The organism is Phascolarctobacterium succinatutens CAG:287, from assembly GCF_000434895.1.
Classification (GTDB): Bacteria; Bacillota; Negativicutes; order Acidaminococcales; family Acidaminococcaceae; genus Phascolarctobacterium_A; species Phascolarctobacterium_A succinatutens_A.
This window is the reverse complement of sequence record NZ_FR892788.1, coordinates 1-56,190: the sequence shown is the minus strand read 5'-3', so window position 1 is coordinate 56,190 and position 56,190 is coordinate 1. Positions and strand designations below refer to the sequence as shown.

Below are 56,190 nucleotides of genomic sequence, written 5' to 3'. Positions count from 1 at the left end.
GGGCCCTCCTAAAGACCTAAATTGCACCGCTAATCCCCAGCCCGCTATCCTGACTGCCAGCACTGCTTGTGCAGCAGTTCTGAAGGAGCATGGCGTAAGCTGCGATATCGCTGCTGGCCACAGCTTGGGCGAATACAGCGCACTGGTAAACACTGGCGCTCTGAAATTTGCTGACGCTGTACGCATCGTTAACAAACGCGGCCAGTTCATGCAAGAGGCTGTTCCCGTAGGCGAAGGCAGCATGGCTGCTATCCTCGGTTTGGACAGCGACAAAATCGTAGAAATCTGCCGCAGCGTAGAAGCTGAATCCGGCGAAGCAGTGCAAGCAGTAAACTTCAACTGCCCCGGTCAGGTTGTTATCGCAGGCGCAGTTAATCCTGTAAATAAAGCTATCGAAGCTCTGAAGGCTGCCGGTGCAAAACGCGCTGTGCTGCTGCCCGTAAGTGCTCCTTTCCACAGCACTTTGATGCAGCCCGCTGCAGCCCGCCTGGCTGAGGTTCTGGCTCCGATTGAAATCAAAGATATCACCGTTCCTGTTGTTGCTAACGTAACCGCTCAGGAAGTTACCAGTAGCGAGGAAATCAAAAAGCTGCTCGTTAAACAAGCTGCTATGCCTGTTCTCTGGGAAACCAGCGTACGCAACATGGTTGCAGGCGGCGTAGACATTTTCGTTGAGGTTGGCCCGGGCAAGGTTCTGACCGGCTTTACCAAGAAGATTGCTAAAGGCATGATGGCTCTCAACGTTGAAGACGCTGCCAGCCTGGAAAAAACCTTAGCTGAGCTGAATAAATAATTCACCAGGCTAAACTGTCAGCTTCGCAATTCCCCTAAACGTACATGCAGTATGTATTTGTGAAGACTAAATGACAGATGATGAATTGAAGGATAAGGAGAACTTACAATGAAGTTAGAAGGTAAAAAAGCTCTCGTAACCGGCGCTTCCCGCGGCATTGGCCGTGCAATCGCACTGGCTCTCGCTGCAGAAGGTGCTGACGTTGTTGTAAACTACGCAGGCAGTGAAGCTGCTGCTAAAGAGGTTGCTGCAGAAATCGAAGCTATGGGCCGCAAGGCTTTCGTAGTACAGGCAGACATTTCCTCCAACGAAGCTGCTACTGCTATGGTAGACGAAGTTGTAAAAGAATTCGGCCGCATTGATATCCTCGTAAACAACGCAGGTATTACCCGCGATGGTCTGCTGATGCGTATGAAAGAAGAGGATTGGGACGCAGTTCTGACTACCAACCTGAAGGGTGTGTTCAACTGCACCAAGGCCGCTGTCAAATACATGATGAAACAAAAGGCTGGCAAAATTGTCAGCATCAGCTCTGTTGTTGGCCTTATGGGCAATGCTGGCCAGGCTAACTACGCTGCTGCTAAGGCTGGCGTAATCGGCTTTACTAAATCCGTTGCCAAGGAAGTTGCTGCTCGCGGCATTAACGTGAACGCTGTTGCTCCCGGCTTTATTAAAACGGATATGACAAGTGTACTTTCCGACAAAGTTGTTGAAGGTATGCTGACTTCTATACCCTTACACAAATTGGGTGAAACTACTGATATTGCCAAGGCTGTTGTCTTCCTTGTGAGCGATGACGCCAATTATATTACCGGACAGACTTTACATGTTGACGGTGGTATGGTAATGTAATAGGGGGCCCATTTGGGAGACCTGCAACTTTACCTATTGGAAGGAGGTGAATCGTAATGAGCACTTTCGAAAAAGTAAGAGACATCACTGTTGAACAACTGAGCGTTGACGCTGACGAAGTAAAGATGGAATCCGCTTTCATCGATGATCTCGGTGCTGACTCCCTCGATATCGTTGAGCTGATCATGGCTTTCGAAGAGGAATTCGGTGTTGAAATCCCTGATGAAAAAGCTGAAAAAATCCGCACTGTAGCTGACGCTGTTAAACTGCTGGATGAAGAAAAATAATGCTTTACCTGCTTATGTTTAGGGAACCCCCTGTGGGTTCCCGGACACAAGCTACTCTACTCTAGTCCTGAAATGGGGGATATTTGTTGAAACTACCAGTGCTAAAAATCGGTAAGCTTGTTGCTGAAGTACCGATTGTACAAGGAGGCATGGCTATCAGGCTGTCTACAGCCCGTTTGGCAGCTGCTGTAGCTAAAGAAGGCGGTATAGGACTTATCGCAGCGTCCGGCATGAGCTTTGACGAACTGCGTACAGAAATACGTCTGGCAAGAAAACTTACAGGCGGCAAAGGCATTATCGGTATTAATGCAATGTTTGCAGCAAGAGAGTTTTTAGGTCTGATTACTACCGCTGCACAAGAGAAAATAGATTTAATTGTAGCCGGCGCCGGTTTTTCAAGAGATATTTTTGCCGTCGGACGTAAATATGGTGTCGAAGTAGTACCAATTGTTTCTTCTGTAAAACTGGCTAAGATTTCTGAGAAGCTGGGAGCTTCTGCTATCGTTGTCGAAGGCACCGAAGCAGGCGGTCACCTGGGAACTCAGCAATCTATCAAAGAGATACTTCCGGAGATTGTTAAATCCGTTAATATACCTGTTATTGCTGCCGGCGGCGCTGTCTGCGGCAGTGATGTTGCCGAGCTTTTGAAGCTGGGCGCAAGCGGTGTGCAGATGGGCAGCAGATTTGCTGCCAGTGAGGAATCCAACGGCGCACCTGCTTTAAAAGAATTCTATCTTAAAATGACTAAAGAAGATGTTGTGCAGATTGACAGCCCTGTAGGCTATAAGGGACGTGCTATCCGCAATCCCTTTGCACAGTTATCTTTAGATAATAAAGCCCCTAAACCTACTACCTGCGATTTGTGCTTAAAGCATTGCACCCACAGCTTCTGTATTATCAGAGCGTTGACACGTGCGCAGCAGGGTGACGTAGAAACCGGCTTGGTATTCACTGGTGCCAATATGTGGAAAATCAAGGAAATACTGCCTGTAAAAGAAATCTTTAGGCGCATAAAGGATGAAATTTCAAAAATTTGATTACGAGGTGAACTATTTTGAGTAAAAGAAGAGTTGTAGTAACTGGCGTTGGCCCTGTAACTCCTATCGGTATCGGCAAGGATACCTTCTGGAATAACCTGGTTGCCGGTAAATCCGGTATCGGCCCTATCACTCAGTTTGACACTACTGATTACACAGTAAAGATTGCCGGTGAGGTTAAGGATTTTGATTACACTGCTTTCATTGATAAAAAAGAAGGCAAGCGTATGGACCGTGTAACCCACTTTGCAGTTGCTGCTGCTAAGCTGGCAATCGAAGACGCTAAGCTGGATATGAGCAAGGAAAATCCCCTGCGCTGCGGCGTTTGCGTTGGCAGCGGCATCGGCGGCATCCACACCTTCCTGGAGCAATCCCTGAAGCTTGGTTCCAAGGGCCCGTCCAAAATCAGCCCGTTCTTCATTCCGATGGAAATCCCGAACATGTCTGCTGGCCAGATTGCTATTGCAACCGGCCTGAAAGGTCCTAACACTGCTATCGTAACTGCTTGTGCTACCGGCACCAACTGCATCGGCGACGCTCTGCGCACCATTCAATACGGTGATGCTGACGTAATGCTGGCAGGCGGCACCGAAGCAGCAGTTTCTCCGATTGCTATCGCAGGCTTTGCTAACATGAAGGCTCTGTCTACCAACAACGAAAACCCTGAAGCAGCTTCCTGCCCGTTCGATAAAAAGCGTGATGGCTTTGTAATGGGCGAAGGCGCTGGCGTTCTGGTTCTCGAAGAGCTGGAGCATGCTAAGGCTCGTGGCGCACACATCTACGCTGAGCTGGCTGGCTTTGCTATGAACTGCGACGCATACCATATCACCGCTCCGGATCCGACCGGCGAAACTCCGGCTGCCTGCATCGCTGCAGCAGTTGCTGACGCTGGCGTAAAACCGGAAGAGGTTGACTACATCAACGCTCATGGTACTTCCACCCATCGTAATGACCTGGGTGAAACCATTGCCTTCAAGAAGGTATTTGGCGAGCATGCTTACGAACTGTGCATCAGCTCCAACAAATCCATGATTGGCCATCTGCTGGGCGCTGCTGGCGGCGTAGAAGCTATTGCTACCGTTATGACTATCGAAAACGATATCATTCCGCCGACCATCAACTACAAGGATAAGGATCTGGACGATCCGGAAGGTCCGCTGGATCTGGATTATGTACCGAACGAAGCTCGTAAGAAAGTTGTTAATGTTGCCCTGAGCGATAACCTGGGCTTTGGCGGTCATAACGCTTCTATCGTATTCAAAAAATACGTTGATTAATAAGCAGGATTGATTAAAATGCAGGAAAAACGTACACAGCAGCTGCAGAGCTTCTGCCAGGGGCTGGGTATCCATATGCATGATTTAGAGCTTCTTGATATGGCTCTGACACATACATCTTATGCCCATGAAGCTAAGCAGTATCCTAAACCGCATCACAATGAGCGGATTGAGTTTTTGGGTGATTCCGTGCTCAGCGTTATCGTGAGCACCTACATGTATAAGAACTTTCCTGATTTGGCTGAAGGCCAGCTTACTAAGTTGCGTGCTTATCTAGTTTGCGAAGGCTCCCTGTATGAATATGCCAAAAAGATTCATCTGGGAGACTATCTGCAGCTGGGTAAGGGCGAGGAGCTGAGCGGAGGGCGTGAGCGTCCTTCCATCCTGGCTGATGCTTTTGAATCTGTTTTGGGTGCTATCTATCTGGACCAGGGCTTTGCAGTCGTACAGGCCTACCTGCTGGGTATGATGCAGCCAGAAATAGATTTCATCTGTCGCCATGGTATCTTTAATGATTACAAGACACGCTTGCAGGAGTATTTGCAGCGTGACGGCGATGTAGATATTCATTATGTTCTTTTAGGCAGCACCGGTCCGGAGCACAATAAGGTATTTACCTCTCAGGTAATGTTGGGTAATACTGTTATCGGCGAGGGCAGCGGTCGCACTAAAAAAGATTCGGAGCAGCATGCTGCTAAGCAGGCGCTGGCACAGCTGCATGTAAGGAATCAGGAATAACATCACAATATCGGCCTACGGTAGCAATACCGTAGGTCTTTTATTTTCCTCGAAGGCAGTATGCTTTAAGCTTTGCAGCGCACAAAAATCCCCTCTTCCTGTTCGGAAAGAGGGGATTGCAGTTTATTGCTTAGTGTTGTTTTTCGTAGGGCTGGTTCATCAGAGCTTCGTCATCAAAGTAGTTGATGCGCATTGCCTTGCGTACGTCATGCAGTGTTGCAGCAGCGGCTGCTTCAGCTTCTTTGCTGCCTGCACGCAGGATTTCGTAAACCTCAGGGATGCGTTGTTCCCAATAGTGACGGCGCTCACGGATGGGCTCCAGAACGTCCTGCAGCACGTTGTTGAGGAACTTCTTAACCTTTACGTCACCCAGGCCACCGCGTTTGTAGTGAGCCTTCAGCTCGTCCAGGTTAGCGTAGTCCGGCAGGAATTTAGCAAAGTGCTCTTCGGTGCTGAAAGCATCCAGATAGGTGAAAACAGTGTTGCCTTCAATCTTACCGGGATCCTCTACGCGTACATGGTCAGGATCGGTGTACATGGACATAACCTTCTTTTTGATATCCTCCGGTTCATCGGAAAGATAAATGCAGTTGCCCAGGGATTTGCTCATCTTGGCTTTGCCGTCAATGCCGGGCAGACGCAGGCAGGCATCGTTTTGCGGCAGCATGATGTCCGGGTCAACCAGTGTTTCGCCGTAAACGGAATTGAACTTGTGCACGATTTCCTTGCATTGCTCCAGCATCGGCAGCTGGTCTTCGCCTACAGGCACTACGGTCGCACGGAAGGCAGTAATGTCGGCAGCCTGGCTGATAGGATAGCAGAAGAAGCCGGTAGGAATGCTTGCTTCAAAGTTACGCATTTTGATTTCATTCTTAACGGTCGGGTTACGTTGCAGACGGGATACAGTGACCAGGTTCATATAGTAGAAGGTCAGCTCGGTCAGCTGCGGTACCATGGATTGAATGAAAAGGGTAGATTTAGCAGGATCAAGGCCGCAGGCCAGATAATCCAGCGCTACCTCGATGATGTTCTTACGCACCTTTTCCGGATGCTCAGCGTTGTCTGTAAGCGCCTGGGCATCAGCAATCATGATATATACCTTATCGTATGCACCAGAATTTTGCAGCTGTACACGCTGGCGCAGAGAGCCTACATAGTGGCCTACATGCAGACGTCCGGTAGGACGGTCGCCGGTCAGGATAATTTTACTCATATTAGTCTTACCTCTTTTTGTTCTTATATTTATATAATAATTATAAGTGCACTGACGTAAACTGTCAACGCATGCTTACTTTACGAACATAGCATAGTATCCGTTGAAGAAGATATACAGCACTACCAGCGGCAGAATGTAGGTAGCATAGAAGCGAATCCACTTGGGGAAGGGAATGCCCTTACCGGTATCTGCCTCTGCAATAAAGTTATCCCAGCCCCAACCGTAACGGCTGGTGCAGAAGCTGAGGTAAATCAGGCTGCCTAAGGGCAACAGGTTGTTGCTGACAAGGAAGTCTTCGAAGTCAAGAATGCAGGTGCCTTGGCCAAAGGGCTGAATGTGGCCCCACAGGTTGAAGCCCAGCACGCAGGGCAGGGAAAGCAGGATAATCGCAATAATGTTAAAGCGAATAGTTTTTTTGCGCTCCCAGCCGGTTAAATCGCAGATGCAGGAGGTAATGTTTTCGAATACTGCGATGACCGTAGACATTGCAGCGAAAAGCATGAAGAGGAAGAACAGAGTACCCCAGATACGACCGCCGCTCATAGCGTTGAAGACGTTGGGGAGGGTGATGAACAGCAGGTTCGGGCCGCTGTCGGGATTGATACCGAAGCTGAAGCAGGCCGGGAAGATAATCAGGCCGGAAACAATTGCTACAAAGGTATCCAGTGCCATAATCCACATTGCTTCACCCGTCAGGCGCTGCTCCTTGCCGATGTAGCTGCCGAAGATAGCCAGCGCGCCGATGCCAAGGCTCAGCGTAAAGAAGGCCTGTCCCATAGCGGCGAAAACTACTTCGCGGATACCATGCTCCAGAACTCTGTTGAAGTCTGGATAGAGATAATATTTGAGACCTGCGGCGCTGTTGGGCAGGGAAATGGAATTTACTGCCAAAATCAGCATGAGCACCAGCAGGCAGGCCATCATGTTTTTGGTGATGCGCTCAACGCCGGCCTTGACGCCCAGATAGCAAACGCCAAAGCAGGAGAGAACAATGATAATCATATTACCGGCCATTGTTACGGGGTCGCTCAGCAGGCTGCCGAAAACGTTGCCTACGCCCTTGGCATCCAGGCCGACGAAGCCGCCTACAGCCATTTTGTAGAAGTAATACAGCATCCAGCCGGAAACCGTGGTGTAGAACATCATCAGGAGAACATTGCCGGCAATGGCACCATATTTATACAGATGCCATTTTGTACCGGCAGGCTCCAGTACGTCGAAGGATTTTGCTGCACTGCGCACACTCGCACGGCCGACCGCAAATTCTGCTACCATAATGGGCAGGCCCAAAAGCAGCAAAAAGCAAAGATAAATTAAAACGAAGGATGCACCTCCGTATAAGCCCGTAATAAACGGGAAACGCCAGACATTGCCTAAGCCGATTGCACAGCCGGCAGATATTAAAATAAATCCAAGGCGTGAGGAAAAGCTTTCTCTTTCCATAAATAAATACCTACTCCCTAAAAAAATTTTGGATAATCTAATTATAAGCTAAAGGAGAATTATAAGCAATAAAAAAACTGCATCCCGCTGCCTGGGCAGCAGGATGCAGTGCAAAAAATCTTATTTCTTTTCAGCAGGAGCCTGTTCCGGTGCTTTGTACGGAGAGAAGCTGAAGTTTTGCAGCTTAGCATCTTTGCCGAAGACAAAGGACATAACTACGATTTTTTCTTTGGAGAAGCCTGCGATATATGTTACCTTATCAGCATGGTCATAGCGCTCAAAGCTGAAGAATTTGGTTTCTTTTAAGGAACCGAATTGTTGTTTAACCTGTTTTTGGATAGCAGCAAAGTTTTTCTGGTCCATGGTTTTGCCCAGTTCAGCGCTCAGGGAAGGAGCAAGAGCTGCATATTCAGTAGCAGCGTCTCCAGCCAGAGAGGTCATCATTTTTTCAGCAGCCTTTTGTTCCTTGTTCAGGTCGCCGCCGTCAGCAGCAAAGGCCAGACTGCTGCAAGCAAAGGCGAGCAGCATGGTTAATACTAATACTAATTTTTTCATCTTAATTACCTCCAGTAATACATAGCTAAAAAGCTTATTCTATATATAATCATAACTGTTTTTTCTTAATTAGTAAAGTCTTTTAAAAGCATTTTAAGAAAAATTCGATTTTAAATTTTGACAAGCATTATTATCCTTACATAAGAATACTGGTGTCACGCAGATGACACCAGTATTCGATAACAGCTATTTTATTGTTGCTTCACTATAATAAAAGCGCTGCGCCTAAAGGGACGCAGCGGCTTTAAAGAAGGAGCTGAAAAACAGCTCGATTTATTTTTCATTTTGGACTTCCGGTTTCTGCAGGCATTGAAACATCATTTCTGCCAGCGAGCGCTTCAAAAGCTGGTTGAATTCATCAGCCGTGTGGGCGCTTAACGGCTTGGCCTCTAACGCATAAGTTTTTTTATCTTCACCAAAAATCAGCGCATCAAGACTGCAACGCAGATGCTGGGCGATACGGATAGCAATAGCCAGGCTCACGCCGGTTTTACCGTTTTCCAGATTACTCATGTGTGTTTGCGAAATATTAATTGCCTTTGCCAGACTTTGTTGAGATACCTGCGATTTGGTACGCATCTGTTTGATATTGTTGCCGATAAGCTTATAGTCGGGGTTTACAGTTAAGCTTGCCATAAATTGCACCTCCAGATGTTATTCAACAATAGAACATTTTATAGTTCTCTACATGAACGGAAGCAGTTGTTTCGTTCTTTAAGTATATTATGACATGTTTATGCGAAAATGTCCCTACCCTAAATGGCAATTTCGGGTAGGGTAGGGGCAGAATTTTATAAAAAAAACGCTAATTTTATTTACAAAATGTATTTTATGCTTGATGTTTTCTTGTTAACTTATAGTAAAAAATGGTGTACTACGCATTTGCTATAGGAATAGCAGTAAGGTGAAGCTTTAATTTAAGTTGTATGCCGCAACAGCTAAAGTTGCAAATGACAGCGCAACGTGTTATATTAAGGCTAGATTATATGAAAACGAGGTGTATTATGCTTACTGCTGCTGATTTTGATAAGTTGGGATTTTGGGAGGATTCTACTCCGGAAGAAAATATTACGGTTTATGGTATGGATTTTGGCACGGATTATATTATGCTGACGGATGATTTTGGCAAAACACCGCTGGACGCCAAAAAGTTTATCGTTGTTGCTGCCTATGATGAGGCTGACTGCTTTTTGTGGGGCGTAGAGCTGAAAAACTTTGCTGCGCTCAAGGAGCTGTGTGCTCAATATGCACCCGGAAGTGCAGAACTTTTTCAGGCACTGAAGGAATATAAGCTGCTGAAAAAATAAAATTGCTAATGCTGAAGGCTTGCCTTCTGACGCAAAAACTGCTGCCCTGCGTCTGTAACGCGCGGCAGCAGTTTTTAGCGTGCAGCAATTTATTCCATAGCAAAAACAGTATCAACGCTGGCTTTTATCGTAATTTCCTGCGCAGCGATGCTTGTTTCGGGGGCAGCAGCTCTGTCGGCAGCAGCCATCAGCTTCATGTTGCCATAGGAGCGCTCCATGCCGCCGCTGTAGGTGCTGATGTTGGCGCTCAGCAGCTTGCCTAGTGTGCGGCCGCCGGCATTGGCGACAACGGCAGCCTGCTGGCGTGCGTTTTCAACAGCCTGAGCCAGCAGTTTGTTGCGGTAAAGCTCTCTGTTGCTTACGCTGAAGGAAATATTATTGATTGTATCAACGCCGGCAGCACTGATTTTATCAATTACAGGACCAAGCTTGCCGATATCCTTGAGCTTGATGCGCACACTGTTGCTGGCGGTATAACCGGTGATTTTACCTTTGATATCGGTATCGGGGTAAAGTGTATAGCTTGTTGTTGTGATATCATTACCCAAAATATTGCAGCCAAGCAGATTATGCTTAACGCTATCCATTTTGGCGGCAGATGCACTTGTTGCTTCGGCAGCGGTACGTCCCTTGCCGTTGACATCAAAGCTGATAACGGCAGTATCCGGTGCTACCTCGATAGTTGCGTTGGCGCTGACGCTGATGCTTGGTGTATCAGGCTGCGCAGCCATAGCATTGGCACTGCCGATAAGCAGCAGGCAGACGGTAAGCAGAGCACAAAGCATTTGTTTTATCTTAGTCATAATATAACCTCCTGACTGTTATTAAATCAGCTTAATTATAGCACATAAATACAAGTTAAACCTGAAAGACACAGAAAAAACACGAACAGACAGGAGCAGGACAGTGATAAATAAAATGAAGCAGTTGCTTAACTTACTTACTTTTAATACTTACTGCCGTCAAAGCATTTTCTTAATGGTACAAATGTGCTATAATAAAAAACGCAAGAAGAAGCAGGAGGTGCGCTTTATTTATGAAGAAAAAAGAGCGTGACAGGCTGCAGGTAGAATATATCTGTCCTGATTGCGGCAAACATTTGGCTTGGGCGCTGCCTACCGCTGTAATACAATGTCCGTGCGGACAGTGGGTGGATAATAACAATCGTTTAAAAGATAAGAGTGAGGTTTATCTGCCTTTAGACAGTGAGCAGACTGTACTTTTTTAATGGGGGTAAGAAACATGGCAACAATTTGGCAACAGGCTGAAGAATTAAAAGATGAAATGGTCGAACGCCGCAGAGATTTGCACAGACATCCGGAAACAGGCTGGACGGAATTCCGTACGGCAAGCATGATTATCGGTGAGCTGAAAAAGCTTGGCTATGATGTTAAATTTGGCGCTGACGTTATTGACGAAAAATCTATGATGGGTGTGCCGAGCGAGGCAGAGCTGGCTGATTATATGCAAAGAGCAATCAACGAAGGTGCGGATCCGGAGCTGGTAAAGAAGATGGCAGGCGGCAAGACCGGTATCGTGGCAACTCTTAAAACAGATAAACCGGGTAAAACAGTTGCCTTCCGCTTTGATATGGACTGCAACGATGTAGAAGAGGAGCGCTGCGACGAGCATCGACCGGCAAAGGAAGGCTTTGCTTCCGAACATAAAAAGGCTATGCACGCCTGCGGTCATGACGGTCACGTAACCATCGGCCTGTCGGCAGCAAAGCTGCTTGCTGCTAATAAAGCACGTTTGGCAGGCACCGTTAAATTGATTTTCCAACCTGCGGAGGAAGGCGTACGCGGGGCCTTCGCTATGATGAACGCTGGTGTAGTTGATGATGTGGATTATCTGTTCGGCGGTCACATCGGCTTTAAGGCTACTACTGACAACTGCCTGGTAACGATGACTGACGGCTTTTTGGCAACTACGAAGCTCGATGCAGAATTTACTGGTGTATCTGCCCATGCAGGCGCAGCACCGGAGCAGGGCAAAAACGCTTTGCTGGCAGCAGCACAGGCTGCAATTTCCCTGAATACTATTCCCCGTCACAGCAAGGGCTCCAGCCGTATTAATGTAGGTGTGCTCAACGCCGGCACCGGCCGCAACGTAGTGCCTGATATCGCTGCTATTAAGCTGGAAACACGCGGTGCTACTACCGAAATTGATGAATACATGGTTACGGAAGCTAAACGCATTCTTAATGCCTGCGCCGCTATGTATGATGTTAAGGTAAAAATCACTATGGCCGGTGCTGCACCTGCCTGCTTTGCAGACAAGGAGCTGGGCCACGAGGTAGCAGAGCTTATTGAAGAAAAATGTCATTATGACGAGGTTGTGGAATATGTAGATATGGGCGGCAGCGAGGATTGCGGTTACTTCATGGAGCGCGTGCAGCAGCATGGCGGCCGTGCCCTGTACATGATGTATGGTACCAAGATTGCGGCAGGTCATCACAACAGTCACTTCGATTTCAATGAGGATTGCCTGTGGAAGGCTGCTGCTACTATTACGGAAATCGCTGTACATTTCAGCAACAAGTAAATAATTAATCAAAACTGCCATGATTTTGCCATAATCTTATGCTATACTTATAAACATAAACAAAAGCAATATCTTGGAGGTATATATTATGAAATCACTTAAAAAAATCGCTTTAGTATTTTCCTGTATGGCGCTGTTGGGTGCCGGCAGTGCTTTCGCCGCTGATGCGGCTCAATCCTCTCCCCTGGACGAGGTGCAGGCAAATCCTGAGGTAATGCGCGCACCGGGAACCTATGTTACCCGCGGTGAAATCGTTGCTGTAGAGGATGGTATGTACGTTATTAAAGGTGAGGGCAGCAGAAACATGGTCGCTACTATTGTTGACCGTGGTACCTACATTGTGGAGGGTGATAGCGGTAAGCTGCGTCTGCCCTATGCTTTAAAGGAAGGCCAGAAGGTTACTGCCTATTATTCCGCAACTATGACTCGCAGCATGCCGCCGCAAAGCCATGCTCTGGCGATTGTTATCGAAGACAGCGAAGAGCCTGCAAGCTTTTTTGAGGTAGCACAGGCAAGCCTTGCTAAGGATGGAAGTTATGTAACCGTACTTAATACCAATAATGACGTTATTGCGACGATTGATGCAAATGCGTGCGCAGACTTCGCTAAGATTAAAAAAGGTGATAAGCTGCTGGTTTGGAGCAGCATGATGACCATGAGCTTGCCGGCGCAGACTCACGCTGAGAAGGTAGTAGTACTTCCGTAAGGACGCGCGATAAAGCACCATATAAATAAAAAAATATGATTTTGATTTGTAAAGAGGGTTAGTTAAAAATGAAGATTTTTATGGATACTGCTAATGTAGAGGAGATTGCTAAATTTGTCGATTGGGGCGTTGTGTATGGTGTTACAACCAACCCGAGCCTGATTGCCAAAAGCGGCCGTACACAGGCTGAGGTTATCCCGGAAATTGCCAAACTGGTTGCCGGTCCCGTCAGTGCTGAGGTTATCAGCACCGAATGTGACGGTATGGTGGAGGAAGCACGCAAGCTGGTAAAGATTGCGGATAACATCGTTATCAAAATCCCCTGCATTCCGGAAGGCATGAAGGCAGTAAAAATTCTGAGCGCAGAAGGCATTAAAACTAATGTAACGCTGGTATTCAGCATGGCTCAGGCTTTGCTGGCCGCACGCGCAGGTGCCAGCTATGTCAGCCCGTTTATCGGCCGTTTGGATGATATCGGTGAAGACGGCGTACAGCTGGTAGAAAATATTGTCAAAGCCTTTAAGCTGTATGGCATTACTACCGAGGTAATTGCTGCCAGCATCCGTAATTTGGAGCACGTAGAAAAGGTTATGCTGACCGGTTGTCAGATTGCAACTATTCCTACTAAGGTGCTGGAGCAGATGATTATTCATCCGCTGACAGATAAAGGTCTGGCGCAGTTTATGGCTGATTATCAAAACAGCCTGAAGTAAAAATTTTAGAATATTGTTACTGAGTCCGCAGCCTTAATTATAGGGAATGATTTTGGCTGCGGAAAGTTTTTTTGTGTGTTGGAGGGAGTGATTTGATGAATTTAAAAAAGGCCTTGCAGGCTTTTCTTGTTACTATATCCTGTGGCATGCTGAACGTGGCAGGCGCACAGCAGCGACCGGTGTTTATTCCTGAGGATTATGTTACAGAGCAGGCGCAGGCGGATTTTGTCGCCAACGGTCCGAAGCTGCTTTTTAGCGACAGTCCGGAAACTGTTTATCGTAACGGTATACTTTATCGTGATAAGGTTGAGGGGGATGTACGTTTATTCCTGCATCATGTCAATGGTGTTGCCGCTAAGAAAAAGCTGGCGGTAATGCTGAAGAATACGGATAATCTGCGCCCGGTGCATTACAAGGTAACACGCAGCGGCGCAGCCGGCTTTGCTTATGATTATATGCGTGACGGCAAAAACTCTCAAAAGGAATATTTTGATGACAGCAACCAAAAGCCGCAGGAGGGCAAGCTGGGCTTTGGCGGTAGCCGCGAGCTGCTCAGCGGACACGGAATTATTCTGCCGACGGATAAGCTGTACACGGCAACTGTTGACCTGCACTTTGACAAGCCTGTTGAGGTGAGTGTGCTGATGTGTGAAACGAAGAGTGATTTGGAGCTGTTTAACGAGGCTGCCGCAATTCAGCCGATGGACGAGCATCCGCTACGCGGTACATTTGAGGCTGCAGATTGGAACTATACGCTGAAAAAGCCTGTCAATGCGCCGGAAAAGCCGCTGATGCTGGAGCTGGCAACCTCGCAGGAGGGCTATGCTAAGGGCGTTGACGTAACCACCGGACTGCCTGCGGAAAACTATGGCAACTACGGTGTTATCTACAAGGTAAACTTTACTGTAGCCGGCAAAAAGCCGATAAGCTTTATTTTAAACCCCATCGGCGGTCCTTTTGCGGGCTACGGCGTACTGGAAAACAAAACTAAGGGAGAACGTCAGCTGGTGGCATTGCCGGAGCAGACAGTATGCTTAGGCTCAAAGATAGAGGAGGCAATTGAGCTTGCTCAGCTGAAGGCCGGCGACTACAGCTTTATCTGGTCACCTCCCGGTGCATCTAATCTGCCGGTGCAGCTGATTTGGGAGAAAACTGAATAAATAATGAGATAGGTTAACTAATGCTGTCGGACACAGTTTCGACAGTATTTTTTTATATCTTGAATCAAGCGTTAATGAGAAGCATTTTCTATTCTTTGTTATATTTTTCCTATTGAGTAATTTTAGAATTAAGAATGAATTAATTATCTGCTAGACAACAGCAAAAAAAGTATAAATTTATTTGTGATTATTTTGTAGATTGGTGCTAAAAATACTTGACAATTTTGACGGAGGGTGTATAATTCTAAATGAGAATTATTTTTGATAAAGGATGATGAAAATGGCTAAAAGAAACACTATTCAAAGACAACTTGTTATCGCGGCTGTACGTTTTTTAGCAGATCACCCTACTGCTGAAGAAGTATATGATCGCATTACTATGGAGTATCCTGATATCAGCAAAGGTACCGTTTACCGCAACCTTAATTCTCTGGTTGAAAGCGGTTTGCTGAGCAAGGTTTCCGTTCCGAGCGGTGCCGATCGTTTTGATCATATCCTCGCAAGACATTACCACATCAAATGCACTGAATGCGGTAAGTTCATGAACGTAGAAAACTTTGATTATATTCCGGATATGGATGAAAAGGTAGCTGCTGTAACCGGCTACAAAATGAATCACCATGATATTGTTTTCAGCGGTATCTGCCCCGAATGCCAAAAGGAAATGGCAGAGCACCCTGTAAGCGAAGAAGTTTTGGGTGATGACCAAAACTGATATTAAGGCTATATAAGCTTTAGCTTAGGAAGGCTGTTACGTCGTTTTCAAGAGGAGGAATTGAAAATGGATTTAAAAGGCAGCAAGACTGAAAAAAATCTGCAGACCGCTTTTGCCGGCGAATCTCAGGCTCACACTAAGTACCAATATTATGCAAGTGCAGCCAAAAAAGAAGGCTACAACCAGATTGGCGCTATTTTTACCGAAACTGCCGGTAATGAAAAAGAGCATGCCAAATTATGGTTCAAGGCACTGCATGGCGGCGCTGTTCCCAAGACTATTGAAAATCTGAAGGATGCAGCTGCAGGCGAAAACTATGAGTGGACCGAAATGTATGCCGAATTTGCCAAGGTTGCCAAAGAGGAAGGCTTTGATAAAATTGCATTCCTGTTTGAAGAAGTAGGCAAGATTGAAAAAGAGCATGAGGAAAGATATCGTGCGCTTTTGGCAAACATCGAGAATGACCGTGTTTTCCAGCGTGAAGAGAAAAAGGTTTGGATCTGCACTAACTGCGGTAAGATTGTTATCGCTGAAAAGGCTCCGGAAAAATGTCCGGTATGCGACCATCCTCAGGGCTATTTCGAGCTGAAGGTAACCAACTATTAATTTGCTGAAGCAGAATTAATTATAGAAGCTTTAATGGGGATTTCTGCGACAGAACGCAAAACAAAATAGCAGTATAAGAGGCAAACAGCAAGGCGTAAGTCTGCTGTCTGCCTCTTTTTTGCGTAAAGCAAAAAAGCTGCCGCATTTGCGGCAGCCGGGCTGCGCTCTTTTCAGTAGAAAAGCAGCTGAGTTTTGTAGACGGCGCTGACGCCGGCGTTCAGGGCGAAAAGACAGCCAAGCGAAAGCGCTATGAGCAGAGCGGCTTCCTTGCTGTTTAACGGCTGCTGCTGGTGCATGGCGCGGCGGATTGCCTTGCCGCATAAAACGACCAGCATGCCCAAAAGAAATAAAGAGAAAAATATATTCAGCATTATAATGGCTCCTTTTGTTATAAGCTGTTTACAAGCAGATAAATATTTATAGGTTTAGTATACCACATTTTTCGTGAAATATGGTATACTATTATAGATATATTCAGCAAAATATAGCAGATTTAGATTCTGCCTAAGTTCCGAAAAGAGAAGGGTGATAAGTATGGAAACAAGAGTAGCTGTTATCTCTCTTATTGTAACGCAGCCTGAGGCTGTAGAAGAGCTTAACGCAATTTTACACACCTACAGCAGTTATATTATCGGCCGCATGGGCCTGCCATATCGCCAGAAGGATGTTAATATTATCTGCGTTGCCGTTGATGCGCCGCAGGATATTATCAGCGCTATGAGCGGTAAGCTGGGACTGCTTGCCGGTGTGAATGCCAAAACTGCTTATTCCAACGTAGCTGCCAAGGAATAGACTGCTGAATATCAACTATCTGACGGGAAAGATACTACTGACCTGTAAGGAGGAGACAAAATGTATAATGCAAAATCAATGAAGGCCGAAGAATTTATCTGTCATGAGGAAATCCTCGACACACTTGCTTATGCTGAGGCCAACAAAAACAACAAGGAGCTGCTGGAGCAGATTATCGCCAAAGCCAAGCTGCGCAAGGGCTTGAGCCATCGTGAGGCTAGCGTGCTGCTCGCCTGTGAGGATGAAAAGCTGGTGCAGGAGATGTTTGCTCTGGCTGAGCAGATTAAAAAGGACTTTTACGGCAACCGTATAGTGCTGTTTGCTCCGCTGTATTTATCCAATTATTGTATCAATCACTGTGTATACTGTCCTTACCATGCAACCAACAAGCATATCGGACGCAAAAAGCTGACGCAGGACGAAGTACGTGCCGAGGTTATCGCACTGCAGGATATGGGCCATAAGCGCTTGGCGCTGGAGGCCGGCGAGGATCCGGTAAACAATCCGATTGAGTACATTCTGGACTGCATCAAGACTATCTATTCTATTAAGCATAAAAACGGCGCTATCCGCCGCGTAAACGTAAACATTGCGGCTACTACTGTAGAAAATTACCGCAAACTGAAGGAAGCAGGCATTGGTACTTATATCCTCTTCCAGGAAACATACCATAAGGAAAGCTATGAGAACCTGCACCCGCGTGGACCGAAGCACAATTACGCTTACCATACGGAGGCGATGGACAGAGCCATGGAGGGCGGCATTGATGATGTAGGCTTGGGTGTACTGTTCGGTTTGGAGCGTTACCGCTACGAACTGGCCGGCCTTTTGATGCATGCCGAGCATCTGGAGGCAGTACACGGCGTAGGTCCGCATACCATCAGCGTACCGCGTATCAAACGCGCCGATGATATCGACCCGGGCGTTTTTGACAACGGTATTGATGATGCAACCTTCTGCAAGATTATTGCGATTATCCGCATTGCTGTTCCTTATACAGGCATGATTATTTCTACGCGCGAAAATCAGGCTGTGCGTGAAAAGGCACTGCATCTTGGTATTTCTCAGATCAGTGGCGGCTCGCGTACTTCCGTAGGCGGTTACACCGAGGATGTACGCCCGACCGATACCGAGCAGTTTGACGTTTCTGACCAACGTTCTTTGGATGAAGTAATCGAATGGCTGATGGAATTAGGCTTTCTGCCTTCGTTCTGTACTGCCTGCTACCGTGCCGGACGCACCGGCGACAGATTTATGGAGCTGTGCAAGTCTAAGCAGATTCAAAACTGCTGCCATCCTAATGCGCTGCTGACGCTGAAGGAATATCTGGAGGATTATGCTTCCCCGGCAACGAAGGCTTTGGGCGAAAAACTGGTGCAGGCCGAGTTGCCGAACATTCCGCAGGAAAAGGTGCGTGAGGTTTGCGTAGAGCGTCTGCAAAAAATTGCTCAGGGTGAAAGAGATTTCCGTTTCTAAAATAAAAAAAGACAAGCCTGCGGGTGCAGGCTCCGGTCGTAAACAGTAAAATAACCGCTGCAGAGCTTCTGCAGCGGTTTTGTGCTTTAGTAGCCTTATTCGTTCATCAGGTGCAGGTATTCAAAGAGCTTGAAGGCAAGGCTCATAATAATAGCAACAACAGTTGCCAGCACCATGCCCTGTACGGAAAATGCACCGAAGGAGAGCTTCGCACCGGAAAGGCCGATAATCATAATAACAGAGGTCATTACGAGGTTGGAGGATTTGCTGTAATCTACCTGACGTTCAACCAGTACGCGGATGCCGCTGGCAGCGATTACGCCGAACAGCAGGATGCAGATGCCGCCCATAACAGGAACGGGGATACTGTGAATCAGCTCGCTGAGCTTACCGCAGAAGGAAAGGATGATTGCCATGACAGCAGCGCCGCCGATAACCCAGGTGCTGTAAACCTTGGTGATTGCCATAACGCCGATGTTTTCACCGTAGGTAGTGTTCGGAGTTGCGCCGGCAAAGCCGCTGATAACATTAGAAAGGCCGTCAGCAAACAGGGAACGAGAGAGGCCTGGATCCTTAATCAGGTCGCGGTCTACAATGTTGCCCGTTACTACGAGATGGCCGATATGCTCAGCCAGTACAACGAGTGCTGCCGGAGCAATAATCATAATAGCGTTGATATCGAAAACCGGAGCGTAGAAATGCGGTACCTGGAACCATGGAGCGTCGATTACCGGCTGGAAGTTGACGATACCCATGATAGCTGCAAAAACATAACCGCATACAACGCCGAAGAGAATCGGGATGATGCTCATGAAGCCGCGGAAGGCAACAGAGCCGATAACGCCGACCGCCAATGTGAACATAGAAATAGCCACGTTGACCATGTCAATTTTATCGCCGGTCAAACCTGCCATGTTAGCTGCAACAGGTGCCAGCTCCAGGCCGATAACAGCGATGATTGCGCCCATTGCTGCCGGCGGGAAGATAACATCAATCCATTTGGTGCCTACGCAGTGAATAATCAGCGAGAAGAGCATGAACAGCAGACCGAAAACGATAAAGCCGGACTGTGCATGGTTATAGGCAGAGGTGGATATAATCAGCAGTACAGGAGAGATAAAGGCAAAGCTGGAGCCGAGATAGGAAGGAATTTTGCCCTTGGTGATGAAGATGTAGAGCAGGGTACCCAGGCCGTTCATGAACAGGCAGGTGGTAGGGTTGACCTTGAATAAAAAGGGAACCAACACGGTAGAGCCGAACATGGCGAACAGATGCTGGATACTTAACGGAATATTAAGTAGTAATGGCGGACGTTCTTCAACTTGAATAACTTTGCGTTCCAAAATAAATAACCTCTTTTCTTAAATTTTGCTATGATAATTTTACGTGGATTTTACATTAATTGCAAGGAGTTTTTAGCAAAAGTGTAAAAAACTTTCCATAATCTCGGATTTACAGATGAAGTGCTGCTCTTGTGTGATGCTTAAGAAGCAAGTATAATAAAGCTGTCATCTTTATTATATATTTTTTGTTGCTATTTCAGAATGAAGGGGGAATAAAAATGTTACAGGTAAATCATGAACGTGTAGCTAAACTTTTACAAGGCCTGGCTGCTTTTACGGACAGTGAAGAGGGCGTTACCCGTCTTGCCTACAGTCCGCTGGATAAAAAAGCTCAGAGCTGGCTGTTGGAGCAGGTGCAGGATTTGCATTTGCAAATACGCACCGATGCTGTGGGTAATGTTTTTTTGCGTCGTGAGGGCAAACAGTCGCAGCTGACGCCGGTGGCCACTGGCTCGCATTTGGACACTGTTATCCACGGTGGTGCCTATGACGGCATGTGCGGTGTCGTAGGTGCCCTGGAGGCGCTGTACATGCTGCAGGACGAGGAGCTTGAGCGCAGCATTGAGGTTATCATCTTCCGCGCGGAGGAATCGAGTCGCTTCGGCTTTGCAACCATGGGCAGCAAGCTGCTGACAGGCAGCGCAGTGCCGGAGCAGCTGAATAAGGGAGCCAAGAAGGGCGATATCAGCTTTATCGAGGCCTTGCGTGAATGGGGCTGCAATCCTGACGCTTATCGTGATGCCGTAATTGCTCCCGGCAGCTATAAGTGCTTTGCGGAGCTGCATATCGAGCAGGGCAAGGTGCTGGAGCAGACGCAGCATCAGCTTGGTATCGTGCATAATATTGCGGCACCGACACGCTTTAAGATTCATATTAAAGGCGTGGCAGACCACAGCGGTGCAACGCCGATGGGCATGCGCCGTGACGCGCTCGTCAGTGCTGCTAAGCTTATTTTGGCGGTGAACGAGGCTGCGGAAACAGAAAAAGCCAACGGTAGTGTCGGTACCGTTGGCGTGGTGGATGTAGAGCCCGGTTCGATTAACGTTGTGCCGGGAGCAGTTACGCTGTGGGTTGATGTGCGTGGCGTTGATGAAGCCAGCATTGAGCGCGTACTGCAAAGCATCCGCGAGCAGGCCGAAAACGTTGCTGTCTGCGACGGCGTCGGCGTGCAGCTGGAAATGCTGACAGCAGACAGCCCGGTGGCGCTGGATAAGGCCTTGGCCGCACAGAGCGAAGCGATATGTGCGGAAAAGGGCTTCAGCTTTTTGCATATGAATAGTGGCGCCGGTCATGATGCTATGCATATGACGAAAATCTGTCCCACGACAATGCTGTTTATTCCCTGTCGCGCAGGAATCAGCCATAATCCGGCAGAGTATGCTTCAACTGAGGATATCTGTCGCGGCATTGAGGTGCTGGCGGAGGTTTTGCGTCGGGAGGCAAATTGACAATAGCGCAAAAACTGCTATAATAATTATAGAGATAGCCGATTGTGGTAGGTCGGCTGTCCCTGCAAAGTTTGAGTTTGAAGGAAGCCGCCTCTACACTAGGCGGTTTTTTTCATACCTTTATTTAGAGCGATGTGATAAAATCAAAACTACGAGAGTTGCAAAGCCTATCATAAGCTGAAGTGCTTCGAAAACAGTCATAGCATCACCCCACTTTCCAGCAGGAAACCGATGTCGGCTATCTCTATGCGAAAGTTATATCATTTTATGAAATTTAAAGCAAATATATTTTTACACTCCTGTACCGTCAAAGCAGGGGATGAAATCTTTGCAGGCTGCATCACCCTCCTGCACAAAGCCGTCTTCGATAGTGCTTTGCAACAGATAGCTTTCCAGCTCCTTGTATTCCTCATCCGTAACCTTGCGGTTGATTTCGGGATATTTGTTGGCGCGGCCGCAGGGAACGTATTGGTGCATCAGGCTGAACATTACCTGCCCCGGCTTGAAGTTGGCAGCAACCCAATCGATAATTCTCTTGGTGTTGTCCGGCATTCCGGGCATAATCAGATGACGGATGATGACACCTTTCGTCATGATACCGTTATCGTCAATATGGTAGTCGCCTACCTGATTATACATTTCCTTAATAGCTTCGGTAGCAATGCGGAAGTAATAAGGAGCGTTGCTGTATTTGATAGCAGCCATATCGTCGCTGTATTTTAAATCCGGCAGATAAATCTGCACCTTGCCTTTAAGACGGCGCAGTGTATCCTGCGTTTCAAAGCCGCTGGTGTTATAGACAACAGGCACCGGCAGCGGCTCGTCCAGACTTTGCAGTACTGCCTCGGTAAAATGGGTGGGCGTAACGAGATTGATATTGTGCGCACCCTGGGCAATAAGCTCGTGATAGATTTCCTTTAGGCGTTCAATGGTAATTTCCTTGCCGAAGCCCTTGCAGCTTATGTCATAGTTCTGGCAGAAAACACAGTGCAGATTACAGCCGGAAAAGAAAACGGTACCGCTGCCTTTAGTGCCGCTGATGATGGGCTCTTCCCACATATGCAGGCCGGCGCGGGCGACAATCGGAGCGAGGCCGACGCCGCAACTGCCAAAGCAGCCGGTAGTATCAGACATATTTGCCGGGCGGTCTACACCGCAGCGATGCGGACATACATAACAGAGAGTCATATTATTTCCTCCTTTGAAAAGAGCTTGCCGTACCTTTTCGATATATGTATAGACAAGAATTCTTGGTTCTCCCTTGGGGGAACTGTCGAGCGATAGCGAGACTAAAGGGGGCAACACTCTAATTCATCATACATTTATTTTACCACAATCGCCCGCTATTGACAAAAACAACGAGGCATCTTATAATTTTAGTATTAGGTCATATAACTGACGGAAGTGGGTTACCACAGGGGAGTATGACCGGTAGCACGCCGACCGTCTGGGCAAAGATTTTTTCTTGTGCCAGTGTGTCGGTTTTTTTGTTTGTCTAAGTGACTGGCACTATACAAAAGAGGAGGAGTTATAGTGAAAGAATTAGCATTAAAATATGGCTGCAATCCTAATCAGGGCAGCGCACGTATTTACATGAACAATGGCAGCGAGCTGCCGATTGAGGTACTGAACGGCCGTCCGGGTTATATCAATTTTCTCGATGCTTTCAACAGCTGGCAGCTGGTAAAAGAACTGAAGGAAGCAACCGGTCTGCCGGCAGCAGCATCCTTTAAGCACGTAAGCCCTGCAGGTGCTGCAGTAGGCCTGCCGCTGAGCGATACTCTGAAGAAAATTTATTATGTAGACGACCTGGAGCTTTCTCCGCTGGCAAATGCTTATGCACGTGCTCGTGGCGCTGACCGTATGAGCTCCTATGGCGACTTTGTTGCTTTGTCTGATGTTTGCGACGTGCAGACCGCTAAAATGCTGGCACGCGAGGTTTCCGACGGTGTTATCGCACCCGGTTATACCGAAGAAGCTCTTACTGTTCTGAAGGGCAAACGCAAAGGCACCTACAATATTATTAAAATTGATGAAAACTACAAGCCGGAGCTGCTGGAGCACAAGCAGGTATTCGGTATTACCTTCGAGCAGGAGCGCAACGAAGCTAAAATTACCGCTGACCTGCTGCAAAACCGCCCGACTGTGAATAAAGAAATTCCGGAGGGCGCAGCACGCGACCTGCTGATTTCCTTAATTGTTTTGAAATATACTCAGTCCAACTCCGTTTGCTACGTAAAAGACGGTCAGGCTATTGGCATCGGCGCCGGCCAGCAATCCCGTGTACATTGCACCCGTCTTGCAGGCGGTAAGGCTGACATCTGGTGGCTGCGTCAAAATCAGAAGGTATTGGCTCTGCCGTTTAAGGACAGCATCCGTCGTCCCGACCGCGACAACACCATCGACGTTTACATCTCCGATGATTATGAGGATGTACTGGCTGACGGCGTATGGGAAAACTTCTTCACTGAAAAACCGGAACCGCTGACTCGCGAAGAGAAAAAGGCTTGGGTTGCTCAGCTGAAGGACGTTGCTCTTGGGAGTGACGCATTCTTCCCGTTCGGCGATAACATTGAGCGTGCGCATCGCAGCGGCGTTCAATATATTGCACAGGCAGGCGGCTCTATCCGTGATGATAATGTTATCGAAACCTGCGATAAGTACGGTATTGCAATGGCATTCACCGGCCTGCGCCTGTTCCATCACTAAGATAGCTTAATAATGAGCTTGCGTCCCACTCGTTTGACGGGTGGGACGTTTTTACGATTAGGATTTTAAAAATCAGAATAAATGTATAGGTTTTAGGGTAACTGTATACTTCGATTCTATTTATATTGTTGTATAGTATAGCATAATAATAAAGTCCGCATTTCTGCGGACTTTATTTATAGTTTCCTGTATTTATCTGAATCTTCTTGTGACATTATATAAAATTTGTTGAGCATTTCTTTGTCAGTGTGTATTTTTTCTAAAGCTTCTGCAATCATAAAATATGTTTCTCCGTTTGTACCGGGAACTACAGCTTGTACTGTATAACTTTTTGGAATAACAGCTAATACATTTCCGTTGCCATCATAACTTGTAGCACTAAGAAGTCGAGCAGTGTGACATTGCAAGTCGAATTCATAAAATAGTACTATTCTAGTATCGGATGAATACTTATTTATCATAAACCAGATTCTGCCAAATGTGTGCTCTGCGTGTCTGTAATCTGAATCTAAGCTTTTGCCAAATTCAAAGGTATACAAGTCCATCCACGTATCTTCTTGTGTTTTGTTACCGGATACATAAGCCCAGCGATTATCTTCTGGTACCTGTATCTTGGCAAATGCTGTTGAAACAAGTGTCAATAGTAATATTAAAATTAAAATGATTTTTTTCATTTAAATACACCCCCGATATATAATACATTCTACATTGTTAGTTAAAATACCTCTATTTGAGGTGTTTTACATGCATAAGAAATTTATAGTGATTATCAATTTTTTTTGCAAATAATTCTGTTTTGTTCTACCACCCAATCATAAACACTCAAAAAAACTCATTACTTTATTGCAAATTACGTAAATTGCATGTATGATTGATTACAGGCAATCTTTTACAAAAGCGTAAAGTAAAATGCCTATATCATAATTAAAATTAACTCCATTCCTATGAGGTGATAATATGCTTCTTAAAGAAATGAATTTCCGCGACATCGTGGATAAATATCTTTACATAGACGCAGTCGGCATGACGCAGAACCTTGGCAGCATTTTTGAAGTAACAGAAGATGCTACCGGTGTGCTTTGCTATGGTTATATAGATGCGCAGGCAGGCATTACCTTTGAAATACTCTGTTGTGCTGTACACGATGCAGCTAAAAAGACGCTGAAGTTGTTGCATGGCAATGATGAGCAATTAGCGAAGATAAGATTATCCGAGCTGCTTGAAGCGCAGGCAGCTGTGCTGCCGAGCGAAATGCCTCGCCTGAGCGAGTTCCAAAGCAAGGTGGCAATGGTGCAAAAGGCTTATAAGGCAGACGAAGCGACAGAAGCGATGCGCCAGCTTACCTCATTAGATCCTGCAAGACTTGTGACGCATCCCGATATCGTAACTGTTTATCTGGTGCGCGGCGATGAGGCGGAAGCGGCTTATGTGCTGCTTAAGGAAGTACGCGAGGTAAATATCATAGGCACACTGCTTTCCGAGCCTCAAGCGGCGACTGGTCTGCACAAGGGCGATGAAATAAGCTTTTTCCTGGTGCGTAACGAAAAGGGAATTATGTGCATGAAGGTGTTGGATAAATAAGCAAAAGAAAGGACATAGACGCTGAGCTAAGCTCGGCAAGGTGATTTTTTGAGTTCTGTAAAAAGAGATAGGTATATAGACGGCAAGCTGCTGCTGGCTTATCCGGACGATTATACTGTTTTAGATATTGAAACTACCGGGCTGAATCCTCAAAATGATTATATAACGGAAATATCGGCCATAAAATACCGCAATAATCGCAGAGTAGATGAATTTTCCAGTTTAGTTAAGCCGGAATTGTCTATCCCGTATTATATTACACGGCTCACCGGTATCAATGACGCCATGGTTGCGGATGCTCCATCAATCGACGAGGTAATTTTGTCCTTTAAGGATTTTCTGGCTGATGATATTATTGCAGGCTATAATGTAGCCTTTGATTTGAGCTTTATTGCGGAAAATCTGGCAGGCTATTATGCCAAAAGATTAGCCAATGATTATGTTGATGTTATGAAGCTGGCGCAGAATGAATTACCGTTTTTAGGCAGGTATAAGCAGACTGCGGTCGCCGAATATTTTAATATTGCTATAGCAGGCGCGCACAGGGCACTTGTTGACTGCGGCATTTGCAACGGCTGTTACCAAAAGCTGAAGGAGCTGGCGGTGGCGGATTATCATCTGCCGCCGCAGCAAAGAGAGCTGGTAATAGTACCGTCTTTCAGGCGCTTAAGACCGTTGGCAGATAAAAATATAGTTCTGCTTGGCTCTTTTGACGGTCTTTATCTTAAAAACCTTCGGGAGATACTGACTGCGCTCGGTGCAAGCGTTGCTTATCATGTTACAGCAGCTTCTGATATGGTTATTGTCGGCACGGCGGATGCTTCCGTGTGTGACAGTGCTGATTTGCAGCGTGCTGTCAGCATGAAAAACGCGGGCAAGAATATCTATATTCTTAAAGAAGATGTGTTTTGCCAATCGGTGCTGGCCAAAGGCTGGCTGCGGGTTGGTGGATAGAATGATTAATTGTATCTTACTTTCTTAAAGGCGCATTTCGTTATTGTATAATGTATAATTGTTGTATATCTATATAATTCAACAGATGATTATTGTATAATACGTATATAAATCCGGAAAGCTTACTGACAGCAGCGAAAGACATGGCAGCTGCCACTGATTTAAAAAAATAAAAATATTGGTGCGAGCAATGATATGCTATGTTTTTGTTTTATGCAGTAAGCATTGTACCGGATAAATTTTTCATCTGAGGGGAATAAAATGGTAGATTTAGAAAAAAATTGTCGTGTAGCTGTAGTGCAGTGTGCGCCCATAATGTTTGATAAGGATGCAACACTGGCCAAATGTATTGATCTGATTAAGCAGGCAGGTGCCGGCGGAGCACAGCTTATCGTGCTGCCGGAGTTGATTATTCCCTGCTATCCTTACGGCATGACCTTTGGCTTTACCGTAGGCAGCAGGCAAGATGAAGGTCGAGCTGATTGGAAGCGCTACTATGATGGCTCAATCGTAGTGCCAGGCGCAGAAACTGATGCGCTCGGACAAGCGGCGCGCGAGGTAAATGCTTATGTAAGCGTTGGTATCTCGGAGCGTGATGCTGTAAGCGGTACGCTTTATAACAGCAACATTATTTTTGCTCCTGACGGCAGCATTGCTGCCCTGCACCGCAAGCTTAAGCCTACAGGTGCTGAGCGCTTTGTTTGGGGTGATGCGGATAAAGCTTATTTCCCTGTGGTTGCTTCACCATGGGGACCACTTGGTAATTTGATTTGTTGGGAATCTTACATGCCCTTGGCACGTGTGGCTTTATATCAAAAAGGCGTCACGATTTTGATTTCCTGCAATACAAATGATAATCCTGAGTGGCAGGCTACTATTCAGCATATTGCGCTCGAAGGACGCTGCTATTACATTAACTGCGATCAGTTCTTCACTAAAGATATGTATCCTGCTGATTTGCATGCGCAGGAGGAAATCGCTAAGCTGCCTGAGCTTGTCTGTCGTGGCGGAAGCTGTGTGATTGATCCTTATGGACATTATGTTACGGAGCCTGTCTGGGATAAGGAAGCAATTATTTATGCGGATTTGGATATAGACAAGGTGCCTGCCAGCCGTATGGAATTTGACGCCTGTGGTCATTATTCACGACCGGATGTTTTGCAGCTGCATGTTACAGAGTAAAGCTGTGGTGTAAAAACCTATATTTTTATCAAAAGAACAAAAAACGCTTACGCCCCACGCATCGCGTGGGATGTAAGCGTCTAATTTTTTTCTTATTCTACAAAATTTTTAGGAGAAATTACCTCGCCGTTATCAAAAGCAATATAGGTGACCTGAATTTTTACGGTTTCTTTGGTAATATCCAGATTCATCAGCTTTTTGTCATCCGGCAGCATGGAATTCAGCTTTTTGCTGGTGGTGAGCTCCACTGCCTGTCCGGGGGCAATGCTGCCCTGATAATGCTCCGGATAGGAATAAAGCTGCTCGCCCTTTTCATTGAGCACCGTTACATCGTAATACATACGGTTGATAGCAACGTTACTCATGTTTTTGGCCATGATGGTAGCGGTAAGCGTAGCTTTTTCCTCGCTGCCGATTTTGTTGCTGTCCTTGTTCAGCGTCAGGCGCTCGCTGGTTGCCTGCAGTGCTTTGTTCAGGCGATCCATAACAGGCTTGTTCAGCAGGGCTTGTTTAGCACGTTTAGCTGCATCCAGCTGAACGATAAAGTCTGCCAGATTGCTGACTTTCTTAATCTGCCAATCACCTTTATCATTTTGCTGCATCAGCAGCTCGGCAATAAAATCCTTATCCAGCTCATTGTTGTGCAGCACCAGGGTTGCTTTTGCTGTCTCGCCCTCATGCTTGCTGAGCTTCAGATCTTTGACAGTAAGGTTTTGAATGGGGATGTGGCGTTCCAGGTTACGCTTCATAGCATCAGGTACGGGATCGACCGTCTGCTTAGGAGTATTGTCGGGCTTAGCGGCAATTTTGTCCAGAGCTTCCTGCGTCATCAGGTCTACAACCGAAGGCTTCAGCATATGCAGAATGCCGAGTGCGAACGGGTTGGAGAAAACATTATCATTGTTGATTTTGCTTTCTGCCTTGATGATGTCCTCGAAAGCGTTGTCCATAACAGAGGGAACATCAACATATCGTGAAAATTTTGCACTGTCATGCTGCTGCAGTGCAACGCGCGCTTCGTTCAAGGCATAAGCCGGTGTACGGATAAAATAAAGAAAATAAAAGGCTGCGCCTGCGAGGGCAGCGAGCAGAATAAATACAACAAACCATTTCTTTTTGCTTTGCATGATTTTGACCTTCCTAAACTATATTAAAAGGCAATCGGAAAAATTCTTTGCCTGCATATATTGTAATCATCTTAAGGGCAGATTTCAATACCTACTACTAAAATATTTTATAAATTATTCCCTACTTCTTTCCGGGGGAAATGTTGCGGGAAGTGAGTGTAATTGGTTATAATATAATGATAGACTGATTTTACACGGAGGTATTTACATGAGTGATAAAAATAAAACCTACTGTCTGATAAATTACGGCTGCCAAATGAATGAATCCGATACGGAGCATTATGCAGGACAGCTGCAGGAGCTGGGCTATGCGCCTAATCCTGATTTTCATACCGCAGATATAATTATTGTCAACACCTGCTGCGTGCGCGAAAGTGCGGAAAAGAAAATTGCCGGCAAAATTGGCGAATTAAAGGCTGTAAAGCGTGCCAATCCGGATGTAGTTATCTGTGTTGCAGGCTGTATGGCACAGAAAGACGGCGAAAAGCTGCGCAAGAAGCATCCGCAGGTAGATTTGCTGCTGGGTACTGCTTACGTTAACGATTTCAAGCGTTTGCTGCTGGAATTTCTGGCAGAGCGCAAGGCTGCGGTTTATACCGATCTGACTATTCATCAAAGTGAGTTTGAAGGTCATATGGTACGACAAAGCTCCTTTGCTGCCTGGATTCCTATTATGTATGGCTGCAATAATTTCTGCACCTACTGCATCGTGCCGTATGTACGCGGACGCGAGCGCAGCCGCAGCATCGATAATATTGTTGCCGAGATTGAGGCAGCAGTTAAAGATGGCTACAAGGAATTTACTCTGCTGGGACAAAACGTTAATTCCTATGGCAAGGATTTTGGCGACAAGGACGCTTTCGCTAAGCTGCTGCGCCGTGTGGATATTATTCCCGGCGTTGAGCGTATTCATTATATGACCAGCCACCCGCGTGATATGAGCGAGGAGGTTATCAAGGCTGTTGCAGAATGTGAGCACATCTGCGAAAACTTCCATCTGCCGTTCCAGGCAGGCAGCTCGGAAATTCTTCGCCGCATGAACCGCGGTTACACGAAGGAAAAATATCTTGAGCTGGTGAAGATGGTACGCAAGTATGTGCCGGACGCAACGATTACTACAGATATTATTGTAGGCTTCCCCGGTGAAACCGAAGAGGATTTTGAAGAAACTTTGGATGTCGTGCGTCAGGTTGGCTTTACCTCCGCTTATACCTTCATCTATTCCAAGCGCAGCGGTACACCTGCTGCCAAAATGGAAAACCAGGTGCCGCTGGCAGTGAAGAAGGAACGTTTGAACCGTTTGATGGCGCTGCAGAACGAAAACAGCCTGAAGTGCCATGAAAAGCTTGTAGGTCAGACTGTGGAAGTGTTGGCAGAAGGTCCCAGCAAGCAGAAAACAGTCTGGAACGGTCGTACACGCACAGGAGTTCTGGTGCTGTGGCCGATTGAAGATAAGCAATACGAGGTAGGACAGAAGGTTAATGTGCAGATTGAAGCTGCGCAGACCTGGCTGGTGAAAGGTAAGGCGGTTGATTAATGGCTGCTGCAAATGTTACGCCCATGGTACAACAATATATGGCGGTAAAGCAGGAGCATCAGAATGAGCTGCTCTTCTTCCGTCTGGGCGATTTTTATGAAATGTTTTTTGATGATGCTATCACAGCATCGCGTGAGCTTAATTTAACACTGACCAAGCGCTCCAACGGCATGGAGCATATGCCGATGTGCGGTGTGCCTTATCATTCTGTGGACGGCTATATCGCCAAGCTGATAAAAAAAGGCTATCGCATCGCCATTTGCGAGCAGGTGGAGGATCCCAAGCTAGCCAAAGGTATTGTCGAGCGCAAGGTTATTAAAATTATCACTCCGGGAACGGCGCTGAACGAACAGCTTTTAGAGGATAAGCACAATCGCTATCTGGTATTTTTACAGCAGGCGCAGGCAAAGGGAATGTGCCTGGCGGCGGCTGATGTAACTACGGGCGAGTGCGAATGGTTTCTTGACCAAACTTCGGAAAGCTTTTTGAATATCACCGAGCAGCTTTACAGACTGCAGCCTGCAGAGCTTGTTGTTCATTTTACTTCGGAGGAAATGAGTGAGAAGCTGCAGGAATGGCTGGCAGCAAGATTACCGGAATGCGTTGTTACGCATTATGACGAGAGTACGCCGGAGGCTGATTATTTTACGCAACACTTTGCCGGCAGTGAGGTGCCGGATGAGGTGCATAGTACGGTTGAGCTTTTGCTGCGCTATCTGCATGGAACAGTAATGGCCGATTTGAGCCATATTAACCGTTTGGTGCGAATTGAACGCAACAGCTTTATGAATCTTGATGTGACCGCTATCCGTAACTTGGAGCTGGTTCGCAATATGACGGATGGCTCGAAGCGCGGTACGCTTTTGCAGGTGCTTGATTTTACAAATACCTCGATGGGTGCGCGCCGTCTGCGCAGCTGGATTGAAAGCCCGCTGCTGGATGTGGGCCGCATTTATGAACGTCAGGAGGCGGTAGCCGAGCTGGCGGCAGCAGCAGAGCTGCGCGAAGCGATTGTGGCGCAGCTGAAGGCGGTGGCAGATCTGGAGCGCATTGTCAGCCGTGTTGAGGTAGGCAGTGCCAATGCCAGGGATTTGGTAGCTCTGCGCAATTCCCTGAGCGTGCTTCCGGGCCTGAAGGGCATTCTGGAAGGCTGTAGCAGCGGACTGCTGCGCAAGCTGTGGAAGGGCCTGCATCTGCATGAGGAGCTGGCTGCAAGATTGCAGCAGGCGATTGTCGATGAGCCGCCGTTTTCTGTCCGCGAGGGCGGCATGATTCGCACCGGTTATAATCAGGAGTTGGATGAGCTGCAGCTGATTGCTGCCGACAACAAAACCTGGATGCAGAACTTTGAGCAGAAAATCAAAGAGGAAACCGGCATTAAAACCATGAAGGTTGGTTTCAATAAGGTTTTCGGCTATTATATCGAGGTAAGCAAGGGACAGAGCAGCAGCGTGCCTCCGTACTTTGTGCGTAAGCAGACGCTGGTAAACGCGGAGCGCTATATTGTTCCCGAGCTTAAGGAGTTCGAGAATAAGATTCTCGGTGCTAAGGAAAAAATTGAGCAGCTGGAATATTATCTGTTTGATGAGCTGCGTACATTGATTCGCGGCAAAATCAAGGAGATTCAGGAAACTGCCCGCGCCGTTAGCTATATTGATGTGCTGACAGGCTTGGCAGAGGCTGCCTATAAATATAATTATGTAAGACCTGAGCTGAATAATAACGGCGAAATCAAGATTGTTGACGGACGCCATCCCGTAGTAGAGCGCTTGCTGGAAAAGGAGATTTTTGTTCCGAACAATACCAATCTGAATAATACCGATGAACGCATGATAATTATTACCGGTCCGAATATGGCAGGCAAATCAACCTACATGCGTCAGGTGGCGCTGCTGGTGCTGATGACGCAAATCGGCAGCTTTATTCCTGCGCGTCAGGCTAGCGTTTGCCCGGTAGATAAGATTTTTACGCGTGTAGGCGCCAGTGATGACCTGGCAACAGGCCAGAGCACCTTTATGGTGGAGATGAACGAGGTAGCGCAGATTTTAAAATATGCTACGAAAAACAGTCTGATTATACTTGACGAGGTGGGCCGCGGTACCAGTACCTTTGACGGCATGAGTATTGCTCACGCAGTTATGGAATATATCCATGACCGCATCAAGGCAAAGACGCTGTTTGCTACGCATTATCATCAGCTGATTGCCTTGGAAAATGTGCTGAGCGGTGTGAAGAACTATTCTGTTGCCGTTAAGGAAAGAGGCAAGGATATTATCTTCCTGCGCCGTATTGTGCCCGGAGGCACCGACCGCAGCTACGGCGTGCATGTTGCACGCCTTGCGGGCCTTCCGAAGAAGGTGCTGGAGCGTTCGGAGGAGCTGCTTAAGGAATATGATAATGATAACGGCCGTGTACAGCAGCCTGCAGCTGCTGCAGCGCCGCAGGATAATATGATGGGCTCGCTGTTTGGCAGCTCTATTGCCAATGAGCTTTTGAAGCTCGATGTTATGAGCATGACACCGATTGAGGCGATGAGCGCCTTGTATAAATTGCAGGATGAAGCAAGAAAGGAGCTGGGTAAATAATGGCAGAAGAGCATGCCGTCCGTTTGTTGGATACGAATACCGCCAACCAGATTGCTGCCGGCGAGGTTGTAGAAAAGCCTGCGTCCGTAGTAAAGGAATTGGTTGAGAACGCACTGGATGCCGGTGCGGATAAAATTGAAGTAACGATTTTTGCCGGCGGTACGGAATATATCAGAGTAACTGATAATGGCTGCGGCATGAGTGAGGCTGATGCCAAAATGGCTGTGCTGCGCCATGCCACAAGCAAGCTTACGAAGGCTGAGGATTTGCTGAGTCTGAATACCTTGGGCTTTCGCGGTGAAGCCTTGCCCAGTATCGCCTCTGTTTCTAACTTTACGCTGCTTACCCGTCCGGAGAGCGAGGAATTCGCTACCTCTGTGCATATCGACGGCGGTGAAAATACGGAGGTTACGGCAAGCGGCGGCAGTACGGGTACTACCGTAATTGTAGAGAATCTGTTCTTCAACGTGCCTGCACGCCGTAAATTCCTGAAAACCGTGAGCACCGAGGGCCGTTATATCAGCGAGCTTTTGACAAGGCTGGCGCTCTCGCGTCCTGATGTGCGTTTTAAGCTGGTGAACAATGATAAAGAGGTGCTCAGTACTCCCGGTGACGGTGATTTGGAGCATGCGATTAAAGCACTGTATGGCAAGAATGTTGCCGAAAACCTTTTGGAGGTATCGCTGAACGATCCTAAGGTAAGAGTTAGCGGCTTTATCGGCAAGCCTACGCTGCTGAAGGGAACGCGCCAGTGGCAGACGTTCTTTGTCAACGGACGCTGCATCGGCAGCAAGATGCTTTCAAAGGCTATGGACCATGCTTACCAGTCGCAGATTCCCAAAAGCGGCTTTCCCTTTGCTGTCATCAATTTAACAGTTGATACAGCCAGCGTTGATGTTAATGTGCATCCGCAGAAGAGTGAAATCAAATTCAGTGATGACAGTCTGATTTATAAGGCTATGTATAAGGCGCTGACCGATGCACTGACGAAGCCGATGAGCGCCCAAAAGACGCAGGTAACGCTGCTGCCTGATTCAGAGCTGAATGTGTTTGTGAAGCCGCAGCCGCAAGCTGCATGTGCGCCGGTTACACCTGCACCGCAGCCTAAGCCGGCGTATCAGCCTGTGTTCAAAGGCGGCGCGGAGCAGATTTTCAAAACGCCGGAGCGTAATGAGGAGCAGCCTGCAGCAGAAGAGCTGTTGGGAAATGAGCAGCAGCCTGTGCCTGCCGTAAAAAAAGAGCAGGCAGAGCAGCAGGCTATGTGGCAGCCGTTTGATGATTTCAACAAAACATCTGCAACCGTTTCCTATACCAAGGGCTATCAGGAGCCTGTGCTGGAGGTGCATGAGGCGCGCAGTGAATTTGCCAAACCGCAGCCGACGGAGGCTGCACCTGTGCCCAACAGGGAAACTATTGCTTTTACAGATACCGACAGCGGTATGGATACTATCTGGCCGATTGGTCAGGTTGATAAAACCTTTATTATTGCTCAAAGTGAAAATACGCTTTATCTGATTGACCAGCATGCTGCTCATGAGCGCATTCTTTATGACAAGCTGGTGGCTTCGCATGAGCAGATTCCGTCGCAGCAGCTTTTGATGCCGTTGTATGTGGATATGGCTGCCGATGATATTGCGCTGATTGAGGAGCACCGGGATGAATTTCTGGCTTTGGGTGTGGATGCTGCCAGTGCCGGCGAAAGCCTGCTGCGCGTGAGCAGTTTGCCGGCGGATATCAAGGCTGATGCTGCTGAAGATTTTATCAATGCTATCAGCAAAATGCTGCGGGAAATGCGTAATGTCAATGGCAGCGATTTGCGGCAGGAGGTGTTGCACATGACTGCCTGCAAGGCGGCAATCAAGGCCGGACAGCTGCTGAATATGCGGCAGATGCGTCAGCTGATTATTGATTTGTGCAATACTACGCATCCGTTTACCTGCCCGCACGGCAGACCTTGCATGATTGAAATTGACAGCAATCAGCTGTATAAAATGTTTAAAAGGACGGGCTTTTGATGCTTACAGGCAGAATTGGCGTAACAACGGCCAGAAATGCGACAGGTAGCGCCGCTGCAGCTCAGGCCAGGGCCTGGGCGGAGCAGCTGGGCGCACTTTATGTGGAGCGTCCGCACAATATGGGCGTAGACGAGCTTATGGCGCAATATGAACTGGCAGCGCTTGTCGTGGGCGAAAAGGATGGTCCGCGTATTCATAGCGCCGCAGGCAGCTTTGCCTATCATCCGGGGATGGCGGTGCTGCGTCTGCAGCAACTGAAGCGTGGCGCGACGGAGCATTTGCTGACGGCGTTGGACCTGCGTCCGGGAAAAAGAGTGCTGGATGCTACGCTGGGCCTGGCGGCAGATGCCGCCATCAGCGCATATGCTGTTGGTACTGCGGGAACAGTTGTGGGGCTGGAGGCTTCACCGCTGCTGCATTTTGCCGTGAGCTATGGTTTGCAGCATTATGTGGCAGAAGATGCAGACCTGACGGCAGCACTGCGCCGGATTCAGCCGGCGCAGGCGTTGGCGGAGAATTATCTGGCGCAGTGTGCGCCGGATAGCTTTGACGTTGTTTATTTCGATCCGATGTTCCGCCATCCTGTCAACGGTGCCAAGGGCATGGAAGCATTGCGTCCGCTTTCCTACGAGGAAGCGCTGTCGGCAGAAACGCTGCAGCTGGCGCTTAAAGCAGCGCCGCGCGTAGTTATCAAGGAGCGCAGCGAATATATTTTGCGCGAGTATGGCTGCGAGGAATTTATCGGCGGAAAATATAGCAGGATTAAGTACGGAATAATAAAAAGGTGATTTATGTTGCAAAAAACCAAGGTAGTTGTTATTTTAGGAGCGACAGCAACCGGAAAAAGTCATTGCGCTATTGAGATTGCCAAGCAGTTTCAGGGTGAAATAATTTCCGGTGATTCAATGCTGGTTTATAAAAATATGAATATCGGTACTGCCAAGCCAACTGCCGAGGAGCTGGCTGCCGTACCGCATCATCTGGTGGATATTCTGCCGCCGGACGAATCCTTCAGCGTTGTGGATTTTAAGGAGCGTGCAGCTGCGCTGATTACGGAAATTAATGCGCGCGGACATCTGCCGATAATTGCCGGCGGTACAGGTCTGTACATAAAAGCGTTGCTCGAGGATTATGCCTTTAATAATGCGGATGAGGACAGCGAGCTGCGCCGCAGGCTGGAGACCGAGGCACAGGAAAAGGGCGCGCTGGCGCTGCATGCGCGCTTGCAGGAGTTGGCGCCGCAGGAGGCGCAGCGCATTCATCCCAATAATGTGCGTCGCGTTATCCGTGCACTGGAATCTGCTATGCAGGGCGAGGCTGTCAACCAATACGGTGCGCAGGAAAGTCCTTATGATGCCGTAGTTATCGGCCTGGAGATGGAGCGTCAGGCGCTGTACGAGCGCATCAACAGGCGTGTGGATTTGATGCTGGAGGCCGGCCTGGAGCAGGAGGTGCGCAGCTTGCTGGAGCGGGGAGTAGCGCCCGAGTGCCAGTCGATGCAGAGCATCGGCTATAGACAGATGGTATGGTATCTTAACGGCAGCATGGATTATGCTGCTGCCGTAGACAAGCTGAAGCAGGCAACGCGTAACTTTGCCAAGAGGCAGATTACCTGGTATAAAAAAATGCCGTATATTCACTGGTTGCATCTGGATGATGAGCCTGATTATAAACAGGCAGTGGCAGAAATTTCCGAAATACTTGTAGAAAGTGGCATTTCGGTGTAAAATATAAGTATAAAGAGGAGTGTAGGTTTTTAGGAATCTGTACTTCCGGAGATAACGAAATGAGTAGGAGGGGCTTTTAATGATTACTTCAGTAAAACCCGCAATGAATTTGCAAGACAGCTTTTTAAACCATGTTCGCAAGGAAAACCTGGGTGTTATCATCTATCTGATGAACGGTTTCCAAATCCGTGGCTTAGTAAGAGGTTTTGACAACTTTACTGTTATTATTGAAAACGAAGGCAAACAGCAGCTTGTGTACAAGCATGCTATTTCCACTATTTCCCCGGCAACTAATATTACTATTATGCAGCCTGAGAAAAAAGAATATTAATAAAGTTATGATTACAAAGAAAAACGGCGCACAAGCGTTGTTTTTCTTTTTCTGAAAGAGATTGCATCCGACAAAATTTGCAAGCGGCAAATTTGTAGGGTGGAGGCAGGTTTTTATGTTTGACTATCTGGCATTGTTCCAGGAATATCTTATGGTAGAGCTGGGCTTGTCTAAAAATACGCGGCTGGCGTATCTGCGTGATTTGCGCCTGCTGATGAAAAGCCTGCAGCTGAAAGCAGATGAAGAGCTGCTGCAGGTTTCACGCCAGCAGCTTATAGCATATCTGGTACGTTTGAAGCAGGAGGGACGTGCAGCTTCTACGGTAGCACGCAAGCTGGCTTCGATAAAAGCGTTTTACCGTTTTCTGACGGCAGAGCGTTATATCCGCCGTAATCCTGCCGAGGTGCTGGAGGCGGCGAGCAGAGGACTGCATTTGCCGAAGGTGCTGAGCGTTCAGGAGGTAGAAAGGCTTTTGGATGAGCCTAATTTGGGAACCTTGGACGGCTATCGCGACAAGACGATGCTGGAGCTGTTATATGCTACCGGCATGCGTGTGTCTGAACTGGTAAATGTGCCGGTGAAGAATGTTGATATGAAGATGCAGTATGTCATTGTTATGGGCAAAGGCTCTAAGGAGCGTATGCTGCCGTTAGGCCGTACTGCGCTGCATTATTTGGAGCATTATTTGTCTGTGGTACGCCCGCAGCTTCTGCATGGTAAGCCGGATGCGGCTGCAGAGCTTTTTGTAACCGGCTGGGGCGGACCGATGACACGGGAGCGTTTTTACGAAATAATTGTGGCCTATGGCAAGAGCGCAGGCATCAGCAAGCGCGTTACACCGCATATGCTGCGCCATTCCTTTGCTACGCATCTTTTAAATAATGGTACCGATCTGCGCATAGTACAGGAGCTTTTGGGACATGCTGATATTTCTACAACGCAAATATATACGCATCTTGATGTGGAGCGCTTGCGTGAAGTGTATGATAAGGCACATCCAAGGGCTTAAGAAGGGAGAACAGCTATGACAAGAAGAAGGAAGAAAAAATCCTCCGGCAGCAAGTATGGTGTTCTGATTTTAATAGCAATTGTGGCAGTAATTGCCATTGCCTGCGGTCTTTTCTTTGCCAACAGCCAAAGCAAAAAGGATGTGTTGGCTAAGAAGGGTGATGAGGCGCAGACTGTTAGTCTTTTGGACGAGTCCATAGAGGCGCAGCGTCTGCTGGATAATATTTTGTTGCAGAAAAATAATTGGCAGCTGATTGAAAATGACCATGGCAAAAAGGATGTAGAGGTAGAAGAATCCGGTGCTAAGGTACAGATTAACCAGCGTGAGCTGGCGGTGGGCATACCATCCAGCACCAGCTTGACCGGTGCCGGTGATTGGCTGCAGGCTAAGGTGGAGCAGGCGGGACTGGTTTATATCAGCGGTAAGCCTGCCAAATATAAAAAATGGGATGCCTATAAGGCAGAAATAGGTATTAAGGTTAAGGCCGGTGCAGGCAGTAAAAGCTTTGTAACGGATACTGTGATTTTCTTCCATAACAGTAACCTGACCAAGCAGGATAAGGATGTTAAGGATTTACCGGAGCAAAAGGCAGAAGAGGAGCAGCAGGGGACCGTCAGGCAATTCAGAGGAAAAGTAGCCATCGTTATTGATGACTGCGGTTATGATATGGCGCCGGTGCGCAAGCTGTTGAATACCGGTCTGCCGTTCAGCTATGCTATATTGCCGTATAAGCGGTACAGCAGCGATGTTCTGGAGATGGTAAAGGCTAAAGGACGTGTGCCGATGCTGCATCTGCCGATGGAGCCTATTGACCGCAGTGCGATGAGCGAGGGCGCTGCTACTATTCGTACGGATTTGTCTGCGGCGGAGAAGCTGTCCTTGACGCGGCGTGCGCTTAATAGTCTGCCGGGAGTTGTGGGTGTAAATAATCATCAGGGCTCGAAGGCGACTGCGGATAAGGATACTATGCGAGTTGTTTTGCAGGAGCTGCGTCGTCAGAGGCTGTTCTTTGTGGACAGCCGTACTAATTCTGCTTCGGTAGCGCGCACAATGGCACAGCAGGTGGGTGTTTCGACGGCTCGTAATGATATCTTTTTGGATAACAGCTCTGACGTGCAGGCGATTCGTCAGCAGATATATAAGGCTTTTGCTATGGCGGAAAGAAACGGCAGCGTTATTGCTATCTGCCATGCCAGACCGAATACGGCTAAATGTTGGGAGATGTATGCGGCGGAGTTTAAGCGGACGGGGATAACCTTTGTGCCGGTGACGGAGCTGCTGTATTAAAGTATTAGTATTGGGACTCGGCTTCTTTCATAACTGAAATAAGTCGGAAGAAAGGTTCACTTGATAACTGTGCAACTAACATATCGTTCCGCTCAGAAAAAAATTTCCCGTGCCCGTAGGGCACAACGCAAATTTCGCGTGGAACCAGGACGAAACGTGCGGCGCCGATTTTGTTTGCAAGTAACCTTTAGTTTTCGGTTGCCTTGTTTCTATGGTTCCGGACACTCATTTGCTAAAATTTTTATTCGCTGCATGATATATTAGTTGCTTGCTCTGGTGTGTTGCTCAGAAGTTGTAATTTTTAAGAAAAAAGTTTTTTCCTGTTTCTAAAACTCTAAATTACATAAACTGAATCGAGGTAAGAAAATGTCTAATTATGTAGAAGAAACAATCGGTAAATATGAAAAGTATATCAATCCTGCTCAGGCAAAGTTATTCCGCTTTATGGGCCTGGCAAGCATTGAAGGCCATGCTGAGGGTTGGACGATTACCGACAGCGAAGGTCAGGAGTTTATTGACTGCCTGGGCGGTTACGGTATGTTTGCTTTAGGTCATCGTCATCCGAAGGTTGTTGAGGCTGTGGAAAAGGAGCTGCATGCTATGCCGATGTGCGGCAAGGTGCTGTTCAACCGTCCGATGGCTGATTTGGCAGAGGCACTGGCAGAGATTACCCCCGGTGAGCTGCAGTACAGCTTTTTTGTCAACAGCGGTACCGAATCCGTTGAGGGCTGCCTGAAGGTAGCACGCCTGGCAACAAAACGCAAAAAATTCGTTGCTGCGAAGAATGCTTTTCACGGCAAAACCTTTGGCAGTTTAACTGCTACCGGACGTGATATGTACCGCGAGCCGTTTAAACCGCTGCTTGATGGCTTTACTCATGTAGAATACGGCGACGCCGCAGCTGTTGATGCTGCTGTTGATGAAGATACTGCTGCCGTTATTTTGGAGCCTGTTCAGGGCGAGGGCGGCATTATTGTTCCGCCTGCGGGTTACCTGCGCAAGGTGAAGGAAATCTGCGAGAAGAAGGGTGCTTTGCTGATTGCCGATGAAGTGCAGACCGGTATCGGCCGTACCGGCGAATGGTTCGGCGTTAATCATGACGGCGTTACTCCCGACCTGATGGCCTGCGCTAAGGCTTTGGGCGGCGGTGTAATGCCCATAGGTGCGATTATCGGTACTCCGCGTGCCTGGGCCGGTCTTATTGAAGCACCGTTCCTGCACACATCTACCTTTGGCGGCAACCAGCTGGCCTGCGCTGCCGGTGTAGCAGCTATCAAGGCTATCAAGGAAGAGGATATGCTGCGTCGCGGACGTGAGGCAGGTGCGTATCTTAAGGCTGGTCTGGAGGCTATCGCTGCAGAATATCCTTCCGTTATCAAGGAAGTACGCGGTCGCGGTATGATGATCGGCATTGAGCTGACCAAAGAGGGTGCCGGCGGTATGCTGATGAGCCTGATGATTAACCAGCACATTATTGTTGCTTATACCTTGAACAATCCTAAGGTTATCCGTATGGAGCCGCCGCTGATTATGCCTAAAGAGGTTATCGACCATGTTCTGGAGGCTTTCAGAGGCGCTGTTAAGGAAACCGCGGATGTTATTGAAGATTTATAAGAGGAGATAAGATTATGCCTTATGTAGAGAGCAAAACCACCATCAAGGGCGATGGTGCAAAAATTTATGATATTATCAAGGATATGGCTGCTTACCCTAATTTTATGCATGACCTGGTAAGCGTAGAAATCTTGGAGCGCGGTGAGAATTACACTGTTTCTCACTGGGTAAGTAATGTTGATGGACGCAAAATCGTCTGGACCGAGCGCGATACCTTCTATCCTGAGGAGCTGAAAATTACCTACGCTCAGACCGAGGGTGATTTAAAGAAAATGGAAGGCTCCTGGCTTATTACACCGCAGGCTGACGGCTGCGAGGTAACGCTAGCAGTTGATTTTGAGTTCGGTATTCCGATGATTGCCGGCCTCCTGAATCCTATTCTTAAGAAAAAAGTTCGTGAAAACAGTGAAAATATGTTAAACTCTATCAAGGCCCAAATTGAAAAATAAGTAATTACTTGTTATAATAGATATGTTGAAAATGTATTCTATTAATGCCTGTACCTGTTTACAGTGCAGGTCTTTTATGAGGAGGAAATTACTTAGATGAAAACAGCGTTTTTAATGGCGTTAATGACAGCGCTGCTGATGCTCCTGGGCGACTTCTTCGGTGGTCTGCGCGGCATGACCGTAATGCTTTTTGTAGGCGTGGCAATGAACTTCTTTGCTTATTGGAACAGCGATAAGATGGTTCTGGCACATTACGATGCACAACAGGTTGACCGCAACAGTGCGCCGGAGCTGTACGGAATAGTAGAAAAGCTGGCTAAAAAAGCCAATATTCCTATGCCGAAGGTTTATATTATCAATAGTCCGGTGCCTAACGCTTTTGCTACCGGCAGAAATCCGGAGCATGCTGCCGTTGCGGTAAATACTGCGCTGGCAGATATGCTGACCAAGGAAGAGCTGGCCGGTGTTTTAGGTCATGAGCTGAGCCACATTATGCATCGTGATATTTTGGTAAGCACTATTGCCGCTTCTATGGCAGGTGCTATTTCCACGATTGCCCAATGGGGCATGTTCTTTGGCGGCGGCCGTGATGAGAATGGCGAAAGCCGTAATCCTATCGCTTCTATTCTGGTTATGATTTTGGCGCCTCTGGCAGCTATGCTGATTCAGATGGCAGTATCCCGTTCCCGCGAATATATGGCTGATAAATCCGGCGGTGAGCTTTGCGGCAATCCGAACGCTCTGGCTGATGCATTGCTGAAGATTGAAGCTTATGCGGAGCGTCGCGTAATGCCCGGTGCTACCGAAGCAACTGCGCATATGTTTATTATCAACCCCTTTGCCGGTGTTGATGCCAAGCAGCTTTTCAGCACTCACCCCGCAACCGAGGAAAGAGTTCAGCTGCTGCGTGAGCAGGCAAGAGAAATGGGCATCCGTTAACAATTTAACTATACCTCTAAGTCACATTGGTGACTGGGTTAGTATAAAAATTTAATTAAACTTTAAGGAGAGATTCACACATGGAACAAACACTCGTACTCGTAAAACCCGATGGAGTTAAGAAAAATCTGATTGGCGATATCATCGCTCGTTTCGAACACAAAGGCCTGCAAGTTGCAGCTCTGAAACTGGTTAAAGTTACCGAAGCTCAAGCTAAATTCCACTATGCCGAGCATGAAGGCAAACCCTTCTTCGGCGAACTGGTTGACTTCATTACCTCCGCTCCGCTGGTTTGCGCTGTAATCCGCGGCGAAAACGCTATCAAAGCTGTTCGTCAACTGAACGGTGCTACCAACCCGATTGAAGCAGTTCCCGGTTCTATCCGCGGCGACTTCGCTCTGAGCATCGGTGAAAACATTGTTCACGGTTCCGACAGCCCGGAAGCTGCTGAACGCGAAATCAACAACTTCTTCGCTCCGGAAGAAATTTACTAATTAACTTTAGCCTTTCGGCAGCCATGAGCTGACTGAGAGGGGTTACACTCTCACGGAAAGGATGGTGCAGAAATGAAGAAAGCTGCTGTTTATACCAGAACCGGTGACAAAGGAACTACCGGTTTGTACACAGGAGAACGTGTTCCCAAGCAAAGCCTGCGTGTAGAAGCCTATGGTACTGTGGATGAAATTTCCTCGGCATTAGGTTTGGCACGTGCTCAGGTTACGCGTGAGGACGTACGCGAAACCATTTTCAATGTACAAAAGCTGCTCATGTCTGTGATGGCTGATATTGCCAGCCTCAACCTGCCCGAACCTTACATCAAAGAAGAACACGTTAAGCTGTTTGAAGATACAATCGACAAGTTTGATTCTCTGCTGCAGCCGCTGGGCCATTTCATTATCCCCGGAGATACTGTAGGCGCTGCCGCACTGGACATCGCACGCACTACTACCCGTCGTGCCGAGCGCTGCCTGCTGCGTCTGGCTGAAAACGAACCGGTTAACCCTAATGTTCTTGTTTGTCTGAACCGTTTGTCTGATTTGTGCTTTATCCTGGCGCGTGTAGAATGCGAAGTAAAATAAGCATTGCTGATTAAGGAATAGAAGCCTCTGCCTGTGGCCCTTGGCCGCAGACGGAGGCTTTTTGCTTTGTATGCAGTGATTTGTCACACTATTCCCTGCCACTAAGAAGAATACGTGTATACAATCGCGTGAAGTATTGTACACTATATATTGATGTGCTACAATACTATACATGGGCTTCGGGAAAAAGCCTTAAATTGTAAACGTGTTTTAAGTTTTTACTGGGGGAATTTTTTATGTTGGAGATTTTGAATTCTATTGATGGCTTCATTTGGGGCCCGCCTTTGATGATTTTGCTTATTGGCACAGGCATTTTAATGAGCGTCCGTCTTGGCCTGCTTCAGGTTATGAAGCTGCCTAAAGCCTTGCAGCTGATTTTTACCGCCCGCAGCAAGGGCGAAGGTGATGTAAGCAGCTTTCAGGCTTTGTGCACTGCTTTGGCTGCAACTGTCGGCACCGGTAATATCGTTGGTGTAGCAACGGCAATTAAGCTCGGTGGTCCCGGTGCTCTGCTGTGGATGTGGTTGGCTGCTTTCTTCGGTATGGCAACCAAATATTCCGAAGGCGTACTGGCTGTTAAGTATCGTACCTATGATGAAAACGGCAATGCCTCCGGCGGTCCGATGTACTACATTGAACAGGGCTTAGGCAAAAAATTCAAGCCGTTGGCTGTAATGTTCTCTATCTTCGGTGTTATGACTGCCTGCCTGGGCAGCGGTACCTTTACTCAGGTAAATGCAATCACCTCTATTGTTAATGTATCCTTCGGTGTTTCCGAATATGTTGTAGCAGCAGTTCTGACTGTTCTTGTAGCTGTTGTTATTATCGGCGGTCTGCAATCCATTGCTAAGGTAGCAAGTAAGATTGTTCCTTTCATGGCTGCTGTTTATGTTATCGCAACCGTTTCCGTGCTGGTATTTTATGCTGATGCTCTGCCGGCTGCAATTAAGCTGGTTATCGACGGTGCTTTCAACGGTACTGCGGCAGCAGGCGGCTTTGCCGGTGCCGGAATTATGCTGGCAATGCGCAGCGGTATCGCGCGCGGCATTTATTCCAATGAATCCGGTCTGGGCTCTGCTCCTATCGTAGCAGCTGCAGCAAAAACCAAATGGCCTGCAGAACAGGGCCTTGTTTCTATGACCGGTACCTTTATCGATACCATCATCATCTGCACCATGACCGGCCTGTCCATTATCGTCAGCGGTGCTTGGTCCGGTGACCTGAACGGTGCCGCTCTGACTGAGGCTGCTTTTGCTTCTGCTTTCCCGGCTGTTGCCAAGTATGTCCTGACCGGTGGTCTGGTACTCTTCGCTTTCACCACTATTATCGGCTGGAGCTATTACGGCGAGCGTTGCGCAGAATATCTCTTCGGCGTAAAATGCATCATGCCTTACCGTATCGGTTACATCATTCTGGTAGGTCTGGGCGTATTCCTGAAGCTGGAAATGATTTGGATTATTGCCGATATCGTTAACGGTCTGATGGCTATTCCTAACCTGATTGCTCTGCTGGGCCTGAGTGGTGTGGTTGTGGCAGAAACCAAGCTGTACTTCGAGCATTGGGAAAAGGTTCACAGCCGTCGCAAACAGCTTGCTGAGATTCGTGAAGATCTGGCAACTGAAAATAATTAATTAGTATTTACGAAAGCCATTGCGGAAATATGCAATGGCTTTTTTTCATTAAGTTTTTGTGTCATCTGTATTTTTATGTCTTTAGTGTGTTATAATATACATATCAAGATAATAGGAGAATAAAATGGTTTATGGTTTGTTAGCTTTGCTGGTGGTTCTGCTGGACCAGGCAACAAAGTATTATGTGGTAACACATTTTGCGTTAGGGGAGAGCGTGCCGGTGATTAATAATGTATTTCACTGGACGTTTATACTGAATCGTGGTGCCGCCTTCGGCATGCTGGAGGGCAGCCGCTGGCTGTTCGTACTGATTGCGGTTGCCGTAATCGGCGGTGTTTGGTTTATGCGCCGGGAGATTGCCAAAAGCGGCGTAATGGCCTGCTGGGGAACAGCGCTTTTTGCCGGCGGTGCTTTGGGTAATCTTATTGACCGCACTGCACGCGGTGTAGTAATTGACTTTTTTGATTTTCGTATCTGGCCGATATTTAATGTGGCAGATATCGCAATTTGCGTAGGAGTAGGTTTGATTATATGGAGCATATTAAAAACGGAGCTGCTGAGCAGCAACGATTAATTATAACTGAACAGGAGGCCGGACAGCGTGCCGATGTAGGCTTGGCGGCAATGCTGGAGCTTACTCGCTCTAATATGCAGAAGCTGCTGGAGGAGGGCCGTGCGGTGCGCGGCAGCAAGGTGCTGAAATCCAACTACAAGCTGCGTCTGGGTGACGAAATTGATGTCACTTTGCCTGAGCCGCAGCCTCTGGATGTACAGCCGGAAAATATTCCTCTGGATATTATTTATGAGGATGAGGATGTTGTTGTTGTCAACAAAGCGCGCGGGATGGTAGTCCACCCGGCGGCCGGCAATTTAAACGGAACGCTGGTCAATGCGCTTTTGTATCACTGCAAAAACTTATCCGGTATCAACGGCGTTATCCGCCCGGGTATCGTGCACCGTCTGGATAAGGATACCAGCGGTATTATGATTTGTGCCAAAAATGATGCGGCGCATCTTTCCCTGTCGCAGCAGATACAGGCTAAAACCGCTCAGCGTACCTACCTTGCTGTAGTACGCGGCAACATAAAGACAGACAGCGGCGTGATTGAAACGCTTATCGCCCGTGATAAAAATGACCGTAAAAAGATGGCTGTTGTCCAAGAAGGCGGACGCAACGCTGTGACAGAATACGAGGTACTGGAGCGCTTTGGCAAATATACCATTGTGCGCTGCCGCCTGCGAACGGGACGTACGCACCAAATTCGCGTACACATGGAGTATCTGGGCTATCCTTTGGTAGGTGACCCGAAATATTCTCCGATGAAAACTCCCTTCAGCATTCAGGGACAGGCGTTGCATTCGCAGACACTGGAATTTACCCACCCGCGTACGGGAGAACGCTTGAGCTTTGAAGCTCCGTTGCCGGAGGATATGCATAAGATTGTTACCCGCCTGCGCCTGGGACAGTTTAATTAGTTGAGCTCTGCCTTAGGGCAGTCTTGATAGCAGGTTAAAAAGCCTGAATAAAAATAAGAGGTGAGCCAAATGAGCAATTTTGTTAAAAAGAATGTTATTATGGATGCAGAGGCTATGCGCCGTGCAATTGTCCGTATTTCTCATGAAATTATCGAAAGAAATAAAGGCGTAGACAATGTTGTCATTGTCGGTATCCGTACCCGCGGTGTACCTATTGCGGAACGTCTGGCAGCAGCAATTAAAGATATAGAGAATGTTGAGCTGCCGGTAGGAATGCTGGATATCACTCTTTATCGTGATGACCTGTCTACTCTTGCATATAATCCGATTGTACACGGTACAGAAATTGACCTGGATCTGAACGGCAAAACCGTAATTCTTGTTGATGATGTGCTGTACACCGGTCGTACTATCCGCGCTGCTCTTGATGCGGTTATGGATATGGGCCGTCCGAAGGCTATTCAGTTGGCAGTACTTATTGACCGCGGACATCGCGAGCTGCCAATCCGTGCTGACTTTGCCGGCAAAAATGTTCCTACCTCCCATAAGGAAGCTATCAATGTATACCTGGCAGAGGAAGACGGCATTGATGAAGTAGCAATCGGTGATATCGAAGAATAATCAACAGTAGCTTGTTAATGGAACAGGAGGAGATTCTATGCAGCAGGCTGAAATGTTGCGCAATGAGGCTGTGGGCGCAACTTTGGTAAAAAAATTGAAGCTGCGTGGCTTTGATGCTTATTATTGTGCTGATAAGCAGGCCGCGCTTAAGCAGGCATTGGCGCTGATTCCGCAGCAGGATGTTGTTTCCTGGGGCGGTTCTGTAACGATTGATGAAATTGGCCTTTTGGACGCAGTTAAAGAGCGCAATAAGGTTATCGACAGAGCTGTAGCAGCAACGCCGGAAGAAAAAACAGAATTGATGCGTCAGGCACTTTTGTGTGATACATATTTAATGAGCAGCAATGCCATCAGCAACGACGGTCAGCTGGTAAATATTGACGGCAACGGTAACCGTTGTGCCGCTTTGATTTTCGGACCGAAGCAGGTGCTGGTTATTGCCGGTCTGAATAAAGTTACAGGCTCCTTGGAGGCTGCCATGGACAGAGCGCGCAATGTAGCTGCGCCGATAAATGCCAAAAGGTTTGCCGGTCTGCAAACACCTTGTTATAAAGCCGGCCTTTGCGGTGATTGCCTTTCCGCGGACTGCATCTGCTCGCAGATTGTTATAACGCGTACCAGTCGTAATAAGGGACGCATTAAAGTCATTTTAGTCGGTGAAAGCTTAGGGTTCTGATTCAAGGGGAGTTGTTTAGCGTAGGTGTTAGCAGCTCCCTTTTGCATAAGAAAGCAGGTGAAAAAATGGCTCGTACTATTATTCTGTTGTTGGATTCCTTTGGTATTGGTTACGCCCATGATGCTGATGCTTATGGCGACAAGGGCGCAGATACTTTAGGGCATATTTGTGATTGGCTGGCAAAAAATCCGCGTCACGCAGGCGAAGCGCCGAAGCCGCTGCATTTGCCGCATCTGGCTGAGCACGGACTGCAGGCAGCTGCCGAGCTGAGCCGCGGCGAAGCGTTGCCGGCAGGCTTGGGCGCCGAGCATACAATCGGTGCTTATACCTATGCGCAGGAGGTCAGCCGCGGCAAGGATACGCTGAGCGGACATTGGGAAATCAGCGGTGTGCCGGTTAAATTTGACTGGGGCTATTTCCCTGATGTGCCGAAATGCTTTCCGCAGGAGCTGGTAGACGCAATTATCAGCCAAGGCAATTTGCCGGGCGTGCTGGGCGAATGTCATGCCAGCGGTACCGAAATCATCAAGGAGCTGGGCGAGGAGCATGTAAGAAGCGGCAAGCCGATTATTTATACCTCCGCCGACAGCGTGCTGCAGATAGCGGCGCACGAGGAAGCCTTTGGTCTGGAGCGCTTGTATGATTTGTGCAAGCTGGCTTTTAAGCTGGTGCAGCCGTATAATATTGCCCGGGTAATAGCGCGTCCGTTCGTCGGCACCTGTGCTACGGATTTTACCCGCACAACCAACCGTCACGATTACGCAGTACCGGCACCGCAGCCGACATTGCTTGATAAAATGGTTGCAGCCGGCGGCAGCGTTTACTCCGTAGGCAAGATTGCCGATATTTTTGCGCATCGCGGTATTACAAAGCATTATGCGGCAGGCGGCCTGGATAAGCTGATAGATGCAACGAAGCAGGCTGTAGCCGATGCTCCAGATAATACCATTGTTTTTACTAATTTTGTTGACTTTGATTCCTCCTACGGACATCGCCGTGACATTCAGGGGTATGGTGAGGCACTGGAATATTTCGACAGCAGACTGCCGGAAATTACCGCTCTGCTGCATCAGGACGATTTGCTGCTGATGACGGCGGACCACGGCAATGACCCTAGCTGGAGCGGCACGGACCATACGCGCGAAAAAATTCCCGTACTCTTTTCGGGAGCAGGCATTGAATGTAAGCAGCTTAAGCCTATGCAGACCTTTGCCGATATAGGACAGACGATTGCCGATTATATGAAAATAGAACCAACCCTTACCGGAACTAAAGCGGACTTGTTTTGAAAGAGGTGGACAATATGAGCAAACATTACGCAGCACCTGAGGAGATTTTATACCATGTAGGTTTTTCGGCACAGCAGCTGCAGGGCGCAACTGTTGCCGTGCTTCCCGGTGACCCCGGACGTGTAGAGCCTTTAGCGAAGGCCTTGGGCAGTGATGCAAGCTTTATTGCCAGCCATCGCGAATATACCAGCTGGCTGACTAAAATCAGCGATACTCCGGTACTTGTCTGCTCTACGGGTATGGGCGGTCCTTCCGTAGCAATTTGTCTGGAAGAGCTGGCGCGTATGGGCATCAAAAAGCTCATCCGCTTCGGTACGACGGGAACAATTCAGGAAAAGGTTAATCTCGGTGATATTATTATTGATAAGGCTGCCGTTCGCCTTGACGGCACCTCGCAGCATTATGCGCCGTTGGAGTTCCCGGCAGTTGCCAGCTTTGAGGTTACAACCGCACTGGTACTGGCAGCCAAGAACGCCGGTGCTCCCTATCATTTGGGCATTGCAGCCTCCAGCGACACTTTTTGGCCGGGGCAGGAGCGTTACGACAGCTTCACCGGCTATGTACCGCGCCGGTTCCGCGGGACGATGCAGGAATGGCAGGCGTTGGGCGTGCTGAACTATGAAATGGAAACCTCCGCTTTGTTCGTGACCTCGCAGGCGTTAGGCTTAGAGGCCGGCGCTGTCTGCGGCGTTGTAGTTAAGCGCACGCAAAGCGAAAGCGTGGCGCCACCCGACGTTTATCAGCGTGCCTTCGGCTATATGGTGCAGGTGACACGCGGAGCTGCCGAGCTGCTGCTGGCGGAGGCAGCTGAGTAAGAGGCAGGTGATTCTTATGAAAAATATTAAATGGCTGCTGCAGGTCTGCTTTTTGGCAGTATTTGCGTTCTTGTTTACAGCTGTTTTGCCGCAGACGGCGCGGGCAGATTTTGCGGAGCGTCCTGTGGGCTTTGTGGTAATCGACCAGGATGGCGGTGTGGACGGCGCTGTTTATAAGGAGTGGCGGCAGATGGTCAAGCTGGGCTATCGCTTTCCAGATTATCAAATCATAGATGGCGGCGAGGCACAGAAGCTGGTGAGCCAGGCTGTGCGTGATGGTGTGAAGCTGGATGCAGCATCTTTAGCCGCTTTGGCGGAAAAAAGCAAAATGGATGTGCTGGTTGTTGCACGCATCTATGAAATGGATGAAAGCCTCGTCAGCGGCTGGGGATTCCGCTTTGATCACGATACCTATGTGCGTGTTGTAGCGGATGCAGACCTTTTTGTATATAAAAAGGATGGCAATAAGCTGCTGAAGAAACGCGTGCGTGAAAGCGGGCTGCGTGAAATGGGTAATTATGAAAAGCCGGCGGAAACAATAAAATGGCAGCTTTCTAAGCTGGTAAATACTATGGAAAATAAGCCGATTATCGGCAGTTAAACAGAAATTATGAAAAAACAGTTAGCTTGTTCACCTTAGTTTAAGGCGAAAGGTTGTAAAATAATACTGTAGGCAGAAATTAATAGCTGCCTGATGCGAAAAAATTGAGGTGAAAAAATGCATATTTTAGTCACAGGCGGAGCTGGTTACATCGGCTCGCATACTGTCATTGAACTGCTTAAAGCTGGTCACAGTGTTGTAGTAGTAGATAATCTTGTTAATTCCAGCAGGCTGGCACTGCAGCGTGTAGAAAAAATCACTGGTCAGCAAATCCCTTTTTATGAAACTGATATCAGGGATCGTGCCGGCCTGCAAAAAGTTTTTGATGAGCATAGCTTTGACTGCTGTATTCATTTCGCCGGTTTGAAAGCAGTGGGCGAATCGGTACAGAAGCCATTGGAGTATTATGAGAACAATATTTCCGGTACTCTGGTACTGCTGGACGTAATGCGTAAAGCAGGCTGTAAGAATATTATTTTCAGCTCTTCGGCTACTGTTTACGGTAATCCTGCTGTAGTGCCTATTCCGGAAACCTGTCCTAAAGGGCAGTGCACTAATCCTTATGGCCAGACAAAGTCGATGCTGGAGCAAATACTTTGTGATATGTATGTAGCTGATCAGGAGTGGAATGTGGTTCTGCTGCGTTACTTTAACCCTATCGGTGCGCACAGCTCCGGTCTGATTGGCGAAAATCCCAATGGCATTCCCAATAACCTGATGCCGTATATTACTCAGGTAGCTGTTGGCAAGCTGGAGCGCCTGCATGTTTTTGGTAATGATTATCCCACTCCTGATGGTACTGGCGTGCGTGACTTTATTCATGTAGTGGATTTGGCTAAAGGTCATGTGAAAGCTTTGCAGGCAATAGATGACAAATGCGGCGTAGAGGTGTATAATCTTGGTACAGGTATTGGCTATTCAGTGCTGGATTTAGTCAAAGCATTTGAAAAGGCTACTGGAATTAAGATACCTTATGTAATTGACCAACGTCGTGCAGGGGATATTGCCACCTGCTATTCAGATCCGTCAAAGGCGTGGGAAAAGCTTGGCTGGAAGGCAGAGCTGGGTATTGAGGACATGTGCCGCGATTCCTGGAACTGGCAGAAGAACAACCCTAATGGCTTTGAAGCATAAGGCAAAAAGAAAAAAATAGTAGAAAAAGAGGAAAAGTATTTATGTGTGGTATTGTTGGATTTTGTGGAAATAAGCAGGCAGCGCCTATTCTGTTAGATGGTCTGTCTAAGCTTGAATATCGTGGTTACGATTCTGCCGGCCTCGCAGTGCGCGATGGCAGTGCACAGGTGCAGATTGTTAAGGCTAAGGGCCGTCTGAAGGAGCTTTATGCCAAAACTAATGGCGGACAAAGCCTCATTGGTACCTGTGGTATCGGTCATACCAGATGGGCAACCCATGGCGAGCCTTCTGAAACTAATGCGCATCCGCATGCCAGTGCAGATGGCAATGTAGTTGCTGTCCACAACGGTATTATCGAAAACTATCAGGAGCTGAAGGAAAAGCTGCTGCACAATGGCTATACCTTCTATTCTCAGACTGATACCGAGGTTGCCGTTAAGCTGATTGACTACTACTATAAAAAATATGAGCATACTCCGACTGATGCTCTGAGCCATGCTATGATCCGTATGCGCGGCTCCTATGCTTTGGCAGTAATGTTCAAGGAATATCCCGGCGAAATTTATGTTGCCCGCAAGGACAGCCCGATGATTATCGGCGTGCAGGACGGCGAATGCTATGTTGCCAGCGACGTTCCTGCTATTTTGAAATACACCCGCAAGGTATATTACATCGGCAATCTGGAAATGGCTCGTCTGGCTAACGGCGAGGTTACCTTCTACAACGTTGATGAAGAAGTAATCGAAAAACCGTTGACCGAAATCAAATGGGATGCCGAAGCTGCCGAAAAAGCAGGCTTTGAGCATTTCATGATGAAGGAAATCCACGAGCAGCCCAAGGCAGTACGCGATACTCTGAATTCCGTACTGGTTGACGGCAAGCTGGATATGAGCGCTGTCGGCCTCAGCGACGAGGATATCAAAAAGATTGACCAGATCTGCATAGTTGCCTGCGGCAGTGCTTACCATGTAGGTGTGGCAGCGCAATATGTAATTGAGGATCTGGCACAGATTCCGGTTCGTACTGAGCTGGCTTCCGAGTTCAGATACCGCAAACCGCTGCTGAGCAAGAACGAGCTGGTTATCATTGTCAGCCAGTCCGGCGAAACTGCCGACAGCTTGGCAGCTCTGCGTCTGGCTAAAGAAAAGGGCATCAAAACTCTTGGCATCGTCAACGTAGTAGGCAGCTCTATTGCCCGCGAAGCTGATAATGTTTTCTATACTCTGGCAGGCCCGGAAATTGCCGTTGCAACTACCAAGGCTTACAGCACTCAGCTGATTGCTGCTTACTGCCTGGCAATTCAGTTTGCTATGGTTCGCGGCACTATTGACGAAGCTAAATATCTGGAGCTGATTCAGGAAATGGCACAGCTGCCGGATAAAATTCAAAAGATTATTGAGGATAAGGAACGTATCCAATGGTTTGCAGCTAAACAGGTAAACGCTAAAGATATCTTCTTTATCGGCCGTGGTCTGGATTACGCTGTTAGCCTTGAAGGCAGCCTGAAGATGAAGGAAATTTCCTACATCCACAGTGAGGCTTATGCTGCCGGCGAATTGAAGCATGGTACTATCAGCCTGATTGAGGACGGTACTCTTGTTATTGGTGTACTGACTCAAAGCGAGCTTTATGAAAAGACTGTCAGCAACATGGTTGAGTGCCGCAGTCGTGGCGCTTATTTGATGGGCCTGACTACTTATGGCAATTATAATATTGAAGATACAGCTGATTTCACAGTGTATATTCCTAAGACCGACGAGCATTTCATGACCAGTCTGGCAGTTATTCCGCTGCAGCTTATGGGTTATTATGTGAGTGTTTCCAAAGGATTAGACGTAGATAAGCCGAGAAACTTGGCTAAGAGCGTAACCGTAGAATAGTAAGAGCGGGCATAACGCACCGTATGCTTAACGAACCTTTCTAAAAGTACGCGTTCGTCAGGTTCGCATCGCCTCCGGTACATTCTCCCAACTATTGAGAAACAGAAGAATATAACGTCTAAAAATCGCAAACTCTGCAAAAAAAACCACAGCTTACATTTTATGTAGGCTGTGGTAATTTTTTTGTTGTTAATGCTGTGCTGCGGTTTGGTCGCTGACCAGCTTGAAGCCTGCTGCCGTCAGCTTGTCTTCGATTTCTTTGATTTGTGCGGCATCACGTGTTTCCAGCTCCAGTTTGAGGAAGCAGCCGGTGATGGCCATGTTGGCATCGCTGCGGTTGTGGTGTACGCCGACAACGTTGGCACCGCATTGACTGATAATCTCGCTGACTTTGAGCAGCTGGCCCGGACGGTCCTCCAGCATAATAACAAGGTTGACTCTGCGGCCACTGGTAACTTGACCGCGGGTGATAACACGCGAAAGAATATTAACGTCGATGTTACCGCCGGATACAACGCAGACGGTTTTCTTGCCCTTAATCGGCAGCTTATCGAACAGCGCTGCTGCTACCGGAGTTGCGCCTGCACCTTCGGCAATCAGCTTCTGTTTTTCAATCAGGGTTAAGATTGCGGTTGCGATTTCGTCCTCGCTGACGGTAACGATATCGTCAACATATTTGCTGATGAGCTCGTAGGTGTTTTCACCAGGAGTTTTTACAGCAATGCCGTCGGCAAAGGTGCTGACGTGCTCCAGAGTTTCGTATTTATGGTCATGGAAGGCGTTGTACATGCTGGCTGCGCCTGCTGCCTGTACGCCGTAAACCTTAACCTCCGGACGCAGGCTTTTGATAGCGAAGGCTACGCCGCTGATAAGGCCGCCGCCGCCAATCGGTACGATTACTGCTTCTACATCCGGCAGCTGGTCCAAAATTTCCAGACCGATGCTGCCCTGGCCGGCAATAACAAGTTCATCATCGTATGGATGGATAAAGGTCATGCCTGTTTCTTCCTGCAGCTGTACGGCGCGGTCATGTGCTTCGTCGTAGGCACCGGGAACAAGCTCCACCTGTGCGCCGAGGCGCTTAGTGTTCTCTACCTTCATAATCGGTGCGCCGTCCGGCATGCAGATGACGCTTTTGATGCCCATGCTGGTTGCAGCCAGTGCTACGCCCTGCGCGTGGTTGCCGGCGCTGCAGGCGATAACGCCCTTGCTTGCTTCTTCGGGTGTTAGCTGGCTGATTTTGTAGTAGGCACCGCGTACCTTGAAGCTGCCTGTTACCTGCAGGTTTTCTGTTTTCAGATACAAGTTGTTGCCTTCGCTTAAATGCGGAGCAGCTATTAAATCTGTTTTACGTGCTACGCTTTTAAGGATGAAGGCTGCATGATAAATTTTGTCTAATGAGAGCATTTTGTTACCTTCTTTTCTTTCCCTTAATAAAAATACAAAAATAGACTGTGCAAAAGCTACAATCTATTTTAGTATAAGCACTTTTAGTTTTTGCGTCAAGGGTTAACTTTCTAAGTGCGTGTTTGCCAGCATCAGCTGCAGCTTGAAGCTTTGGTTGTCAAAGCTTATATTATTACTGCCTGCGTATTTTTCGCAAATCATCCTGATGTTTTCCAGTCCGGTGCCAGGTTCCTTGTAGTCGCGCTTGGCGGAATAAAACTGGTCATTATAACGCACGATGTTACCGCTGAAGGAATTAACAACTTCTATCAACAGTGTAGAGGCTCTTTCTCTGATTTTCACATTAATATAGCAGTTGCTGCGCTGGGCTACGTCGTCTTTGGTAACTGCGGTAAAAGCGTTTTCCAAAGCATTGCCTAAAATAATGGCCAGATCAATATCGTTGATTTTGATCTTGCTGAAGCTGATATCCACGGCAAAGGGGATGCCTTTTTCCTGTGCCTGCATCTGCCAGTAGCCGATAAGGCCGTCGATGGGTTCGTTGCCATAAAGCTTTACTGTTTGCAGCGTTTCGGTATATTTAAGGATAGCACGCAGATGCTGACCAAGCTTATCAAACTGTTTTTCTTCATAAAGCTGGTTGAGCATAACCGCGAGATGCTTTTGGTCATGGCGCAGGCGGCGTGATTTCTGCCAGGTTTCGATAACAAAATCGTAGTAAGGCTTTTCGTTACGACGCAGTTCTTCCAGTGAGCTGAGCTTGACGGACATCATCTTGTTATCAATTTTTTCCTTCAGCAGCTCCATCATCATGCAAACAAAGAAGAAGAGCGGCATGATGCACAGAAAGCGGGCAAAGAAAAGATTCCAGGTGCGTGGCTCGGAAAAATTGCGGATGATTACCAGGGCAACGAAGTTAAAAGCTAAAATATAGTTGGAATAGTTGATAATCTTATTGTATTTAGTGTTGCGAAAGAGTTGCTTAAATTTTTTTACAGTAAAGTAGAACCAGGAAAAATAAGCTGATTGTTCAAGCAGGAGCACGAAGGTGGCGGTGGCATAGTAGTAGCCGGGAGTGGGCGAGAAGCGTTCGGCGAGCATAGCCAGTGTCTGCAGTACAATTTCAAAATTGCCAGAGAGCAGGATGCAAAAAAGCTGTTTACTTTTATTACCTTTTACGATGGCAAAGTAGTAGAATATGTAGAGCAGGTAAACTCCATATAATGACGGCAGCTTATCGAAATTGCGTCCGGTAAAGATGAAAATGCCCCATTCTATGAGAATAATAGCAAAAAAGCCGCATATTGCTGTTTTTTTGGATAAGCGCAGGTCTTCCAAAAAGGGATAGTAGCATAGATAAGAGCTGGGAGCAACGCGCAGGATAATATAGATAAGGATAATCAAATCTTGAATCTGCATATAACATCATTCCTTAAAAATAATATAGAAAAAGCTTCTTTAAGATAATTAAAGCAAATGTAAACTAAAATTAAAGTAAATTTTTTGGTAGATTGTATAATCAACTTG

Annotated in this window: 56 protein-coding genes, 1 pseudogene and 1 riboswitch (1 of these 58 only partly in view); of the genes and pseudogenes, 44 read left to right on the top strand and 13 right to left on the bottom strand. The window is 47.6% G+C overall.

Annotated features, from left to right (window positions below; all coding sequences use genetic code 11):
* The 6 genes and pseudogenes from fabD to rnc form a co-directional block, all read left to right on the top strand.
* Window positions 1-793 (top strand): annotated as a pseudogene (gene fabD / locus BN587_RS05045) (ACP S-malonyltransferase); it begins 181 nt to the left of the window's first position.
* Window positions 794-901: 108 nt separating this feature from the next.
* The gene (gene fabG, locus BN587_RS05040; protein ID WP_021720058.1) at window positions 902-1,645 is read left to right on the top strand and encodes a 3-oxoacyl-[acyl-carrier-protein] reductase; all 744 of its coding nucleotides are present in this window, start codon (window positions 902-904) and stop codon (window positions 1,643-1,645) included.
* Window positions 1,646-1,701: 56 nt separating this feature from the next.
* Window positions 1,702-1,932 carry an acyl carrier protein gene (locus BN587_RS05035; protein ID WP_021720057.1) on the top strand — a complete coding sequence of 77 codons (231 nt, stop codon included), beginning with the start codon at window positions 1,702-1,704 and terminating at the stop codon, window positions 1,930-1,932.
* An 86-nt stretch (window positions 1,933-2,018) separates the two neighbouring features.
* Window positions 2,019-2,969: an NAD(P)H-dependent flavin oxidoreductase gene (locus tag BN587_RS05030; RefSeq protein ID WP_021720056.1), complete on the top strand. Its 951-nt coding sequence runs from the start codon at window positions 2,019-2,021 to the stop codon at window positions 2,967-2,969.
* A gap of 17 nt (window positions 2,970-2,986) precedes the next feature.
* Window positions 2,987-4,246 (top strand): beta-ketoacyl-ACP synthase II, encoded by a 1,260-nt coding sequence (fabF, locus tag BN587_RS05025; RefSeq protein ID WP_021720055.1) that lies wholly within the window; start codon window positions 2,987-2,989, stop codon window positions 4,244-4,246.
* A gap of 18 nt (window positions 4,247-4,264) precedes the next feature.
* Window positions 4,265-4,984 (top strand): ribonuclease III, encoded by a 720-nt coding sequence (rnc, locus tag BN587_RS05020; protein WP_021720054.1) that lies wholly within the window; start codon window positions 4,265-4,267, stop codon window positions 4,982-4,984.
* Between the two features lie 130 nt (window positions 4,985-5,114).
* Here rnc and trpS read toward each other — a convergent pair whose 3' ends face one another.
* The 4 genes from trpS to BN587_RS05000 form a co-directional block, all read right to left on the bottom strand.
* A complete protein-coding gene (gene trpS, locus BN587_RS05015) occupies window positions 5,115-6,197 on the bottom strand; it encodes a tryptophan--tRNA ligase (RefSeq protein ID WP_021720053.1) in 1,083 nt (360 codons plus the stop codon).
* Between the two features lie 75 nt (window positions 6,198-6,272).
* The gene (locus tag BN587_RS05010) at window positions 6,273-7,643 is read right to left on the bottom strand and encodes a sodium-dependent transporter (RefSeq protein WP_021720052.1); all 1,371 of its coding nucleotides are present in this window, start codon (window positions 7,641-7,643) and stop codon (window positions 6,273-6,275) included.
* A gap of 120 nt (window positions 7,644-7,763) precedes the next feature.
* Window positions 7,764-8,198, bottom strand: a complete 435-nt coding sequence (locus BN587_RS05005; protein WP_021720051.1) for a DUF3887 domain-containing protein — start codon at window positions 8,196-8,198, stop codon at window positions 7,764-7,766.
* A 273-nt stretch (window positions 8,199-8,471) separates the two neighbouring features.
* Window positions 8,472-8,834: a helix-turn-helix transcriptional regulator gene (locus tag BN587_RS05000; RefSeq protein ID WP_021720050.1), complete on the bottom strand. Its 363-nt coding sequence runs from the start codon at window positions 8,832-8,834 to the stop codon at window positions 8,472-8,474.
* Window positions 8,835-9,202: 368 nt separating this feature from the next.
* Between BN587_RS05000 and BN587_RS04995 the strand changes: the two genes are divergently transcribed.
* Entirely contained in the window at window positions 9,203-9,505 is a 303-nt protein-coding gene (locus BN587_RS04995) for a hypothetical protein (protein WP_021720049.1), read from the top strand.
* An 89-nt stretch (window positions 9,506-9,594) separates the two neighbouring features.
* On the opposite strand, the gene BN587_RS04990 is transcribed toward BN587_RS04995, so the two are convergent.
* Window positions 9,595-10,308: an SIMPL domain-containing protein gene (locus BN587_RS04990; RefSeq protein ID WP_021720048.1), complete on the bottom strand. Its 714-nt coding sequence runs from the start codon at window positions 10,306-10,308 to the stop codon at window positions 9,595-9,597.
* 233 nt (window positions 10,309-10,541) lie between these two features.
* Here BN587_RS04990 and BN587_RS04985 point away from each other — a divergent pair, with 233 nt between their 5' ends.
* The 7 genes from BN587_RS04985 (at window position 10,542) to rbr (ending at window position 15,949) form a co-directional block, all read left to right on the top strand.
* The gene (locus BN587_RS04985) at window positions 10,542-10,733 is read left to right on the top strand and encodes a hypothetical protein (RefSeq protein ID WP_021720046.1); all 192 of its coding nucleotides are present in this window, start codon (window positions 10,542-10,544) and stop codon (window positions 10,731-10,733) included.
* 14 nt (window positions 10,734-10,747) lie between these two features.
* Window positions 10,748-12,049, top strand: coding sequence for an amidohydrolase (locus BN587_RS04980; RefSeq protein ID WP_021720045.1), 1,302 nt, complete (start codon window positions 10,748-10,750; stop codon window positions 12,047-12,049).
* A gap of 88 nt (window positions 12,050-12,137) precedes the next feature.
* Window positions 12,138-12,755 (top strand): DUF3221 domain-containing protein, encoded by a 618-nt coding sequence (locus BN587_RS04975; protein ID WP_021720044.1) that lies wholly within the window; start codon window positions 12,138-12,140, stop codon window positions 12,753-12,755.
* 68 nt (window positions 12,756-12,823) lie between these two features.
* Entirely contained in the window at window positions 12,824-13,468 is a 645-nt protein-coding gene (gene fsa / locus BN587_RS04970; RefSeq protein WP_021720043.1) for a fructose-6-phosphate aldolase, read from the top strand.
* 92 nt (window positions 13,469-13,560) lie between these two features.
* On the top strand, window positions 13,561-14,628 hold the full coding sequence (locus BN587_RS04965; protein ID WP_303684852.1) for a copper amine oxidase: 1,068 nt from the start codon (window positions 13,561-13,563) through the stop codon (window positions 14,626-14,628).
* 280 nt (window positions 14,629-14,908) lie between these two features.
* On the top strand, window positions 14,909-15,343 hold the full coding sequence (locus BN587_RS04960) for a Fur family transcriptional regulator (RefSeq protein WP_021720041.1): 435 nt from the start codon (window positions 14,909-14,911) through the stop codon (window positions 15,341-15,343).
* 66 nt (window positions 15,344-15,409) lie between these two features.
* Window positions 15,410-15,949 carry a rubrerythrin gene (gene rbr, locus BN587_RS04955; protein ID WP_021720040.1) on the top strand — a complete coding sequence of 180 codons (540 nt, stop codon included), beginning with the start codon at window positions 15,410-15,412 and terminating at the stop codon, window positions 15,947-15,949.
* 170 nt (window positions 15,950-16,119) lie between these two features.
* Here the strand turns inward: rbr and BN587_RS04950 are convergent, their stop codons facing one another.
* On the bottom strand, window positions 16,120-16,320 hold the full coding sequence (locus BN587_RS04950; protein WP_021720039.1) for a hypothetical protein: 201 nt from the start codon (window positions 16,318-16,320) through the stop codon (window positions 16,120-16,122).
* Window positions 16,321-16,483: 163 nt separating this feature from the next.
* Here BN587_RS04950 and BN587_RS04945 point away from each other — a divergent pair, with 163 nt between their 5' ends.
* Both BN587_RS04945 and hydG read left to right on the top strand, forming a co-directional pair.
* Window positions 16,484-16,741 carry a TM1266 family iron-only hydrogenase system putative regulator gene (locus BN587_RS04945; RefSeq protein ID WP_021720038.1) on the top strand — a complete coding sequence of 86 codons (258 nt, stop codon included), beginning with the start codon at window positions 16,484-16,486 and terminating at the stop codon, window positions 16,739-16,741.
* 60 nt (window positions 16,742-16,801) lie between these two features.
* Entirely contained in the window at window positions 16,802-18,217 is a 1,416-nt protein-coding gene (gene hydG / locus BN587_RS04940) for a [FeFe] hydrogenase H-cluster radical SAM maturase HydG (protein WP_021720037.1), read from the top strand.
* A gap of 95 nt (window positions 18,218-18,312) precedes the next feature.
* On the opposite strand, the gene uraA is transcribed toward hydG, so the two are convergent.
* A complete protein-coding gene (uraA, locus tag BN587_RS04935) occupies window positions 18,313-19,560 on the bottom strand; it encodes a uracil permease (RefSeq protein ID WP_021720036.1) in 1,248 nt (415 codons plus the stop codon).
* Between the two features lie 218 nt (window positions 19,561-19,778).
* Here uraA and BN587_RS04930 point away from each other — a divergent pair, with 218 nt between their 5' ends.
* Window positions 19,779-21,008: a M20 family metallo-hydrolase gene (locus BN587_RS04930; protein WP_021720035.1), complete on the top strand. Its 1,230-nt coding sequence runs from the start codon at window positions 19,779-19,781 to the stop codon at window positions 21,006-21,008.
* Between the two features lie 120 nt (window positions 21,009-21,128).
* On the opposite strand, the gene BN587_RS12195 is transcribed toward BN587_RS04930, so the two are convergent.
* Together BN587_RS12195 and BN587_RS04925 are read right to left on the bottom strand one after the other, a co-directional pair.
* On the bottom strand, window positions 21,129-21,209 hold the full coding sequence (locus BN587_RS12195; RefSeq protein ID WP_363316971.1) for a putative holin-like toxin: 81 nt from the start codon (window positions 21,207-21,209) through the stop codon (window positions 21,129-21,131).
* Window positions 21,210-21,299: 90 nt separating this feature from the next.
* Entirely contained in the window at window positions 21,300-22,196 is an 897-nt protein-coding gene (locus BN587_RS04925; protein ID WP_021720034.1) for a radical SAM protein, read from the bottom strand.
* A 193-nt stretch (window positions 22,197-22,389) separates the two neighbouring features.
* Window positions 22,390-22,468, top strand: a riboswitch (ZMP/ZTP riboswitch).
* Window positions 22,469-22,538: 70 nt separating this feature from the next.
* Between BN587_RS04925 and BN587_RS04920 the strand changes: the two genes are divergently transcribed.
* The gene (locus tag BN587_RS04920; protein ID WP_044484288.1) at window positions 22,539-23,717 is read left to right on the top strand and encodes a phosphoribosylaminoimidazolecarboxamide formyltransferase; all 1,179 of its coding nucleotides are present in this window, start codon (window positions 22,539-22,541) and stop codon (window positions 23,715-23,717) included.
* A gap of 176 nt (window positions 23,718-23,893) precedes the next feature.
* On the opposite strand, the gene BN587_RS04915 is transcribed toward BN587_RS04920, so the two are convergent.
* The gene (locus BN587_RS04915; protein WP_021720032.1) at window positions 23,894-24,391 is read right to left on the bottom strand and encodes a hypothetical protein; all 498 of its coding nucleotides are present in this window, start codon (window positions 24,389-24,391) and stop codon (window positions 23,894-23,896) included.
* A gap of 283 nt (window positions 24,392-24,674) precedes the next feature.
* Between BN587_RS04915 and BN587_RS04910 the strand changes: the two genes are divergently transcribed.
* From BN587_RS04910 to BN587_RS04900, 3 genes are all read left to right on the top strand, one after another.
* Window positions 24,675-25,298: a hypothetical protein gene (locus tag BN587_RS04910; protein ID WP_021720031.1), complete on the top strand. Its 624-nt coding sequence runs from the start codon at window positions 24,675-24,677 to the stop codon at window positions 25,296-25,298.
* A 48-nt stretch (window positions 25,299-25,346) separates the two neighbouring features.
* Window positions 25,347-26,252, top strand: a complete 906-nt coding sequence (locus tag BN587_RS11385) for an exonuclease domain-containing protein (protein ID WP_021720030.1) — start codon at window positions 25,347-25,349, stop codon at window positions 26,250-26,252.
* 261 nt (window positions 26,253-26,513) lie between these two features.
* Entirely contained in the window at window positions 26,514-27,434 is a 921-nt protein-coding gene (locus BN587_RS04900; RefSeq protein WP_021720029.1) for a carbon-nitrogen hydrolase family protein, read from the top strand.
* A 92-nt stretch (window positions 27,435-27,526) separates the two neighbouring features.
* Here BN587_RS04900 and BN587_RS04895 read toward each other — a convergent pair whose 3' ends face one another.
* Window positions 27,527-28,561, bottom strand: coding sequence for a DUF2939 domain-containing protein (locus BN587_RS04895; protein WP_021720028.1), 1,035 nt, complete (start codon window positions 28,559-28,561; stop codon window positions 27,527-27,529).
* A 208-nt stretch (window positions 28,562-28,769) separates the two neighbouring features.
* Here BN587_RS04895 and miaB point away from each other — a divergent pair, with 208 nt between their 5' ends.
* From miaB to glmS, 23 genes are all read left to right on the top strand, one after another.
* Window positions 28,770-30,098 (top strand): tRNA (N6-isopentenyl adenosine(37)-C2)-methylthiotransferase MiaB, encoded by a 1,329-nt coding sequence (gene miaB, locus BN587_RS04890; RefSeq protein ID WP_021720027.1) that lies wholly within the window; start codon window positions 28,770-28,772, stop codon window positions 30,096-30,098.
* Window positions 30,098-32,683 carry a DNA mismatch repair protein MutS gene (mutS, locus tag BN587_RS04885; RefSeq protein WP_021720026.1) on the top strand — a complete coding sequence of 862 codons (2,586 nt, stop codon included), beginning with the start codon at window positions 30,098-30,100 and terminating at the stop codon, window positions 32,681-32,683. The genes miaB and mutS overlap by 1 nt, the downstream gene beginning before the upstream one ends.
* Window positions 32,683-34,698: a DNA mismatch repair endonuclease MutL gene (gene mutL / locus BN587_RS04880; protein WP_021720025.1), complete on the top strand. Its 2,016-nt coding sequence runs from the start codon at window positions 32,683-32,685 to the stop codon at window positions 34,696-34,698. The genes mutS and mutL overlap by 1 nt, the downstream gene beginning before the upstream one ends.
* Window positions 34,698-35,486 (top strand): class I SAM-dependent methyltransferase, encoded by a 789-nt coding sequence (locus BN587_RS04875; RefSeq protein WP_021720024.1) that lies wholly within the window; start codon window positions 34,698-34,700, stop codon window positions 35,484-35,486. Before mutL ends, BN587_RS04875 begins: the two co-directional genes overlap by 1 nt.
* Window positions 35,487-35,489: 3 nt before the next feature.
* A complete protein-coding gene (miaA, locus tag BN587_RS04870; protein ID WP_021720023.1) occupies window positions 35,490-36,425 on the top strand; it encodes a tRNA (adenosine(37)-N6)-dimethylallyltransferase MiaA in 936 nt (311 codons plus the stop codon).
* A gap of 79 nt (window positions 36,426-36,504) precedes the next feature.
* On the top strand, window positions 36,505-36,756 hold the full coding sequence (gene hfq / locus BN587_RS04865; RefSeq protein WP_009145913.1) for an RNA chaperone Hfq: 252 nt from the start codon (window positions 36,505-36,507) through the stop codon (window positions 36,754-36,756).
* A gap of 115 nt (window positions 36,757-36,871) precedes the next feature.
* Complete coding sequence (gene xerD / locus BN587_RS04860; RefSeq protein ID WP_021720022.1) at window positions 36,872-37,765, top strand: site-specific tyrosine recombinase XerD; 894 nt, start codon at window positions 36,872-36,874, stop codon at window positions 37,763-37,765.
* A gap of 15 nt (window positions 37,766-37,780) precedes the next feature.
* The gene (locus tag BN587_RS11380) at window positions 37,781-39,052 is read left to right on the top strand and encodes a divergent polysaccharide deacetylase family protein (protein ID WP_021720021.1); all 1,272 of its coding nucleotides are present in this window, start codon (window positions 37,781-37,783) and stop codon (window positions 39,050-39,052) included.
* Between the two features lie 366 nt (window positions 39,053-39,418).
* A complete protein-coding gene (locus BN587_RS04850; RefSeq protein ID WP_021720020.1) occupies window positions 39,419-40,666 on the top strand; it encodes an aminotransferase class III-fold pyridoxal phosphate-dependent enzyme in 1,248 nt (415 codons plus the stop codon).
* A gap of 14 nt (window positions 40,667-40,680) precedes the next feature.
* Window positions 40,681-41,115, top strand: a complete 435-nt coding sequence (locus BN587_RS04845; RefSeq protein ID WP_009145909.1) for a type II toxin-antitoxin system RatA family toxin — start codon at window positions 40,681-40,683, stop codon at window positions 41,113-41,115.
* Window positions 41,116-41,211: 96 nt separating this feature from the next.
* Window positions 41,212-42,054: a zinc metalloprotease HtpX gene (gene htpX / locus BN587_RS04840; protein WP_021720019.1), complete on the top strand. Its 843-nt coding sequence runs from the start codon at window positions 41,212-41,214 to the stop codon at window positions 42,052-42,054.
* 80 nt (window positions 42,055-42,134) lie between these two features.
* Window positions 42,135-42,548: a nucleoside-diphosphate kinase gene (gene ndk / locus BN587_RS04835; RefSeq protein ID WP_009145907.1), complete on the top strand. Its 414-nt coding sequence runs from the start codon at window positions 42,135-42,137 to the stop codon at window positions 42,546-42,548.
* Window positions 42,549-42,620: 72 nt separating this feature from the next.
* Entirely contained in the window at window positions 42,621-43,133 is a 513-nt protein-coding gene (locus tag BN587_RS04830) for a cob(I)yrinic acid a,c-diamide adenosyltransferase (RefSeq protein ID WP_021720018.1), read from the top strand.
* Window positions 43,134-43,369: 236 nt separating this feature from the next.
* The gene (locus tag BN587_RS04825) at window positions 43,370-44,764 is read left to right on the top strand and encodes an alanine/glycine:cation symporter family protein (RefSeq protein ID WP_021720017.1); all 1,395 of its coding nucleotides are present in this window, start codon (window positions 43,370-43,372) and stop codon (window positions 44,762-44,764) included.
* A gap of 124 nt (window positions 44,765-44,888) precedes the next feature.
* On the top strand, window positions 44,889-45,338 hold the full coding sequence (lspA, locus tag BN587_RS04820; protein WP_021720016.1) for a signal peptidase II: 450 nt from the start codon (window positions 44,889-44,891) through the stop codon (window positions 45,336-45,338).
* Window positions 45,296-46,240 (top strand): RluA family pseudouridine synthase, encoded by a 945-nt coding sequence (locus BN587_RS04815; protein WP_021720015.1) that lies wholly within the window; start codon window positions 45,296-45,298, stop codon window positions 46,238-46,240. The genes lspA and BN587_RS04815 overlap by 43 nt, the downstream gene beginning before the upstream one ends.
* A 69-nt stretch (window positions 46,241-46,309) precedes the next feature.
* Entirely contained in the window at window positions 46,310-46,861 is a 552-nt protein-coding gene (gene pyrR / locus BN587_RS04810; RefSeq protein WP_021720014.1) for a bifunctional pyr operon transcriptional regulator/uracil phosphoribosyltransferase PyrR, read from the top strand.
* Window positions 46,862-46,898: 37 nt separating this feature from the next.
* Entirely contained in the window at window positions 46,899-47,537 is a 639-nt protein-coding gene (locus BN587_RS04805) for a lactate utilization protein (RefSeq protein WP_021720013.1), read from the top strand.
* A 65-nt stretch (window positions 47,538-47,602) separates the two neighbouring features.
* Window positions 47,603-48,826: a phosphopentomutase gene (locus tag BN587_RS04800; protein ID WP_021720012.1), complete on the top strand. Its 1,224-nt coding sequence runs from the start codon at window positions 47,603-47,605 to the stop codon at window positions 48,824-48,826.
* Window positions 48,827-48,840: 14 nt separating this feature from the next.
* The gene (gene udp, locus BN587_RS04795; RefSeq protein WP_021720011.1) at window positions 48,841-49,641 is read left to right on the top strand and encodes a uridine phosphorylase; all 801 of its coding nucleotides are present in this window, start codon (window positions 48,841-48,843) and stop codon (window positions 49,639-49,641) included.
* 16 nt (window positions 49,642-49,657) lie between these two features.
* Window positions 49,658-50,242: a hypothetical protein gene (locus BN587_RS04790; RefSeq protein ID WP_021720010.1), complete on the top strand. Its 585-nt coding sequence runs from the start codon at window positions 49,658-49,660 to the stop codon at window positions 50,240-50,242.
* Window positions 50,243-50,359: 117 nt separating this feature from the next.
* The gene (galE, locus tag BN587_RS04785) at window positions 50,360-51,376 is read left to right on the top strand and encodes a UDP-glucose 4-epimerase GalE (RefSeq protein ID WP_021720009.1); all 1,017 of its coding nucleotides are present in this window, start codon (window positions 50,360-50,362) and stop codon (window positions 51,374-51,376) included.
* A 41-nt stretch (window positions 51,377-51,417) separates the two neighbouring features.
* Window positions 51,418-53,256 carry a glutamine--fructose-6-phosphate transaminase (isomerizing) gene (glmS, locus tag BN587_RS04780; RefSeq protein ID WP_021720008.1) on the top strand — a complete coding sequence of 613 codons (1,839 nt, stop codon included), beginning with the start codon at window positions 51,418-51,420 and terminating at the stop codon, window positions 53,254-53,256.
* Window positions 53,257-53,445: 189 nt separating this feature from the next.
* On the opposite strand, the gene ilvA is transcribed toward glmS, so the two are convergent.
* Window positions 53,446-54,663, bottom strand: coding sequence for a threonine ammonia-lyase (gene ilvA / locus BN587_RS04775; RefSeq protein ID WP_021720007.1), 1,218 nt, complete (start codon window positions 54,661-54,663; stop codon window positions 53,446-53,448).
* Window positions 54,664-54,765: 102 nt separating this feature from the next.
* Window positions 54,766-56,082 carry an ATP-binding protein gene (locus BN587_RS04770; RefSeq protein ID WP_021720006.1) on the bottom strand — a complete coding sequence of 439 codons (1,317 nt, stop codon included), beginning with the start codon at window positions 56,080-56,082 and terminating at the stop codon, window positions 54,766-54,768.
* Between the last annotated feature and the right edge of the window lie 108 nt (window positions 56,083-56,190).

Bases quoted from the DNA above. Each gene is read 5' to 3' on its own strand.
- miaA (WP_021720023.1), top strand. From the start codon at position 35,490: ATGTTGCAAAAAACCAAGGTAGTTGTTATTTTAGGAGCGACAGCAACC.
- BN587_RS04995 (WP_021720049.1), top strand. From the start codon at position 9,203: ATGCTTACTGCTGCTGATTTTGATAAGTTGGGATTTTGGGAGGATTCT.
- BN587_RS05000 (WP_021720050.1), bottom strand. From the start codon at position 8,834: ATGGCAAGCTTAACTGTAAACCCCGACTATAAGCTTATCGGCAACAAT.
- BN587_RS04990 (WP_021720048.1), bottom strand. From the start codon at position 10,308: ATGACTAAGATAAAACAAATGCTTTGTGCTCTGCTTACCGTCTGCCTG.
- rbr (WP_021720040.1), top strand. From the start codon at position 15,410: ATGGATTTAAAAGGCAGCAAGACTGAAAAAAATCTGCAGACCGCTTTT.
- udp (WP_021720011.1), top strand. From the start codon at position 48,841: ATGAGCAAACATTACGCAGCACCTGAGGAGATTTTATACCATGTAGGT.
- BN587_RS05005 (WP_021720051.1), bottom strand. From the start codon at position 8,198: ATGAAAAAATTAGTATTAGTATTAACCATGCTGCTCGCCTTTGCTTGC.
- mutS (WP_021720026.1), top strand. From the start codon at position 30,098: ATGGCTGCTGCAAATGTTACGCCCATGGTACAACAATATATGGCGGTA.
- BN587_RS04980 (WP_021720045.1), top strand. From the start codon at position 10,748: ATGGCAACAATTTGGCAACAGGCTGAAGAATTAAAAGATGAAATGGTC.
- BN587_RS04850 (WP_021720020.1), top strand. From the start codon at position 39,419: ATGTCTAATTATGTAGAAGAAACAATCGGTAAATATGAAAAGTATATC.
- htpX (WP_021720019.1), top strand. From the start codon at position 41,212: ATGAAAACAGCGTTTTTAATGGCGTTAATGACAGCGCTGCTGATGCTC.
- pyrR (WP_021720014.1), top strand. From the start codon at position 46,310: ATGAGCAATTTTGTTAAAAAGAATGTTATTATGGATGCAGAGGCTATG.
- BN587_RS04805 (WP_021720013.1), top strand. From the start codon at position 46,899: ATGCAGCAGGCTGAAATGTTGCGCAATGAGGCTGTGGGCGCAACTTTG.
- BN587_RS04930 (WP_021720035.1), top strand. From the start codon at position 19,779: ATGTTACAGGTAAATCATGAACGTGTAGCTAAACTTTTACAAGGCCTG.
- xerD (WP_021720022.1), top strand. From the start codon at position 36,872: ATGTTTGACTATCTGGCATTGTTCCAGGAATATCTTATGGTAGAGCTG.
- BN587_RS04950 (WP_021720039.1), bottom strand. From the start codon at position 16,320: ATGCTGAATATATTTTTCTCTTTATTTCTTTTGGGCATGCTGGTCGTT.
- galE (WP_021720009.1), top strand. From the start codon at position 50,360: ATGCATATTTTAGTCACAGGCGGAGCTGGTTACATCGGCTCGCATACT.
- BN587_RS04945 (WP_021720038.1), top strand. From the start codon at position 16,484: ATGGAAACAAGAGTAGCTGTTATCTCTCTTATTGTAACGCAGCCTGAG.
- fsa (WP_021720043.1), top strand. From the start codon at position 12,824: ATGAAGATTTTTATGGATACTGCTAATGTAGAGGAGATTGCTAAATTT.
- BN587_RS12195 (WP_363316971.1), bottom strand. From the start codon at position 21,209: ATGACTGTTTTCGAAGCACTTCAGCTTATGATAGGCTTTGCAACTCTC.
- trpS (WP_021720053.1), bottom strand. From the start codon at position 6,197: ATGAGTAAAATTATCCTGACCGGCGACCGTCCTACCGGACGTCTGCAT.
- glmS (WP_021720008.1), top strand. From the start codon at position 51,418: ATGTGTGGTATTGTTGGATTTTGTGGAAATAAGCAGGCAGCGCCTATT.
- hydG (WP_021720037.1), top strand. From the start codon at position 16,802: ATGTATAATGCAAAATCAATGAAGGCCGAAGAATTTATCTGTCATGAG.
- fabG (WP_021720058.1), top strand. From the start codon at position 902: ATGAAGTTAGAAGGTAAAAAAGCTCTCGTAACCGGCGCTTCCCGCGGC.
- BN587_RS04875 (WP_021720024.1), top strand. From the start codon at position 34,698: ATGCTTACAGGCAGAATTGGCGTAACAACGGCCAGAAATGCGACAGGT.
- ndk (WP_009145907.1), top strand. From the start codon at position 42,135: ATGGAACAAACACTCGTACTCGTAAAACCCGATGGAGTTAAGAAAAAT.
- hfq (WP_009145913.1), top strand. From the start codon at position 36,505: ATGATTACTTCAGTAAAACCCGCAATGAATTTGCAAGACAGCTTTTTA.
- BN587_RS04830 (WP_021720018.1), top strand. From the start codon at position 42,621: ATGAAGAAAGCTGCTGTTTATACCAGAACCGGTGACAAAGGAACTACC.
- BN587_RS04915 (WP_021720032.1), bottom strand. From the start codon at position 24,391: ATGAAAAAAATCATTTTAATTTTAATATTACTATTGACACTTGTTTCA.
- rnc (WP_021720054.1), top strand. From the start codon at position 4,265: ATGCAGGAAAAACGTACACAGCAGCTGCAGAGCTTCTGCCAGGGGCTG.
- BN587_RS04825 (WP_021720017.1), top strand. From the start codon at position 43,370: ATGTTGGAGATTTTGAATTCTATTGATGGCTTCATTTGGGGCCCGCCT.
- BN587_RS05035 (WP_021720057.1), top strand. From the start codon at position 1,702: ATGAGCACTTTCGAAAAAGTAAGAGACATCACTGTTGAACAACTGAGC.
- BN587_RS04900 (WP_021720029.1), top strand. From the start codon at position 26,514: ATGGTAGATTTAGAAAAAAATTGTCGTGTAGCTGTAGTGCAGTGTGCG.
- BN587_RS04845 (WP_009145909.1), top strand. From the start codon at position 40,681: ATGCCTTATGTAGAGAGCAAAACCACCATCAAGGGCGATGGTGCAAAA.
- BN587_RS04815 (WP_021720015.1), top strand. From the start codon at position 45,296: ATGGAGCATATTAAAAACGGAGCTGCTGAGCAGCAACGATTAATTATA.
- miaB (WP_021720027.1), top strand. From the start codon at position 28,770: ATGAGTGATAAAAATAAAACCTACTGTCTGATAAATTACGGCTGCCAA.
- BN587_RS04975 (WP_021720044.1), top strand. From the start codon at position 12,138: ATGAAATCACTTAAAAAAATCGCTTTAGTATTTTCCTGTATGGCGCTG.
- lspA (WP_021720016.1), top strand. From the start codon at position 44,889: ATGGTTTATGGTTTGTTAGCTTTGCTGGTGGTTCTGCTGGACCAGGCA.
- BN587_RS05010 (WP_021720052.1), bottom strand. From the start codon at position 7,643: ATGGAAAGAGAAAGCTTTTCCTCACGCCTTGGATTTATTTTAATATCT.
- ilvA (WP_021720007.1), bottom strand. From the start codon at position 54,663: ATGCTCTCATTAGACAAAATTTATCATGCAGCCTTCATCCTTAAAAGC.
- mutL (WP_021720025.1), top strand. From the start codon at position 32,683: ATGGCAGAAGAGCATGCCGTCCGTTTGTTGGATACGAATACCGCCAAC.
- BN587_RS04800 (WP_021720012.1), top strand. From the start codon at position 47,603: ATGGCTCGTACTATTATTCTGTTGTTGGATTCCTTTGGTATTGGTTAC.
- BN587_RS11380 (WP_021720021.1), top strand. From the start codon at position 37,781: ATGACAAGAAGAAGGAAGAAAAAATCCTCCGGCAGCAAGTATGGTGTT.
- BN587_RS04925 (WP_021720034.1), bottom strand. From the start codon at position 22,196: ATGACTCTCTGTTATGTATGTCCGCATCGCTGCGGTGTAGACCGCCCG.
- BN587_RS04960 (WP_021720041.1), top strand. From the start codon at position 14,909: ATGGCTAAAAGAAACACTATTCAAAGACAACTTGTTATCGCGGCTGTA.
- BN587_RS04790 (WP_021720010.1), top strand. From the start codon at position 49,658: ATGAAAAATATTAAATGGCTGCTGCAGGTCTGCTTTTTGGCAGTATTT.
- BN587_RS04985 (WP_021720046.1), top strand. From the start codon at position 10,542: ATGAAGAAAAAAGAGCGTGACAGGCTGCAGGTAGAATATATCTGTCCT.
- BN587_RS04770 (WP_021720006.1), bottom strand. From the start codon at position 56,082: ATGCAGATTCAAGATTTGATTATCCTTATCTATATTATCCTGCGCGTT.
- BN587_RS04910 (WP_021720031.1), top strand. From the start codon at position 24,675: ATGCTTCTTAAAGAAATGAATTTCCGCGACATCGTGGATAAATATCTT.
- BN587_RS04895 (WP_021720028.1), bottom strand. From the start codon at position 28,561: ATGCAAAGCAAAAAGAAATGGTTTGTTGTATTTATTCTGCTCGCTGCC.